The organism is Corynebacterium sp. BF-R-2, from assembly GCF_024586525.1.
Classification (GTDB): domain Bacteria; phylum Actinomycetota; class Actinomycetes; order Mycobacteriales; family Mycobacteriaceae; genus Corynebacterium; species Corynebacterium singulare.
This window is the reverse complement of sequence record NZ_JAMFTP010000007.1, coordinates 1-57,671: the sequence shown is the minus strand read 5'-3', so window position 1 is coordinate 57,671 and position 57,671 is coordinate 1. Positions and strand designations below refer to the sequence as shown.

50 protein-coding genes and 2 tRNA genes (1 of these 52 running past the window's edge) are annotated in these 57,671 nt (G+C 60.7%); 15 read left to right on the top strand and 37 right to left on the bottom strand.

Annotated elements, in window-relative coordinates; translation table 11 throughout:
- Together M5J09_RS06150 and gluQRS are read right to left on the bottom strand one after the other, a co-directional pair.
- Positions 1-1,423: the 5' portion of a sodium:proton antiporter gene (locus M5J09_RS06150; protein WP_042528897.1), read on the bottom strand. The gene continues 149 nt to the left of window position 1, outside the view; only the first 1,423 of its 1,572 coding nucleotides appear in the window; it begins with the start codon at positions 1,421-1,423; the stop codon falls past the left edge of the window.
- A gap of 67 nt (positions 1,424-1,490) precedes the next feature.
- Positions 1,491-2,423 (bottom strand): tRNA glutamyl-Q(34) synthetase GluQRS, encoded by a 933-nt coding sequence (gene gluQRS / locus M5J09_RS06145; RefSeq protein WP_257157302.1) that lies wholly within the window; start codon positions 2,421-2,423, stop codon positions 1,491-1,493.
- A 52-nt stretch (positions 2,424-2,475) separates the two neighbouring features.
- Here gluQRS and M5J09_RS06140 point away from each other — a divergent pair, with 52 nt between their 5' ends.
- A complete protein-coding gene (locus M5J09_RS06140; RefSeq protein ID WP_257157301.1) occupies positions 2,476-3,852 on the top strand; it encodes a hypothetical protein in 1,377 nt (458 codons plus the stop codon).
- Here the strand turns inward: M5J09_RS06140 and M5J09_RS06135 are convergent.
- The 9 genes from M5J09_RS06135 to M5J09_RS06095 are packed head-to-tail and all read right to left on the bottom strand — an operon-like array spanning position 3,849 to position 20,894.
- On the bottom strand, positions 3,849-4,367 hold the full coding sequence (locus M5J09_RS06135) for a hypothetical protein (protein WP_257157300.1): 519 nt from the start codon (positions 4,365-4,367) through the stop codon (positions 3,849-3,851). The genes M5J09_RS06140 and M5J09_RS06135 overlap by 4 nt on opposite strands.
- Positions 4,364-5,374: a hypothetical protein gene (locus M5J09_RS06130; protein ID WP_257157299.1), complete on the bottom strand. Its 1,011-nt coding sequence runs from the start codon at positions 5,372-5,374 to the stop codon at positions 4,364-4,366. Before M5J09_RS06130 ends, M5J09_RS06135 begins: the two co-directional genes overlap by 4 nt.
- Entirely contained in the window at positions 5,371-6,333 is a 963-nt protein-coding gene (locus M5J09_RS06125; RefSeq protein ID WP_070538428.1) for a hypothetical protein, read from the bottom strand. Before M5J09_RS06125 ends, M5J09_RS06130 begins: the two co-directional genes overlap by 4 nt.
- 41 nt (positions 6,334-6,374) lie before the next feature.
- Positions 6,375-8,210: a hypothetical protein gene (locus M5J09_RS06120; protein ID WP_257157298.1), complete on the bottom strand. Its 1,836-nt coding sequence runs from the start codon at positions 8,208-8,210 to the stop codon at positions 6,375-6,377.
- A 2-nt stretch (positions 8,211-8,212) separates the two neighbouring features.
- A complete protein-coding gene (locus M5J09_RS06115; protein WP_257157297.1) occupies positions 8,213-10,546 on the bottom strand; it encodes a hypothetical protein in 2,334 nt (777 codons plus the stop codon).
- 24 nt (positions 10,547-10,570) lie between these two features.
- Complete coding sequence (locus M5J09_RS06110; RefSeq protein WP_257157296.1) at positions 10,571-13,429, bottom strand: hypothetical protein; 2,859 nt, start codon at positions 13,427-13,429, stop codon at positions 10,571-10,573.
- Entirely contained in the window at positions 13,429-17,097 is a 3,669-nt protein-coding gene (locus M5J09_RS06105) for a tubulin-like doman-containing protein (RefSeq protein WP_042528878.1), read from the bottom strand. Before M5J09_RS06105 ends, M5J09_RS06110 begins: the two co-directional genes overlap by 1 nt.
- Before the next feature lie 57 nt (positions 17,098-17,154).
- Entirely contained in the window at positions 17,155-20,184 is a 3,030-nt protein-coding gene (locus tag M5J09_RS06100) for a vWA domain-containing protein (RefSeq protein ID WP_257157295.1), read from the bottom strand.
- Complete coding sequence (locus tag M5J09_RS06095) at positions 20,184-20,894, bottom strand: hypothetical protein (RefSeq protein WP_246820013.1); 711 nt, start codon at positions 20,892-20,894, stop codon at positions 20,184-20,186. Before M5J09_RS06095 ends, M5J09_RS06100 begins: the two co-directional genes overlap by 1 nt.
- Positions 20,895-21,328: 434 nt before the next feature.
- Here M5J09_RS06095 and M5J09_RS06090 point away from each other — a divergent pair, with 434 nt between their 5' ends.
- The 4 genes from M5J09_RS06090 to M5J09_RS06075 all read left to right on the top strand — a co-directional run bounded on the left by M5J09_RS06090 (position 21,329) and on the right by M5J09_RS06075 (position 23,401).
- Positions 21,329-22,063 (top strand): queuosine precursor transporter, encoded by a 735-nt coding sequence (locus M5J09_RS06090; RefSeq protein ID WP_042528874.1) that lies wholly within the window; start codon positions 21,329-21,331, stop codon positions 22,061-22,063.
- Between the two features lie 120 nt (positions 22,064-22,183).
- Positions 22,184-22,393 (top strand): type II toxin-antitoxin system RelB family antitoxin, encoded by a 210-nt coding sequence (gene relB, locus M5J09_RS06085; RefSeq protein ID WP_257157294.1) that lies wholly within the window; start codon positions 22,184-22,186, stop codon positions 22,391-22,393.
- Between the two features lie 2 nt (positions 22,394-22,395).
- The gene (locus tag M5J09_RS06080; protein WP_042528870.1) at positions 22,396-22,680 is read left to right on the top strand and encodes a type II toxin-antitoxin system RelE/ParE family toxin; all 285 of its coding nucleotides are present in this window, start codon (positions 22,396-22,398) and stop codon (positions 22,678-22,680) included.
- Positions 22,673-23,401 (top strand): sortase, encoded by a 729-nt coding sequence (locus M5J09_RS06075; protein WP_257157293.1) that lies wholly within the window; start codon positions 22,673-22,675, stop codon positions 23,399-23,401. The genes M5J09_RS06080 and M5J09_RS06075 overlap by 8 nt, the downstream gene beginning before the upstream one ends.
- On the opposite strand, the gene tgt is transcribed toward M5J09_RS06075, so the two are convergent.
- The 3 genes from tgt to M5J09_RS06060 all read right to left on the bottom strand — a co-directional run bounded on the left by tgt (position 23,389) and on the right by M5J09_RS06060 (position 28,552).
- Positions 23,389-24,672: a tRNA guanosine(34) transglycosylase Tgt gene (tgt, locus tag M5J09_RS06070; protein WP_257157292.1), complete on the bottom strand. Its 1,284-nt coding sequence runs from the start codon at positions 24,670-24,672 to the stop codon at positions 23,389-23,391. The two genes, M5J09_RS06075 and tgt, sit on opposite strands and share 13 nt — an antisense overlap.
- A gap of 6 nt (positions 24,673-24,678) precedes the next feature.
- Entirely contained in the window at positions 24,679-27,111 is a 2,433-nt protein-coding gene (locus M5J09_RS06065) for an MMPL family transporter (protein ID WP_257157291.1), read from the bottom strand.
- A 190-nt stretch (positions 27,112-27,301) separates the two neighbouring features.
- On the bottom strand, positions 27,302-28,552 hold the full coding sequence (locus M5J09_RS06060; RefSeq protein ID WP_042528862.1) for an MFS transporter: 1,251 nt from the start codon (positions 28,550-28,552) through the stop codon (positions 27,302-27,304).
- A gap of 115 nt (positions 28,553-28,667) precedes the next feature.
- Here M5J09_RS06060 and M5J09_RS06055 point away from each other — a divergent pair, with 115 nt between their 5' ends.
- A complete protein-coding gene (locus M5J09_RS06055) occupies positions 28,668-28,835 on the top strand; it encodes a hypothetical protein (RefSeq protein WP_010188407.1) in 168 nt (55 codons plus the stop codon).
- Between the two features lie 510 nt (positions 28,836-29,345).
- On the opposite strand, the gene M5J09_RS06050 is transcribed toward M5J09_RS06055, so the two are convergent.
- The 4 genes from M5J09_RS06050 to M5J09_RS06035 form a co-directional block, all read right to left on the bottom strand.
- A tRNA-Ser gene (locus M5J09_RS06050) sits at positions 29,346-29,436 on the bottom strand.
- A 91-nt stretch (positions 29,437-29,527) separates the two neighbouring features.
- On the bottom strand, positions 29,528-29,725 hold the full coding sequence (locus M5J09_RS06045) for a CsbD family protein (protein WP_042528861.1): 198 nt from the start codon (positions 29,723-29,725) through the stop codon (positions 29,528-29,530).
- Between the two features lie 93 nt (positions 29,726-29,818).
- Positions 29,819-30,250, bottom strand: coding sequence for a nucleoside deaminase (locus M5J09_RS06040; protein ID WP_257157290.1), 432 nt, complete (start codon positions 30,248-30,250; stop codon positions 29,819-29,821).
- A 34-nt stretch (positions 30,251-30,284) separates the two neighbouring features.
- Positions 30,285-30,788, bottom strand: coding sequence for a tRNA adenosine deaminase-associated protein (locus tag M5J09_RS06035; protein ID WP_257157289.1), 504 nt, complete (start codon positions 30,786-30,788; stop codon positions 30,285-30,287).
- A 39-nt stretch (positions 30,789-30,827) separates the two neighbouring features.
- Between M5J09_RS06035 and M5J09_RS06030 the strand changes: the two genes are divergently transcribed.
- Positions 30,828-31,856, top strand: coding sequence for a prephenate dehydrogenase (locus M5J09_RS06030; protein ID WP_257157288.1), 1,029 nt, complete (start codon positions 30,828-30,830; stop codon positions 31,854-31,856).
- Positions 31,857-32,294: 438 nt separating this feature from the next.
- Here the strand turns inward: M5J09_RS06030 and M5J09_RS06025 are convergent, their stop codons facing one another.
- The 5 genes from M5J09_RS06025 to M5J09_RS06005 all read right to left on the bottom strand — a co-directional run bounded on the left by M5J09_RS06025 (position 32,295) and on the right by M5J09_RS06005 (position 35,768).
- Entirely contained in the window at positions 32,295-32,483 is a 189-nt protein-coding gene (locus tag M5J09_RS06025) for a hypothetical protein (protein ID WP_257157287.1), read from the bottom strand.
- 11 nt (positions 32,484-32,494) lie between these two features.
- Positions 32,495-33,517, bottom strand: coding sequence for a trypsin-like serine protease (locus M5J09_RS06020; protein ID WP_257157286.1), 1,023 nt, complete (start codon positions 33,515-33,517; stop codon positions 32,495-32,497).
- Positions 33,517-34,422: a DUF418 domain-containing protein gene (locus M5J09_RS06015; RefSeq protein WP_257157285.1), complete on the bottom strand. Its 906-nt coding sequence runs from the start codon at positions 34,420-34,422 to the stop codon at positions 33,517-33,519. The genes M5J09_RS06020 and M5J09_RS06015 overlap by 1 nt, the downstream gene beginning before the upstream one ends.
- A gap of 116 nt (positions 34,423-34,538) precedes the next feature.
- Positions 34,539-35,003, bottom strand: a complete 465-nt coding sequence (locus tag M5J09_RS06010; protein WP_257157284.1) for a hypothetical protein — start codon at positions 35,001-35,003, stop codon at positions 34,539-34,541.
- A 63-nt stretch (positions 35,004-35,066) separates the two neighbouring features.
- Positions 35,067-35,768: a type 1 glutamine amidotransferase domain-containing protein gene (locus tag M5J09_RS06005; RefSeq protein WP_257157283.1), complete on the bottom strand. Its 702-nt coding sequence runs from the start codon at positions 35,766-35,768 to the stop codon at positions 35,067-35,069.
- A gap of 44 nt (positions 35,769-35,812) precedes the next feature.
- On the opposite strand from M5J09_RS06005, the gene M5J09_RS06000 reads away from it, so the two are divergent.
- Positions 35,813-37,078, top strand: coding sequence for a site-specific integrase (locus M5J09_RS06000; RefSeq protein ID WP_257157282.1), 1,266 nt, complete (start codon positions 35,813-35,815; stop codon positions 37,076-37,078).
- A gap of 8 nt (positions 37,079-37,086) precedes the next feature.
- Here M5J09_RS06000 and M5J09_RS05995 read toward each other — a convergent pair whose 3' ends face one another.
- Together M5J09_RS05995 and M5J09_RS05990 are read right to left on the bottom strand one after the other, a co-directional pair.
- Positions 37,087-37,512: a hypothetical protein gene (locus M5J09_RS05995; protein ID WP_144791693.1), complete on the bottom strand. Its 426-nt coding sequence runs from the start codon at positions 37,510-37,512 to the stop codon at positions 37,087-37,089.
- Positions 37,509-38,120, bottom strand: coding sequence for a DUF433 domain-containing protein (locus tag M5J09_RS05990; RefSeq protein WP_070744462.1), 612 nt, complete (start codon positions 38,118-38,120; stop codon positions 37,509-37,511). The genes M5J09_RS05995 and M5J09_RS05990 overlap by 4 nt, the downstream gene beginning before the upstream one ends.
- A 374-nt stretch (positions 38,121-38,494) precedes the next feature.
- Here M5J09_RS05990 and M5J09_RS05985 point away from each other — a divergent pair, with 374 nt between their 5' ends.
- On the top strand, positions 38,495-38,734 hold the full coding sequence (locus M5J09_RS05985; RefSeq protein ID WP_144791689.1) for a hypothetical protein: 240 nt from the start codon (positions 38,495-38,497) through the stop codon (positions 38,732-38,734).
- A gap of 218 nt (positions 38,735-38,952) precedes the next feature.
- Here M5J09_RS05985 and M5J09_RS05980 read toward each other — a convergent pair whose 3' ends face one another.
- The 10 genes from M5J09_RS05980 to M5J09_RS05935 form a co-directional block, all read right to left on the bottom strand.
- On the bottom strand, positions 38,953-39,126 hold the full coding sequence (locus M5J09_RS05980) for a hypothetical protein (protein ID WP_186302139.1): 174 nt from the start codon (positions 39,124-39,126) through the stop codon (positions 38,953-38,955).
- Positions 39,127-39,194: 68 nt separating this feature from the next.
- Positions 39,195-39,641 (bottom strand): recombinase family protein, encoded by a 447-nt coding sequence (locus M5J09_RS05975; protein ID WP_374982103.1) that lies wholly within the window; start codon positions 39,639-39,641, stop codon positions 39,195-39,197.
- A 37-nt stretch (positions 39,642-39,678) separates the two neighbouring features.
- Complete coding sequence (locus tag M5J09_RS05970; RefSeq protein ID WP_049160553.1) at positions 39,679-40,389, bottom strand: IS6 family transposase; 711 nt, start codon at positions 40,387-40,389, stop codon at positions 39,679-39,681.
- A gap of 518 nt (positions 40,390-40,907) precedes the next feature.
- Positions 40,908-41,903 carry a site-specific integrase gene (locus M5J09_RS05965; protein ID WP_257157281.1) on the bottom strand — a complete coding sequence of 332 codons (996 nt, stop codon included), beginning with the start codon at positions 41,901-41,903 and terminating at the stop codon, positions 40,908-40,910.
- A 289-nt stretch (positions 41,904-42,192) separates the two neighbouring features.
- Positions 42,193-42,265: transfer RNA gene (locus tag M5J09_RS05960), tRNA-Arg, on the bottom strand.
- 188 nt (positions 42,266-42,453) lie between these two features.
- Positions 42,454-44,028, bottom strand: coding sequence for a DASS family sodium-coupled anion symporter (locus M5J09_RS05955; RefSeq protein ID WP_042528847.1), 1,575 nt, complete (start codon positions 44,026-44,028; stop codon positions 42,454-42,456).
- Between the two features lie 222 nt (positions 44,029-44,250).
- Complete coding sequence (locus tag M5J09_RS05950; protein WP_042528845.1) at positions 44,251-44,544, bottom strand: DUF202 domain-containing protein; 294 nt, start codon at positions 44,542-44,544, stop codon at positions 44,251-44,253.
- Positions 44,541-44,903 carry a YidH family protein gene (locus M5J09_RS05945; protein ID WP_042528843.1) on the bottom strand — a complete coding sequence of 121 codons (363 nt, stop codon included), beginning with the start codon at positions 44,901-44,903 and terminating at the stop codon, positions 44,541-44,543. The genes M5J09_RS05950 and M5J09_RS05945 overlap by 4 nt, the downstream gene beginning before the upstream one ends.
- A gap of 42 nt (positions 44,904-44,945) precedes the next feature.
- The gene (locus M5J09_RS05940; RefSeq protein WP_042528840.1) at positions 44,946-45,638 is read right to left on the bottom strand and encodes a TrkA family potassium uptake protein; all 693 of its coding nucleotides are present in this window, start codon (positions 45,636-45,638) and stop codon (positions 44,946-44,948) included.
- Entirely contained in the window at positions 45,631-47,010 is a 1,380-nt protein-coding gene (locus M5J09_RS05935; protein WP_257157280.1) for a TrkH family potassium uptake protein, read from the bottom strand. The genes M5J09_RS05940 and M5J09_RS05935 overlap by 8 nt, the downstream gene beginning before the upstream one ends.
- A 126-nt stretch (positions 47,011-47,136) precedes the next feature.
- On the opposite strand from M5J09_RS05935, the gene M5J09_RS05930 reads away from it, so the two are divergent.
- A complete protein-coding gene (locus tag M5J09_RS05930; RefSeq protein WP_042528836.1) occupies positions 47,137-48,468 on the top strand; it encodes an MFS transporter in 1,332 nt (443 codons plus the stop codon).
- Between the two features lie 66 nt (positions 48,469-48,534).
- Here M5J09_RS05930 and M5J09_RS05925 read toward each other — a convergent pair whose 3' ends face one another.
- Both M5J09_RS05925 and M5J09_RS13260 read right to left on the bottom strand, forming a co-directional pair.
- Complete coding sequence (locus tag M5J09_RS05925; protein WP_042528834.1) at positions 48,535-50,583, bottom strand: YhgE/Pip domain-containing protein; 2,049 nt, start codon at positions 50,581-50,583, stop codon at positions 48,535-48,537.
- Positions 50,583-53,147, bottom strand: a complete 2,565-nt coding sequence (locus M5J09_RS13260) for a YhgE/Pip domain-containing protein (RefSeq protein WP_042528832.1) — start codon at positions 53,145-53,147, stop codon at positions 50,583-50,585. Before M5J09_RS13260 ends, M5J09_RS05925 begins: the two co-directional genes overlap by 1 nt.
- 174 nt (positions 53,148-53,321) lie before the next feature.
- On the opposite strand from M5J09_RS13260, the gene M5J09_RS05915 reads away from it, so the two are divergent.
- The 5 genes from M5J09_RS05915 to M5J09_RS05895 all read left to right on the top strand — a co-directional run bounded on the left by M5J09_RS05915 (position 53,322) and on the right by M5J09_RS05895 (position 57,402).
- Complete coding sequence (locus M5J09_RS05915; RefSeq protein WP_042528830.1) at positions 53,322-54,506, top strand: Nramp family divalent metal transporter; 1,185 nt, start codon at positions 53,322-53,324, stop codon at positions 54,504-54,506.
- 20 nt (positions 54,507-54,526) lie between these two features.
- Positions 54,527-54,919 carry an NUDIX domain-containing protein gene (locus M5J09_RS05910; protein WP_042528828.1) on the top strand — a complete coding sequence of 131 codons (393 nt, stop codon included), beginning with the start codon at positions 54,527-54,529 and terminating at the stop codon, positions 54,917-54,919.
- 941 nt (positions 54,920-55,860) lie between these two features.
- On the top strand, positions 55,861-56,436 hold the full coding sequence (locus tag M5J09_RS05905; RefSeq protein ID WP_257157279.1) for a TetR/AcrR family transcriptional regulator: 576 nt from the start codon (positions 55,861-55,863) through the stop codon (positions 56,434-56,436).
- Positions 56,433-56,795 carry a DoxX family protein gene (locus M5J09_RS05900; RefSeq protein WP_257157278.1) on the top strand — a complete coding sequence of 121 codons (363 nt, stop codon included), beginning with the start codon at positions 56,433-56,435 and terminating at the stop codon, positions 56,793-56,795. Before M5J09_RS05905 ends, M5J09_RS05900 begins: the two co-directional genes overlap by 4 nt.
- 178 nt (positions 56,796-56,973) lie before the next feature.
- A complete protein-coding gene (locus M5J09_RS05895) occupies positions 56,974-57,402 on the top strand; it encodes a TA system VapC family ribonuclease toxin (RefSeq protein WP_257157277.1) in 429 nt (142 codons plus the stop codon).
- The last annotated feature ends 269 nt before the right edge of the window (positions 57,403-57,671 follow it).

Below are 57,671 nucleotides of genomic sequence, written 5' to 3'. Positions count from 1 at the left end.
ATTCACGAGCCTCAATAGCCATCTTCATGCGGGTCGTGGCATCCTCGCCATCCTCGTCCTCACCGAGCCGGTCCTCAAACCACTGCGCAATATTGGCGGCGATGTCGGGGTCCAGTTCCTCATACTTGGAACGCATCGCGGCAATGCCTGCCTTACGAGCACGGGAGGTAATCGTGGCCCGCATCTTATCGGTGGCGGCCTGCGAGTAGGTGGTGATGTCCAGCTGGCGCATGAGCCAGGGCAGGAGCAGGCCGGGGATCACCATGGTCATGAGCAGCACGACAAGGGCGATGACGGTCAACTCGTTGTAGAAGCTCAAGCCGCTCGGCACGGACAGAACCAGCGCCAGGGTGACCAGTCCGCGCATGCCGGACCACGACATGACGAGCACCTCTTGACGGCGCAGTGGCGCCAAACGCGGCTTACCCCGGCGCCGGTTGATGAGGTAGAAGGTATACATCCAGGCCATGCGCACAAGGAAAGCCACGAGGGACAGGATGACTCCGACGATGACTGCGTGCCACAGATCCGCGCCCACGGCATCAACCGCGCTGAAGACCGTCAGGCCGATAAGGCCAAAGGCCACACCAGTAAAGAGCAGCTCAACTGTTTCCCAGAAGGACTGACCGGAGAGTCGGTCCTCGGCCTGAACCGGGGCACGGGAATGCAGCTCCACCGCAGCGATCACCACGGCAATCACGCCAGAGGCGCCAAGCTCCTCGGCTGCGATATAGACGGCGAAGGGAATCACCCAGGTCAACGCGTTGCGGGCGACGACCTCGTGCACCGCACCGATGAACCAGGAGGACACACGGCCCACCACAAGGCCCAGGATGGCAGCGACGGCCGCCGAGTAGAGGAAGCGCATAACCGCCTGACCGGCATGCATCTGCCCAGAGCTCGTCACGGCCTCAAGGGCGAGGTGAAAGGCCACGATGGACGCGGCATCATTAAACAGGCCCTCAACCTGCAGCACCGAGATGATACGGCGGGGAATACCGGCGGGTTCTGCCACTGCCTCCACGGCCACCGGGTCCGGCGGGGCAATCGCTGCACCAATGAGGATGGCTGCGGCGATTCCCAGGCCCGGCATGAAGGCCCAGGCAGTGAATCCAACGGCCAGTGTTGTGGCCACGACGAGCAGCACGGAGAGAGCAAGGATGGTCATCCACTGTTCCCGAATCACGCCCCACGATGTCTTCCTTGCCAGAGCCCACAACAGCGGCGGCAAAAAGATTGGAAGGATAAGATCCGCGGGCACAGCGAACTCGAACTCACCACTCGAGAATGTGGCGTACACAAAGACAGAAATCGCCGTGAGGAGCGTGAGCAACACCGGCCAGGGAAGTCCAATTTTGTCCCCCACCGCCATGACAATGACGGTCAGCAGCATCAGACCGATGAGGACAAATAAAACTTCCATAGTGCGCTTCACTCCCCGTTGCAGGTTTGTATGTTCTTAGAGTACCGCTGTGCAGGAGAAAAGGGAGCTACACAGTTCCATCCCATACGAAGGCCTCACGGCTGAGAGATTCCGGCCGGAATCTCTCCAGGAGTTCAGCCGCTGACGTTGCCTCATAGCCCAATGAGCGAGCCAGGAGCTTGACGACGTCCCCCCTCCCCCGTCCCGGCTCCTCGAGCAGCTGGCGCAGGGTCACCGCCCCATCGCGTTTGGATAGGCGCACACCGTCGGCGTTAAGAACGAGCGGCACGTGAACAAACTCCGGCACCGCATAGCCCAGCTTGTGCGCGAGGTAAGCCTGGCGTGGGGCAGAGGAGAGCAGATCGTCGCCGCGCACAATCTGATCTACACCTTGAAAGGCATCATCGACCACCACGGCCAAGTTATAGGCCCAGTCCATGCCCTGTGCAGGGTCGGATGGGCGCTGGCCGCCGCGGCGCAGGATGAAGTCATCAACCTCGCCGGTGTACTCACCCGCAAGGGCATCGTGGATGGTGTAGGTGGTGGTATCGGCACGCAAGCGGATGGCGGGAACGCGGTTCTGGGCGGCGAGTTCGGCGCGTTTGGCGGCGCGTTGGTCGTCGGAAAGCGCCCGGCACGTCCCTGGGTACTGCCCCGGGATGGCGTGCGGCGCGCGGGAGGCCTCCTGAATGTCCTTGCGCGAGCAGTAGCACTCGAAGGTGGGCAGCTGAGCCAGGGCCTCCTCATAGGCGGCGTAGCGATCGTGCTGGTAGATGACCTCGCCGTCCCAGTCCAGCCCCAAGGTCTCCAAGTCCTCTAGCTGGCGCTGGGCGGATTCCCGGGATGAGCGCTGCGTGTCAATATCCTCCACACGCACCAGGAAACGGCGGTCACTGCTGCGTGCATAAACCCATGCCAGGAGTGCAGTACGGAGGTTACCCAGGTGAAGATCACCAGACGGGCTCGGCGCATAGCGTCCGGCAGGAGTGAGAGAATCCATGGCCCCAGTCTAAGGCCCGCGCGTGGCGACGTCCTCTACTAGAATCGCCCCCATGGCTTCTGACGTGACCTATCCCCTGCTTGATTCCGCCGACGCTGAACGCATGCTGGCCTATGCACGCTCCCAGAGCCCTGGGCTGACGTTGCCCACGGTGGAATCCGCCAATATTGAGAAGCAGATTAGCCGCGTCCTCCCAGAGGATTCCTTCCTGGGCAGTGCTGAGGACGCCCGCCCAGCCGCCCAGTACCTTGAGGCCCGCGAAATACTGCGTCAAGCTGCAGGCACCATTGAGAACGCCAATGATTCCTTCACCATTGCTGCCCTTGGTGCGCTGACCGGTCAGCCGGACCTCGTGGCTACCGGCTATGCCCGCGTTGCACGCGCCTGGTTGGACAACGGTTTCCCGGAGGAAGCCGAGAAGTTTGCCACCAGGGCCGCCGCTGCGGGGGACCGCTCCGTGCTCGATGAACTAGCCGCCGCACAAACCGCAGCCAGCCACAAGGACTTTTCTGAATCTGCGTCTTCCTCCCCCGCTGACTCCGCATCCGCGCGTACCTCAACGCCCCAAGCGGCAGCGCCCTCCGCACCCGCCGAGAAGGCGCACTCCGGTTCCTCGTCCGCCCAGCCTTCGCTCGCCGAGCTCCGCGCGGTTCTCGATGCCGCCAAAAGCGGCGACGCCAAAGCCCACGCCGCCGACTTTGTGGCCATCAATGACGCGGTGGCGTCTGGGGCGTTTAATGGCTCTGGCACATCGCTTGGTGATGCCCTCTCGGTCATCCTCGAGTCCGCCGTCGGTGCCCTGTGGGCCTCCGATTCGACTGCGGACTGCTCCCGCGTGGCCACGCAATCCTTTGCTATCTTGTCCAATGCTCGCAGCGAGGCGGACTACAAGCAGCTTCCCTCCTCCATGTTGGCGCGCTTCTACAGCGATGCTGCCGCCAATTCGGGGGATAACACAGCGCAACGCGTGGCATGCTTCGAAGCGGCCGCCCGCGAATACAGCCGTTACGGGGATCTCGAAGGTGAACTGCAGTCCATCCTGAAGACTGTGGTTCTCGATGTCCGCCACCGCGATCCCAGGGAGGCCTACGACATTTTGGCTTCGCGCTACGTGGATTCCACCAAGCTGCAGAATCTTCCGGTGTCCGCCAAGTGGACGGTGCTCTACTCCGAGAGCCTACGCACCCAAGCTCAGGACATGTTTAAGTCCACGCAGGTCTTGCTCGATTTCTTGGAGAAGCACACGGCCGCCGAGGCCACCACGCCGTCGGAACAGAGTGCTCTCGCGGAGGTGGCTGAGCTCCTCGGTGACCGCTACGCCGCCGGAAACGTGGCCGACCGTGCGCGGAGCATGTACCACCTTGCTTATAACTTGTTCGACGCTGCCGGCAATTCCCGCGCGCTCGACGAGCTACGCAAGAAGGCCTAGTTCTTCACCCCGCCGAACCACTGCCGGTTCGTCGGAAGCCACAGCAGCACGATGACCACCGCTGAGGCAATGGACACGGGCATAACCGAATCCACCGGGATGAGCAGCACCAGAACTGCGCTGATGACGGTAAGCGCAATGCGCGCTGCCTGCTGGGCATGCACCACGTAGGCGGTCAGCACACATACGAGCAGCACCAGCAGGCCCAACAGCACACCGAACTCGGTGGATAGCTGATCCATGCGGGTGACCGCCGCGGGACTGTTCTCAAAAGCGACGAGCCGGCAGATGGTGAACACCGCATAGCTGCTGATGAACAACTCGATGATTGCTGCAATTTTCAGCGGCCAGGGCGCCCACTGGGCCTTCATATCAGCCGCCCGGCGGGTTTCCCGGGCAGAGTCGCTGACCTGCCCATAGCGATAATCCCGGGCAGGCTGTGGCTGCGATGGATGCTGTGGCTGCGATGGATGCTGTGGCTGCGGAGCAGCAGGTTGGGGCGTGCCGAAAGTCATGACACGTCCTGCACAAACACGCCACGACGGCTCAGCAACCACCGAATCGGGTCCAGCACACGGTACGGGGCAATACCGCTGCGCGCCAGCTGGCGGCCCGTCGGCGCCTCACCCAACGCGGACACGACGAAGAAGCTTCCCTCGTCTGTGCCTGCCGAGTACAGCTTGTTGATGAGGTCGTTCGCGCCGAGGAAGCGAAGCAGCGACTCGGCTTCCTGGTGCACCATGTAGCGGTCCGCGTCGTTGTAATTCCAGCCTGTATCACGGCGGAATGCGGCGCCGCGGTTGGACATGAGCTTCTTCCACCGCACGTCATCCACCTGCTCAAGTTTTTGCACGGTATCGAACTTGGAAATGGTCACGGCTAGCGGCGGAGGGGTATCTGACTCGAGCAGATCAAGGAGGTTATCCAGCACGCGCAGGGAATCCGCTCCCAACTCACCGATGTTGGGGATTAGTCCGTGGATGAAATCCTGAATCTGCTTCACGCGCAGGGGGTCAAAGAGGAAAATCACCAGGTCTGCGTGGGAAAAGAAAGCAAGATTCTCGCGGTCTGCCTCATTCTCCGGTGGGTTCTCAAGGTCCTCGCCTGCGACATCGCGGAAGACGAGGTAGTTCATACGCGGGGTGCCCTGCTGATCCGGCCAGACACCGAGCTCAAAAATGAGCGGATCGCGCTGGTAGGCATCCGTCGCCACGGCACTCGGTGTGGGGTCCATAGCGCGCATCTCTTCAAAGAGCGGCTTCTCATAGACCTCCTCGTAGCGCTCACGCGTCGAGGCATCCGCCGGCTGCACAGACCTATCGTGCTTGTGCGCCAGCTGCTTGAGCTGCTTAATCATCACCGCGGTGTAGAGCGACTTACCGGAGTTTCGCGCACCGGCCATTGCAACGCAGTGAGTGACCGCATCGGTCCAGCCTTCGGGCAGTTCACGGTTGGTGTACGGGCTAACGGTCACGCCCGCCTCGAGCGGTTTGAACGTCCACGGACAACGTGCCTGGATCATGAATTCCTCTCCTTCAGCATGGCGGTAACGCGGTCGGTGAGCTCAGAAAGCTCGGTGTTTGCTCCGGTTTCCAGCTGCTTCGCCACGTCCTCATCGATGACCGCAAAAGCCACCTGGCGCGGCGTTCCGTTGATGCGGGCGAGCTCGAGTTCCTGGCGGCCTATAGCGCTCGTAATGAGCACGACTGTAGGAACACCCGTGGTGAGCATGGACGCCACCGGGGAATCAGTGACGTAGATGGCCAGCGACGTTGAGGACGCAATACTAGGTCCGCGCCACGGACGCTGGCCTACGCGCTCGGCGCCGTTGCTAATAACCCCGCTGATGAAGCGGCTCAGCTCATCCACCTTGTGCGTCTGGATGCTGTCCTGGCCATCGGTGGCGCGGAAACGCTTAAACGCATCCGACAGCGCATCAATGTACTTGGCCGCAGCGTCAATGATCTTCGCATTAACGTTGACCTGCATGGAGGCGGAACCATCAACGATAACGGTGACGTCATCCAGCCCGGACACGTCCAGTTCCGCGCGGCGCATCTTGGAACGCACCTCGCGGGCAGAATCTGTAATGCCGGCCCCTTCGCTCGTACCGAAGGCATCAAGGCGGTAGCTACCAGACTCCGGGGTGACTTCGGCGAGGCGCTCGGGGGAGTCCTCGGCGGCGTCGATAAGCACACGCGGGAAAGTCACCGAATCGCCCGCGTTGCTCACCGTAAGGCGTACCTCGCTGCGCTGACCAAAGGTGCCGCCACGCTTGGGCTGCACCACAATGGTGGCGCGTTCGGGAAGGGAATGAACCATGAGGGAGAGGTCGTGCACGCGCACGGCATCGACGCCCTCGCCCACGATGGCCAGCTCCATTGAGGCACCCCCGGTGCCCATCTCGAAGGCCTCGACGCGCAGGATGCCGTCTGAGCCGATGCGGCGGGACTCGCCGTCCCGCAGTGTGTATTTAGCCATGACGCTTCTTACCTTCTTTTATCTTGCCTATCGTGTGTTGCCTAAAATCCATAGCCTCTACCCCGGCCAGAGTCCTGATTCTGCCAGCCTGCCTGGTGTTGCTGGGCTCGTTCTGCGCGCTCAGCGAGCATTCTCTGGACTTCATCGAGCACCATTGCGACACGGCCGGTGACATGCCGATCGCACTGGTCAAGGCGGAACGTGCCCACGAAATGGTCTGCGGTGAGGTTCGCAATGTGCTCAAGATCCCGGTTTTCCCACGGCCGCAAGGCATCGGCCGCAAGCAGCTCAAAGTCTCGGGGGAAGTAGAAAACCCACGAGGCGATAACCGCTGACATGAGCAGCTTGTCCAACCCATCCCCCAACGCGGTCTTGTCCAAGTAGGCCAATTGGATAGAACGCCCGCGGTGGACATCGAGGTATTCAATCCACCACCGCGCATCAAAGGCAACAAGCTTCTGGTGCTCCTCTGCGCTCAAGGCGGGAACAACCGCATTTGTGCTGGGAAGCTTCCTTTCGGATGCCGTCTGCCCACCGTGCGCGGCTGCCGATGTGGAAGGCGTGGCCGGTGGTTGGGCCGAGGTGTCAGAAGACGCAGTGCTTGGCGGCACCCCTCCCACCGCAAAGGGATTGCCCGATGCAGCATTCAACGGCAGCCCGTCATCCTCAGTTGCCGCCAGTGCGGTGTCGCGCTGCACAGGGGATTCAAGTCCCTCCGACGAGTGCTGACTACCCAGGGGATTCGGCGCATCCAAGGGGTTGGGTGGGAAAGGTGAAGAAGTACCATCGACGGCGGCGAAGGGTGAGGCGTCAGAAGCGGGGGAACCAAACTCCGCTGCGCCGTCAGCAGCCCACGGGTCACCAAAATTTGATTGCGTATCAGTGCCTTCACCAGCAGTGTTCCCCGCGGTCCAATCCGCCGTACCGGCACCGCCAGTGGACAGCGAGCTGGCTTCCGACTCCTCATGCAGAGACGACGATTCCGACGTGTACTGGGAAGGATCACTCAGTTCGCTCTCCTGAGTAGGGCGTTCAAAAGCGCTGACGTCTGGGAGGGCCTCATCCACAGCGAACACCACTGGGTTCCCGGGTATGGCGGTATCCGCAAGGCGCTGCTTCTCACTCGGCGGCACAACGATCATCGTGGAGGTGCTCAACGGAAACTCATTGATGGCCGCAGCTCTTTCGAAGGTGGAGAACCCAAAGCCGTCCTCCCCCACTTCGCGTGCAGTGGCAGCAATCCATAATGCCGCTTGATTATCCGGCGCAACGAGAATGACAAGTCCATTGCGGGAATTGAGCACGGTCGCCATCGCGGACACAAGCGCGTGGTTAAACGTGGGATTCGGATTCGGGGTCACGGATTTAAATGGCGCGGGAAGCTTCTCCGGCTGACGGAACTCCCCCTCGAGGAATTCATCCAGCAACACATCCGAATGCAGCGGACCACGCGCCGAAATGCTCTCTGGAATCTGTACCTTGTCCACCTCATAGATAGAAAAAGGGGCAGGAATATCCGGGGAATACAAAACCGTCGAAGGCACCGGCGGGGTACCCGTCCGGGTAATGCTGGTGTAGGTAAACACGTTACCCCCGCGTCCCGTGGCATCGAGGCCAGCCGGAACCGACACCATGGTCACCCACTTGTCTGCTTCCGGAGTGAGCGCAAAAACCGCGGTACGCCGCACAAGCTCGGCACGCTGCTGAGCCGAGGGAAAATCCGGAATTGAAGTGCCGTTGTTGAGCGTGGTGGGCACGAAGGAAACGAGTTCAGCCAGCTCTTCCTGGGTAAGGTCGCCGACCTTCTGGCCCACTCCCCAACCACCGGAGCGGCCATGTGCGCGGGAGAAAGACGCGTAGCTAAATGCACCGCCCATGATTAGTGGCCTCCTTGGAAGTACTGGTCCTGACCATAATTCTGGTCGTAGTTGTACGGAGGCTGCTGGTTTGTGTACTGCTGATTGTTGCTCTGGCTGGCGGCATAGAACATCAGCTTGTAGGACACATCTTTTTCCACCACCACTGCCTTATCCGATGCGCTGAGCGTCGGTGATGCCTCGCTGTAGCTCTCAGCGAATCCGCTGAAAGCATCCTCACCACCGAAGCTGCCAAAGGAAGAATCAACGTGAGCATCGAAGCCCTCGACCGCGAAGAGGCGAATGAATCCTCCTCGCTGTGAGTACTGCCCCAAGGAAACCGTGAAGTCGGGGTACTGGCCGCGTACGGGGCCCAAGCCCTGCGCTACGTGAGTGGTGTTCTGCAGGTTGGTCTCGACGATGCCGAGCGCCTCACCGTCTTCGGGGAAGAGAGGGAGGCGATCGGCGCGGTACACCACCTGACAGGAGAACTGGCGCTTGTCACCGTTGCCCAGGCTCCACAGGTACACCTGCACCTGGCTGTTGGACTCATCAAATTCAAAGTCGTAGGTCACCGGGCGTAGGCCCTCATACTGAATGACGCGCTCATCGCCCTCGGTACGCTTACCCGCAAACACTGCATAGGGCTTAAGACGTACCGTATCGCCATGCTGATCCAGGCGCATGCGGATGCCGCCTTGCAGGTCATAGTCCTCTTCGCGGATCTGGTCATGTTCGCGGTTGGTGGAGTATTCAACCGCCGTCGCTCCCTTTGGCCAGTCAAAGGTGATGAGCTGGCTGTCCACACGTTCAATAAGGCGGAACTGGTCGTCCCCAATGGACTGCACGCGCTGCAATACCTTGGATTCACCAACCCAAGCATCGGCATCGTTGAAGTTCACTGGGGTGATGTACACCTCGTACCAGTCTGGTGGCCATGGCACCGTGGTGGTTTGGAAGGAACCGGCCTCGGACACGCCACGGGTCTCACTGATCGCACTCGACAGCGCACTTTCGACGTATGTCTTTGGTACTGCCGAGGTACGCAGGTCTGCCTGCGGTGCGGTGGGCGTAAGGTAAATCTTCACTTCACCAGTCTTGGGCGAGTACCAGTCCACCTCGATCGAATCCTGCCCGTACTCGCTGCGGCGCTCGCAGCGCGAAAGCTCCAGCTTTTCCAACTCACTGGCTAGCTTCACGGAGCGCTGCACCGCAACCTCATCTTGGCTTTGCTCGGTAGCGCCATGGAACTCTGCTTGGCCCAGCAAAGAGATGACAATAGTCTGACCTGCCTCCTGCACGGGGATGGTGGCCTTGCGCCCAGAGCTGTCCACATCCTGCTCGAAGCGCGGTGAAAGGGGCTCCTTCTCGGTATCGCGGCAGGCATAGACCATGGCGCTGGTGTGCCCCGGCAGCAGGTCCCAGGAAACCTGTACAGCGCCCTTGATGGTCGAGACCTGAACGTTGACCGGTGGGAAAACTACGGCGGTATCACCCATGAAAACCGGCTGACTGTGGACTAGTTCCCGCAGGTCCGTCCCCTTATAAGCCCACACCGCGTAGTGGCGCAGGCCAGCTTCCCCCGGGTTGTGGTCACGGTAGGCCGTTCCCTTGGTGTAGACCAGCGTGTCGCCGGCATCTGGGGACGCGACCATCTCAGAATCGTCCGCCACAACACGGTAAAACACGACCTCATTCGGCTCATGCTCAAGCTCCGGCCACCACAGGCGCACGGGGTGGCGCTGGTCAGTGTCCTCCTCCGGCTCCGGTTCGACGCCATAGCTAAAGTCTTCGCTAGATTCTTCCCCGGTGTCGGTGTTCTCAGGGACCTCCACCTCGACATCAATACCGGGGGCTACCCAGTTCGGATCCTGGCGGTACTGGTATTCCGCGCGGATTCCGAAGCCCGGAATGGTGATGTAATCCTCTTCGTTGACTTGAGTCTTTTGTTCCTCCTCAGCCTGCAGCTGCTCCCACTCAGCGAAGAAGTCACGCGGAGCCGCTGCAGCGGGGGCTTCGGGCGCGGGGCGCGGATCAGGCTGACTATGCGGCTGCGCCTGCGACGCCGTGACGTGCTGCTGTTTATCACGTGCCGCTGAACGCTCCGCCGCCCGTTCCTCAGCTGCCTGCTGAGCAGCACGCTCCTGCGCGGCAGCAGCGTTGAGGGACTCTGCGCTGAGCTCTGGGTGTTCTACCTCTTCACCATTGAAGGCAGCAGCGATCTGCTCAGCAAACTGCCGAAACGGTGCTGAAACGGCCGCGCGGACGTCCTCAGCGCTCACGCGCTTGAGCTCATGCAGCGTGGTGAGCTCGCTGAGCGGTACATCCTTAATCGAAGGTTTCGGGGTGTGTGTCATCAACGTTCCTTAGATCAGCGGTCTTTAGAAGGTTTCATCGAGGTCCGACAGGTCCGGCGCACCCGGCTGCCTAAAGACTGGGTTGGCGTTCGAGCCCTGCTGCCATGGGGAGTTCTCCTGTGCATCGGACTGGGATGGTGTGGTGAAACCCATGTGGCTAGTGTCATCAAGCTCATCGAGGGACAGAGCCGACGGGTTGTCAAAGGTGTACGCGCCGGATGCCGAATCAGGGATGAGGTACTTGAAATCGGTGATCTTGCCGTATTGCACCACCGTGACCGAGCGTGACAGCTGGCTGGTCAGGGCCGTCTGGCTATCTACCTCAACGATGCGGGTGCGGTCACCATCAATCTCCGTGAACCCTTCGGCGCCGCCTGCACTGGTCAGCGCGTTAGGGCTGAAGGCTTGCAAGGCACCTTTGTCCTGGTTCATGCCGGCAAGGAACTCGCTCGTGCTCTGGCTACGGCTGCCACCTTCCTCGCGGAAGGTCACGTGGCCCAGGTACTGCTGAAGGCTGCGCGTCATACGCGGATCCGTGATGACCTTCTGCCACTCCTGCTGCTTCGCATCACGATCTTTCATGTACGGGTGATCCAGGCTGCGTGAAAGATTATCCAGCGGGGTGCTTGAGCCCAAGCCTGCCATGCCCCACATCTCATTAAGCGCCACAGCCGAGTGGCCCGTGCGGTTGCGCTCAAAGGTGTCGTTCATGTCATCCAGCAAGGACTTGAGGGACTTGTGCGCCCACTCCGACTGATAAATATAGGAGCGAATCTCATCGGTCATGCGCACCGCATCATCGCGGCTGAGCACGGCCTGCGCAATGCGCGCGTTCTCTGGGAGGCCAGACTGCGGTGTACGCAGATGATCGCTCGAAGTTTCCTTGCGGCCAAACGGCGCGTAAATTGCGCGGCCCAATAGCGCCGACCAGCTCAGGAACTGGTTATAGGCATTGGAAATGCGTGAAATCTCTGCCGAGGCGGTAGCCAGGTTCTGGGCTGCAATCTCCTGATTACGGTTCAGCAGTTTTCGGCGCTGCACGTAATCAAAGATCTCTCGCTGAGCTTTTGTGAACACCGCCCACGAGCACACAAGGAACAGCACAATCGCCAGAATGAGGCCCACCACGTACCACGGCCAGTCGAACCATTGCAGGTACTCGCCTAGTGGCAGATCCGGGTTGTACCGGCCGGCCACCATGTACGTCATGAGGGCAAGGACAACGAAGAGCACAATCCACATTGTGCGCAGTTTCCTGGTCAGAGCTTTGTTCTCCGCGTTGAAGTCGCGGGCCTGGAAGCTGCTGGCCAGTTCTTGGAGCTCACGGGCCTTGGCATGGGCCTCGCGGTACTTCTGCTGGGCGTGGCCCACCGTGTCCCAGAGGCCTTGGCCCACCTTCCACGCGAAGGTAGTGCTGTTCTTCGCCCGCCACGAGGCAAACTCGTGTTTCTTGCGGCTTACGGCCTCGTTGCGGGTCTGCTGGCTGGTGTATTCGATATCAGCAGCAAAGCGCTCTGCACCCACTGGGTCAAAAGGAGCCACCGTTGCCTGTGACTCATGTGTGTACCCCAATGTGCTCGTCATGAGCGGGTGAAAGCCCTCGAAGGAAGCGCTGACATCCTGTACCGACTGCCCGCCGTACTGCACGATGTACATGTTGCCTTGGTTATTGCGTAGGCCCTGAACATCAATGCTGTCGCGCCAAGAACCGTCAACCAGTCCCAGCGCGAAATCGTGGTAGGCCTCCCAGGTGCGCGATAACTGCGGCTCCTGCCCCAGCGAGAAATGCTGCTCTTTAGCCACACGCAGTGCATGCTCGCTGGCTTGGCGCAGCTCGTCAACACTCGTTGCACCGCTACCCTTGCCGGAGTGCCCCGCCAAGACGACCTCGACGCTGGAATTCTCGCCGTACAGCATCTTCTGCAGGAAGGTGGCCGCGTTCTTGTTTATGGCGCCGCGCTGGCCTTCGACCCAATCCTGTGGCTTACCAATAACGGTTGACCAGTACAGGCGAAGGTTATCCTTGAGTGCTGCCCAGCCGCTCACCTTGTGGGACTGCAGCTCCTCATAGGCGGTAGGCGCGCTCACCAGTGGAGAAATCTCCTGGTCAATGAACATCTGCGCACACTGATCCGTGAGCTGCTCCGGGTTGGCGTAGTGTACAGCCCGCGAGATGTTGTTGACCTGAGGCTGCGGCAGACGCTGGGTGGGATCGAAGACAGCCTTTTTGACCTTGTCTTCAATATCACTGGCATCAATGGTGCGGTGGAACGCACGTACGAGACGGAAACGCTGGCGGTCACCGGTTTCGATAACGCGGTGAGTATCTGGGTCGAGTACAGCGGGCTCCGGCATACCGCGCCACAGGCCAAAGATGCTGGCCACAGCAGGTGCCGCGAACCGTGCGAGCTCAAAGCCGTCCTTGGTCCGTTTAATGGGGCGAATCCGCGAAGACGCCGGGGTGCCACCTTCTTCCGGGGACAGCACGAGGTTGCTCCATCCCTGCAGTGGCATGATATCCACATTCTCTACCGGCAGGGCTGACAGCAAGAGGCGGACGCGCAGGTTCGAAGCCTGAATGAGGCGCTGGTCAACGGCACTGACCCACGCCGTGAGCTTATCGACGTCCTGTGGTTGGTCCGCATCCATCGGATCAATGGTGGCGAGGAGGACATCGCCGGTGAAGCTGCGGAGGGCCTCGTCCAACGTCGACAAGCGCGCGGTGCCCTCCTCCGTAAAGGAGCGCACTACCGCACTGCTGGTGGGGTGCGCGTAGTCAATCCATAGGAAGTCCTGCAGGAGACCGACGGCACGCAGATCGCTGAGCCGCGAGCGGATGTCATCCGCGGTCGCGCCGTGCCCGAAGATAATTACGTTCGTCATTAGAAGGTGTCATCCAGATCGTTGAGGTTGAATTCCGGTGCGGTGGTGTTCCCTAAGCCAGACTCGGAACTGCGGACCTGCGGGGTCGGCTGCGCTACAGGGTTCTCCGCCACGGTCTTGGCCTGGTCCAAATAGTTGCGGATTACCGGGATCATCACAATGACATCCTCCGCCAAGTCACGGTAGTACGGCGTCATTGATGCCACCTCACGGGAACGAATCTCTGCGAACGGCTTATCTGTGCGTCCCTGCCCCGGCAGAGCATTGTTGTGGCCGGGGACGAAGTGATCCGCGCCGCGGGCGAACTTATCCAGCTCTGCCACGAAGGTGTCGTAGCGATCCTGAATGGAGGTACCCACGGTTCCACGGTTCGGCACCTCGCCCGATGCCAAGAACGTTGCCAGCCGGCGAACCACCGGGTGGGTGGAGGCACCGGAGTGAGCAAAATCGAGGCCGTCGTCGAACAGCCCGCGTAGCAGCTGATAGGGGTACAGAGAGGATGCGAAACCGTGGGGGCCGTTCTCCTGCACCTTGGCGTAGGCAATGAAGATGGACTCAAGGACCGAGGACATCCAGTCCGACTTCTTGATCATGCGACGCGGCGAAATGAGCATGGGATTCGGGAAGTCTACCCAGTTATTCACGCCGCCATCGGTGTCATCAAAAATGTGGGCCGCGGCGTTGCTGGCATCCGGGTTGGAAATGTACACGCGGCCGGTAATGCGGCCGATGATCCAGCCGGCCACCATCGCCTGACGCTCCGTTTTCGTCAGTGGCAAAGCTGCCGGTAGCGGGCGGGTACGGCGCTCGGACCACCAGGAACCATCGAAATTGTCCTGCTTCTCAATGTCCTTCGCAATGTAGTTGAACATGGAAGAGAAGACGATGGGCGAGTAATTCGGGTAAGAACCGAAAATCTCGATGTGCTGGACGTGATCCGACATGTTCAGCGAGTTGCGCAAAGCTACCGACGACGGTCCATCAATCTCTGGGCGGTTGAGCACGGACTCAAGCCGAGCCGCGATGCCGTTCTCTGCCGAACCAAGCTCGGCGAACGGGATATCAGAGAAGGAATAGGTGTACTGGACTGACTTGCCGTGAATGCGCTGAACCATGTCATCGTTGACAGCTGCCAGCGGGCGGGCATAGCTCAGAGCCAGCTGGAAGGCCTCGACGAAGCGGCGCTGGCGCTCTGCATGCTCAACCTCATTGATGTCCGGAGTCAGGGTGAGGTAGCGGCGCAGATCCACAGAGTTAAACTTCTGGAACTCATAATCGCGGCGGTTGATCCACTGACGGGAGCGCTCCAGCAGGTCCGTCGGGCGAATCTTGGCGTGGTAGTGCGCACGCTGGGATTCACGGGATTCACCAGTCTGCGGGTGGCGCGACAGGTACTTGGATACCCAGCCGGCGCGGTTCGAATAGGCGTCATTGGTGCGCTTCTGTGGTGCCAGTGTGTCCTGCGGAGCCTGAGCTGCATCGAGCGATTCCCACTCGCCACGAATAACGGCGCGTACTGCGAAGGGATAGGCCTGCTCATAGTTGGTGACATCCGCGGTGGACTGCTGGCCCTGGACAGTGCGCAGCATCTGGTCCTTGTAGTCAAAGATGAAGGAGTTGACGTCCGTGAGCATGATTTCGTTCTCAGATCCCTTGAAGCGGGATTCAACAACCTCATCAATCTCTGTCGGCCACGCGTTGACCTCATCCGTGCGCACATCGGCGAGTTTGTTGGTTTCCGCACGCTTGGACACTGCCTTCTCCAACACGGCGTGGGCATCGCCCAGTTCACGCTTGAGATGGAAGAGGTTCTCATCGGCGTAATCCTGAAGGACGTCCTTCAACAGGTGCGCGATGGCCATCAGCGCGTAGCTGTAGAACTGGTTGTAGTACAGACCCATGAGCGCGTTGACCGTAGGCGTCGGATCTGTCATCTGGCCCTTACCGGTCAGCGGGCTCAGGATGGGGTCTGCGCCTTCCGGCTTCGTGAGCACTCGCGTGTTGTGGTAGTAGCCGGAGTACTCCGCCAAAATCGGCATGAGGCGGTCAGAGTTCGTAAGCACATCCGTGATCTTGGAGAGCATCTCGCGTACATAGGGCACGCCGACGGCAGCCAGCTCGCCTTCGACGGTGGCCAGTACGCTATCGGTGAAGAAGTTGGCGTAGCGGTACACGATGTCATAGGCAGCGTTGTTGAGCACGGACGCGATGGCCTGCTCATTGCGGGGATCAGCCAGGTTGCCCTCGAACTCTTCACGCCACTCGTTGACGTTGCGTCCCTGGCCTACCGGAATGTAGTTCTGCAGGTACTTGGTGGCGGTATCAGCGGCCTGCTGGGCTTGGCCACCGAAAACACTGTTGAGCCAGTTCCAGACGCTCCCACTATCAATCTGACCACCCCGTGCCCAAGACGGGTCAAGGGTGATGGAGCTAAAGGCATTGGGAAGGCGCTCTTCGAGCTTCTTAGCAATCTGCATCTCGCCCGCCTCAGGATTCTGGGGGTCGAGGTGACCGTTAAACAGTCGCTCGAAGGCGCTACGGGCGAGGCGCTGGGATGAATACTCAGCAAAGCGGTCGCGGCCCATGGACACCTGGGCATACCCCAGTGAACCCCAAGGCAGACGGCCCCATGGAGTACCGCCGCTGGGACTGTCCCAACCGAAGAAGCGACGACCACCGTCACCTGCCGGGGTGTTGGTCAGCGCGTAGGACACGAGGTTGTCGCTAGCCTTGGTGGAGGCCATCAGACCGGCGAGTGCACGGCCAAGGCCCCGGTAGATGGACATAGCGGATCCGTCGCCGAAGCGAGCGCTGGTGGTGCCCATCTTGGAACCAATCGGGAAAATACGACCGAAAGTCTGCCCCTCCGGCGGATTGCCCATATCGAAGGCCTCAAAAATGGCACGGTCATGGTCGCTAGAGTTGCCCATCTGAGCTGCAACGACCTCACCAAACATGGCCAGGGAGTTGGGCCACGCGCCGGCCATGTCATCAGCCTTGTTATCGGAGAAAATCTCCGGGGTGTACATGAAGACGAGCGTGCCCTGCGGATTCACGTTCGGGATAGTGGTGAGCACGCGGCACACATCCAAGAACATGGAAGCACCGGCGCCACCGGCCATGGACGACACCACGAGAACAACCGGCTCGGAGTCACCGGTATCGGACTCCAGCTTGGTCTGCTTGTAGTTCAGGCGGTTGAGTTCCTGGATGGCTTCCTGGGTGAACATCTCATCCACCGCCGCCTTGAGAGACTGACGAATCTCCTTGAGGTGCGGCAAGGTCAGCATACGGCCGATGGCACGGTACTGGCCGGCGCCGTCCGCAAGCTTGACATCATTGGTGGACGGGTTACGGGTAGCCCAGGTAGCAATTTCACCGAGCTTGCCGGAGCGGCCAAGGATGCTGGAGACGCCTTCATCAAAGGTGTTGTAGTTCTGACGCGAACCGATGCCGACGTACTGTCCGCCGTTTTGGGTGACATTAGGCAGTTTCTGCGGGCCAGCTTCCTCCTCGAGAGGCACATCAATGTTGACGAACTGCCATGCTTTGGGCAGCTCTGTCATGTCTGGGTCAATACTGCGCAGCTCAGCCTTGAGCTGGTCCATCATGAACGCCAGGGTTTTGGCGCCGGAGCCACCGCAACCGACGACGAGGAACTTCTTCATCTTTAACTACCTTTCGAAGGGCTTCGCTTCTGTGCTGTTGTGTGGTGCTAAACCGACTTAGCTCTGAGAGCCAAACCCGGGGTTCGGGGGAAAGCCGCCGTTGTTACCAGGGGTACCAGGATTGTTCGGACGCTGCTGCTCTGGCTGGCCAAAGCCCGAGCTGCTGGGCCGCCCTGGCTGGTCTGGTTGGCTTGGACGCTGCGGCTGACCAAAGCCCGAACCGCCACCGAATCCCGACCCAGCGCCAAAGCCTGGCTGTCCGGTCTGACCAGGCTGCTTGGGCTGCCTCGGGTGGTTTTCCCGCGACGGACCCGAGGGCTGAGAGGAGCCAAAGCCGCCATGCTGTGGGGCATTCTGCTGCCCACCGTGGAACGGAGCTCCCTGTGGACCAGGCTGAGGACCGCCTTGCGGGCCAGAAGGCCCTGGCTGGCCACCCGGCTGCTGAGGCGGTTGCTGCCCAGTCGGCGGAGGAGTCTGCTGCTTTTCTGCCGGGAACTCAACTTGGTCAAAGAGCGGCAGCGCCTGACGGCTGATCTCCTTGGATAGCTCGTCATAGTGGTGAGCCTGAGCCAACGTATCGACGGTCATGACGATCTCACCCGAGTCTCGGTCCTTCTCATTACCGACGAAGAACCACTCATTCTGGATAGCCAGCGGCAGCACCGCACGATAGCCAGACTTCTTGCCCTTGCCGGAGATAGTGCCGTCGCGTTGAATCTCTACGTGAGCGGCAGTGAAGGGACTCAACCCCATTTTCACCTTGGCTTCATTGCGCCCCAGCTGCGCCGCGCGCGCCGATGCCTCCACCGGCACCGCGCCCTGGAACTCGTCCTTGCTAACTGAGAACGGACGGCCATTATCAGTGCGCACGAGGTTAGCGCCATCACGCTTCACCGGAATGGTCTTGACGAACATGCGTGGCTTCGCCGGAATGCGGCCGGAGAACCACTTCATGAAGTAAAGGATGGCCAGCGGAATCAGCAGTGCAAGCAAAACTGCGAGGACGAAAGCCAAGCCGAATGCAGATTTACTCAGTGGCGCGCTCATGGAGCCCTGCAGAGTAAGCGGCAGCTCCATCTGCTGGTTATCCTCTGCCGACTGGAGATTAATCACCGGCTCCACTCGCAGTGGGCCATCTGCAATGTTCTCAACGCTCAGGGTCACCGGTATGGTGGCCTTCTCGTCCTTGGACAGCTCAAGTGCAGAGTCCTCAGAGTTGTTCTGGGAGGAGACGGCAATGGAGGACACTCCCGAGGGAAGCATGCCATTCGCGGAATCCACCGTCTGGTCAGCAACCCACACCTTGCCGGGTCCGGTCACTGGGACATCGACTGTGATCTCCTTCTCCGTCATAGTGATGGTCTGCGCGGAGCCCACGGTCGGCATATTGACCGGAGTAATGGTGAGAGGGGCCTCCGCATTGATGGGATCAAGCTTGGAGCCTGGGCGATCCTCCGTGCCCTTTGTAGTGATATCCACGCGGGTGACCAAGTGGCCCGACGCGGCATTCTCTACGTGTTCCAGCGGAATGTCGACTGGTTGGCCGTCCGTAATGGGAGCGTTGTCCACGAGAGTTACCGGTGAACCGTCTTCCGGAACAAACTCTGCATGCACTGTTCCCTCGCCTTCGAGGGTGCGGGGCTCGCCTTTGCCATCAACCAACTGGCCCTTGATGACCTGGTCAGAGTTGATGCCGCCGGCAACCTTTGAACCGTCCTCACGTGTGAGGTTGAGATTAAGTCCAGGAACCATGACGACGGAAGCGAGATACTCGCCCTCAGCGCCCTCGGCCACCTTGTAGCCAAAGGTCCATGCGCCGGCCCAGTCATCGCCATCCTTTTCCATGGAAACATCCACCATGCCAGGAAGCTTGTTGTTCTCCGTCACGGAGACCTTCGCTCCAGCAACGTGTGTCGTATCAGCGTTAAGCTCAACCACCTCTCCGTTGGGCCCAGTCAGAGTCGGGGTGAGTTTTCCTTCTTCAACCGAGTTCTTCGGCACCGCCGACAAACGCACCGGGGAGACGGAGTTATCTAGAACAAAGTCAAACTGGTCCTTGAGGTTTCCGTCCTTGGTCACACCACCTGAGGTCGGAATGAGGTTTCGGAAGGCGGCGAACAATGCTGCTGGGTCCTCGCCTGCATCGAAGAATGCACCGTTCGGGGCCCCTTGACCACAGTCATCACCCTCCGCCATGCGGGTGAGCTGACGAATTTGGTCCTGTGCTTCCGCAGCCGGCACCAAGCCGACGTTGAAGAGGCGGATAGTGGAGTTACGGAAAGCCGTCACCGAGGAGTTAACCTCACACAGCTTATCCTGGGCTCCCTGCAGGTCATTAGCCTCAGCATCGGTGTAATACTTGCCGTCGGTGAAGAACACAATGGCGCGGCAGTTACTGCCCTGATGGGAAGCAAATTCCTTCAAGGCGCCAGAGTAGGCAGCGCCGTAGTTAGTCTCCAGATCGGAGACGCGGTCCTTGTGGCGGAACTTCTCCAGTTCGCCATCAAGTGCCTCAGCCTTGCCGGACACATTGGTCCAACTACCATACTCAGCTGGATCGCTGTAATACTCAGAACCGAAGCCGGAGAGCTTCACGTTGATATCGGCGCCATTGTCCTCGCCCAGATTCGCCAGCTGCTTGATGATGTCCCCCGTGGCATCCACACGGAAAAAGTCGGCGTCCGTAGGCGTAGAACCTTCGTACCCCACCAGCGATGCAGACTGGTCCAGAACAAAGAGCAGGTCAGCGGATTTCTCGCTGGCGATACAGGAACCGAAGTCAGACAAGTTCTTCTGCGAGATCTCAGAGAGCTTGGACTCAGATCCAATACCTTCGCGGTGCTCCTGCGGGGCTGGAGCTTCGTCCGCATGAGCGCCCTGATCGTCGCCATGCTCTTCTGGGTGTCCCTCGGGAGCCGGCGCCTCGGGAGCCGGCGCCTCGGGAGCCGGCGCCTCGGGGGCTGGAGCGTCGGGGGCTGGAGCGTCAGGGGCTGGCGGCGCTTCCTGAGCCACAGCTCCCAAGCTTCCTCCGAAGCCGGCCAGCATCGCAGCTGCGGACAGGGCTAGTGCGCGAGTGAACTTCTTCATTAGGCTCCAACCACCTTTCCCACGTAGAAGGCGATTTCTACTGCAGCGGCGATGACGAGGAGGAAGCTACCGCCCATGATGATGCGGTAGAGCAGCGTCTGCGTGGTGTCCTCTACATAGAACGTCTCGGCCTGACGCTGCGTGTTCTTCAGCGTGTACAGGCCGAGGAGAACAAAGGCAACGATGCCTGCCAGCAACCAGCCCGCGATCGCGAGACCGAAATACAGGCCCTGCGTTGGGGAGGCAACGAGGGGCGCCAGCACCAGCACAATCAGGGCAATGACCGCTGACACACCACCGGCGATGAGCAGCGGCCACGGGCCCTTGGTGGGAACGGTCGGCGTTGCAACCTGGCGGCGGTAATCCGGAGCCGGGGAAGACTGACCAAAGCCATCCGACGAACCCGGCGCGCCGAAGGAGCTACCCGTGCTCGAGCCTGCATGTGGATTCGAGCCGGCTGGGGCGCCCTGGTTCGGTACCGAACCAAAACCAGAGCCTGAGCCAAAGCCAGTACCGGGGCCCGAGGGCGCTCCGGAGCCGGGACGTGGTACGGGGGCCCGGGCGGGGTCAGGCGCACCGAATCCACTGGGCCCACCGGACGCACCAAAGCCAGAACCAGCGTTGTGTCCTGCCCCTGCGTTTGGAGAAGGCGCACCGTGCGGCGGGCGCCCGCCAAACTGAGGTGACGAACCTGGGGAACCAAATGTCATAGCGATAACCTTCCCTATAACGGGTTATGCCCCAACTAATGCCCCCTTTCCCTGCCTTAAGACACAGGAAACGAGGAATCAGCCGGAGAGCCGAGAGCCTTGAGATTTAAGGTAGTCGCAATCCCGGACACGCTCTCCTAGTCATGACGTGAAAATCGAACGCGCCCGAATTTCTTCGAGCGCTCATCAGACACAACAGACAGGAAACGCGCAGGGAACACGACAACACTGCAAGCAAAAGGATGCCATAATACAGTCATTTTTTCTGCCCACTTTAGATATCTTCTTGAATAAACGCCCCAGCCATTACCTCTGAAAGCGCCTGCTCATCTGCGGTTTTTGTCGACTAGCTAGCCGTAGGGAGTACTCCCCAGTAGTAGTGCTTGGTTTACCCCATTTCTAGTTCCCCCATTTTCATGGAAAAATGCTGTTCCATGACAACTCAATCGGCAACCGCAACCACCGCAAAGGGTGGCGAGAGCATCCGATTCATCCCGGTACATTCCACTTTGTACCCGTGGCTGGTCGCGGTGTTCGTCGTTACCTTCCTCATCTCGAACATCAACGCGACCAAGGGCGTCCAGCTCGGCCCACTCATCACCGACGGCGCCTTCTTCCTCTTCCCCCTCGCCTACATTGTGGGCGACGTTCTCTCCGAATGCTATGGCTTCAAGTCCACTCGCCGCGCCGTGTATATCGGTTTTGCCATGGCTCTTTTGGCCGCAGTTTCCTTCTATATTGCAATCTGGCTGCCCGCAGCTGAGTTCTACGAAGGCCAAGAGGCCTTCGCCGCCACGCTCGGCCTCGTTCCGCAGATCCTCCTCGCCTCTCTCGTCGGCTACGTCGTAGGTCAGCTGCTTAACTCCTTCACCTTGGTCAAGATGAAGGCCCGCAGCGGTGAGAAGGGACTCATCGCCCGCCTTGTTACGTCCACCGTCGTCGGCGAATTCGGCGATACACTGCTGTTCTGCGCCATCGCAGCACCCGTCATCGGCATCGATTCCTTCAGCGGTTTCCTGAACTACGTCATCGTCGGCTTCCTGTGGAAGACCGCCTGCGAGGTCATCATGCTTCCGCTGACCACCCTGGTTATCTCCTGGGTCAAGCGCCGCGAAGACTACGTACCTACCGACGAGATCACAACCCCTACGGCAACGCCTTCTAAGTAGCCGCGACTTATCCCCGAGCTTTCACCCCCTTGGCACGCACTGTGCTGAGGGGGTCTCTTTCTCCCTTCCCTTCGTTCTCCCCATAGAATACAATGTATTCACGTTGGTTAAGGAGGGAATATGGCTACGTTGACAATTCGCATGGATGATAACGACGCGGAACTCGTTCGGAATCTAGCTGCCTTTGAAGGCCGTACGATATCTGATTTTGCCCGAGCAGCGCTTTTAGAACGGGTCGAGGACTACTACGACCTTCAGGAACTGCGCGCAGCAATGGCAGAGGATTGTGGCGAACGGTTTAGCCTTGATGAGGTCCTCGAGGATCTCTAAAGATGTCGGAGAGAATCACTTCATATCACGTCGAATTCACGGCGAAAGCCCGCAAACAGCTAAAGAAGTTTGACCGATTCGATGCACGAATCATCGTGACGTGGATCCACAAGAACCTCGAGGGCTGCGAAGACCCTCGAGCTTTCGGAAAAGGATTGACTTCAAACCGTTCAGGTGAATGGCGCTATCGGGTCGGTTCTTACCGCATTCTGGCGTACATCCACGACCAGAAAGTAACGATTGAGATATTCGCTATTGGCCACCGGAAAGACATCTACGATGCATAAGCAGCGTCGAACGTCCCTCATGCTTGCTCTGAGCCTGGCCGCGGCCCTAAGCCTTGTGGCGTGCTCGGGGACCGAAGAAGACCCGTCACCTGAAACGACGAGCCACGCGGCCGCGTCGGAGTCGATGACGGTGAGCAGTGAGGCGTCGTCAAGCGCAGCGCCCACCCCACCCCCACTTAATGAGGGCCCGGCACCAGCACTGACCGGCACGTTTGAGATGGATGGCCCGGCCACGATCACGGGGGCGACCTATGACTCGATGCCTTTCGTCGTGCCACTCAACCCCGCCGGCCCGCAAGCCACGATGGTGCGCTGGGTCGAAGGCTGGGGCGAGTCCCCCGCCACGGCGGAGCAGGGCACGACCTATGTGTTGGGGCATGCGTGGGGCCAGCAGAAACTCGTGTTCAATCCCTTCTCCGAGGTCGTCACGGCCAACGTGGACCTGAGCTCTCCCACCACGGTGGAGGGCCTCGACGGAGTGCAGGTGCAGCGCTTTGCGACGTCCACCCTCAACGGCTCCCACATCCGCATGACCTCTGCAGATGGTTCCGGCCGCGAATGGATCGTGGATAATGCCTTCCTCATTCCCAAGAATCAATTCGGCAGCGACGCCGACCTTATGGACACCGAGGTCCCCGGGCGCATCGTGCTCATCGCCTGCGCCGTCGATGGTTATACCGATTTGGACTATAACGTCATCGTCACTGGTCACTTGGCGTAGTAGCGAGCCATAAATTCATCGCGGTAGGCCTCGTAATAGCCGCCGTCGATAGACTCCCGAATGTTATCCACCAGCCGGATCATGAACTCCAGATTGTGGATAGTGCACAGCGTGCCGGCGAGGAATTCCTTGGCCTTGAGCAAGTGGTGGATGTAGGCGCGGGAGTAGTTCTCCGACACGTAGCCGCCGAACTCCTCGTCCACACCGCTAAAGTCGCGCTTGAAACGCGCATTGGTGAGGTTCATACGGCCATCCAGGGTGTAGACGCCACCGCGGCGCGCCAGGCGGGTCGGCGCCACGCAATCGAAGGTATCGGCACCAGCTTCAACGGCGGTAAAGATGTCATCCGGTTCAGAGATACCCAGCAGGTGCCGGGGCTTATCGACGGGCAACTCATCGCATACCCACCCCACAATCGTGCCTAGGTTCTCCTTCTCTAAAGCACCACCGATGCCGAAGCCACCGAACCCGCGCTTGCCGTTTGCTTCCGCACGATCGGAGAGCTCCACGAGCCCGCGTGCAGCCTGGCGGCGCAGGTCCTCGTATTGCGCGCCCTGCACCACGCCCCATAGGGACTGGCGCGGCTTCTGCGGGCCGCGGGCCTGGGTCAGGCGGTCATGCTCATCCAGGCAGCGCTGCGCCCAGCGGCGCGTGCGCTCGACGGATTCCTCCTGGTAGGTGCGGGTATCCACGAGCGTGGTGAGCTCGTCGAAGGCAAACATGATGTCCGCGCCCAGGCCATGCTGGATCTGCATGGAGACTTCCGGGGTAAAACGGTGAGAGGAGCCGTCGATGATGGACTTAAAATCCACGCCGTCCTCATCCACCTGCGCCATGCGCTCTTTCTTGGCCGCGCGGATATCGGACTCCGTCAGGTCGGCCACATCCATGGCCAGGACCTTCTTGAACCCCACACCGAGGGACATCACCTGGAATCCGCCCGAGTCGGTATAGGTCGGCCCATGCCAGTTCTCGAAGGTGGCAACACCGCCGGCCTCGTCCACGATATCGTGGCCCGGCTGCAGGTAGAGGTGATAGGCGTTGGACAAAATAGCCTGAGCCCCGGTCAGCCGGATTTGTTCCGGGGTCAACGTTTTCACCGTGGCCTTGGTGGCCACCGGGATGAAGGCCGGGGTCTGGATATCTCCATGCGGGGTATGGATAACACCAGTGCGGCCGTGCTTTCCCGGTTGTGCTGGACCGCTTAAGTCCAGCTCCTTCTTCACATCGAAGGAAAGGTCGGTCTCCAACTGCGGCTTAGGGTGGGTCATAAGACTTTAGTCTACTGTTTGCGCTGCCTTGTCTTCTGTTTCACGCGAGGATGAAGCGTGTTCGCGCTCCCATTCCTCTTCCAGCGCGGTGCCCTCGATATCCAACTGCGGGATCAGCTTATCCAGCCACTTCGGCATCCACCAGGTCGTGTGTCCCATGAGGAACATGGTGGCGGGGACGAGGGACATGCGGACTAGGAAGGCGTCGAAAAGCACGCCCGCTGCCAGCGCGAAGCCGAAGATCTGGATGAAGGGCAGCGGCTGGTTGATGAAGGCCACGAAGACCGCAATCATGATGATGGCTGCGGCCGTGACCACACGCGCACCCGCGGTAAAGCCCGCAATAGTGGCTTCATCATTGGCGTTGTACTTGCGGTACTGTCCATCGGTGCCCTTGGGGAAGCGGGAGAAATGCTCGCGCATACGGGTCACCAGGAAGACCTGATAATCCATGGCCAAGCCAAAGGTCACGCCGATGAGGAAGATTGGCATGAAGGAAATCAGCGGGCCCGGCGCGGGGACCAGGCCGGTGAAACCGTCCTGCCACACCAAGACGGTCAGGCCGAAGGCGCCGCCGACGGAGAGCAAGAATCCCAGGCCCGCCACCAGCGGCACGAGGATGGAGCGGAAGACCGCGAGCAGCAGGACGATGGCCAGGCCCACCACGATGGCGAGGTATGGCCCCATGGCCCCCTCAAGGCGCTCGGTGATGTCGAGCTGCACCGCGGTCAGGCCCGTCATACCGACTTCGGCGCCGGTGATGTCTTCAATCTCGTGGTTGGCGGTACGCAGCGCGGAGGCCGTACCAACCGTGGCCTCATCTGTCGGCGCTGTGGTGGGGCTAACCATGATCTGTGCCGCGGTGGAATCGGAATTCACGCCGACGAGCTGCGCGTGCTTGACTCCGCCCACCTGGTTGAGGCGCTGCGCCGAGTACATAAAGGAGGCCAGCGCCGCCTTCTGTTGCGCATCCTCATCCCCTTCCTGGGCCTCCACCAAAGGCTTAAGCGCCGCAGAGTCCGGGTTCGCGTCGGCACCGTTCACGATGACCAGGAAAGGCCCATTGATACCGGGGCCAAAACCTTCAGCCATCAGATCCGCTGACTTGCGCTGCGTGGTGTCCGGGTTGGACGTGGTATCCGCGGGCAATGCCAGCTCCATGTGGAGCACCGGGGTGGTCAATGCACCCAGGCCCAGTACCACCAACGCCATGACGACGCCCGGCGCGCGCTGCACCGTGCGCACCCACCGGTTACCCATCGTTGCCTTCGTGCGGCGTGGGCGGCGCTTCGTCGGGTTGCCGGCCACACCGGGGATGCGCCCGGCAAAGGCCTTATCTCCCAGCAGGCCCAGCATCGCGGGCACCAAGGTCAGCGCCACGAGCACGGCCATGAGGACCGTGCCCGCAGCCGCCAGGCCCATCGCCGTGAGGAAGCTGATGCGTGCCACGAGCAACGCGAAGAGGGCGATGAAGACGGTGGCACCGGCAAAGACCACCGAGGAGCCCGCCGTGCCGACGGCCATGCCGGCTGCCTCAGAACCGTCCATGCGGGAGCGCTCCTGCCGGTAGCGCGACATGATGAACAGGGCGTAGTCGATGCCCACGGCCAAGCCGATCATGACGGCCAGCACCGGGGTCAGGTTGTTGAGCTCAATCCAGTGGGTGGCAATCATGACGCCCATCGCACCGAGCCCCACGCCCACGACAGCGGAGATAAGCGGCATTCCGGCCGAAGCCAAGGAGCCGAAAGTGATGATGAGGACGATAAACGCCACGGCCAGACCGATGACCTCAGATATCGAGTTGACCTGGATTTCGTCACCGAAGCCCGCGCCGCCGGCTTCTACCTCTAAGCCCGCTTCGCGGCCAATGTCCATGGCCTCATGGACCACCTCCTTATCCGCGGGGTCTACTGAATAGGGGCTTTCCGCATCGAAATCGAAGGTGGTGTAAGCAATCGTCTCATCAGCATTGACCATCGCCAGGTTGTCAGCATCCGCCTGCGCGGTCTCCTCCGGCAAACCCATGGAGGTGAACTGCTCGATGACCTGCTGCTGCAGCGCCGGCGACACGTCAAGCGGGTTGCCCCAACGCTGCTGGCTTCCCTCCGGAATATTCAAGCCCTCTGCAATGTGATGCACCACGTCTTTGATCGCGGCCTCATTCTTGGGCTCACTGAGCTTCTCCCCTTCCGGAGCCTTGAAAACAAGGTTGACCGACGGCGAATTGGCGGGGTTCCCGTTCTCTGGGAAGAGCTCCACCGCGCGGTGGGTAGCATCGATCGCCGGGGTGCCGCTGATGGAATACTCCGTGGTCATGGACTTCATGAGCCCCAGCGTTGCGCCACCTGCCGCCGCCACGATGATGATCCAGGCGATGATGACCTTCCATCGATTGATGTAGGACCAGCGACCTAGGTGGTAGAGCAGCTTTGCCACGGAAATTCCCCCTCACGTGCGCGATTAATAGTCACAGCAGCTTTGGTGGTGGACACGAATGTGCACCAGTTTAACCAGTGGGGCTTCGAAGCCCTAACGACATCACGTGACCAGATAAGCACCAGCTCGTGATTACAGGGCTTCACCGCCAACAAGCCAATGACACACCTGCCATGCGTACTTCACTTCATCACAAAGAAACAGCACCCTCAGCCATATCTGCCGTACGCGGCGAACGCGCCACAGGCAAGGACGACGCAACAGCTGCGACTACCAACGCAGCTGCCAAGGCAACCGCCGCAACACCAGGATGAGAAGAAAGTGCCGCGAAAAGAATCATTCCAAGCGGGGTACCGGCGGTAAAGACCAGCTGATCCTTTGTAGCGAACTGGTGTACCAGACCATCATCTCCCAAAGACTGCCCGAGAGAATCCCACGCAATACCTGCCGCAGTCATCAACAAGGACGCAGCAGCACCAACTGCAGCGATGAGCACGAAGACAGAGGAGAATGCCAAAGCCAGGATCTGTCCGGCCAGAAGAATCAACATCAGGCTTTGCAAGGTGCTAAAGCGCACCCGATCTAATGCCTTCAGAATTGTTGCAGCTGAGCCAATCAGCGAACCGACCGCAAGCGCAGTTGCCATAAACCCCCAGGATCTTTCGTCGAAAGTATTCATAATCCATGTAGGGCCAGCACTTCCTAGGAAGCCGTTGACAACTGCCGCGACCAGCCAAGTACCGAGCCCTACCCGTGCCCAGCTAGGGAGCGTCGGGGACGTAAGAGGCTTGTTCGAAGCCGATGAACCTGCGCGGTCCGGTTCTGGTTCAGCCGCGGCGCTATTAGAGCTTTCTCCTGCTGGTTCTCTACGTACTGAGAGAAACGGAAGAACAAAGAGCATGGCCACGAGGAAGGTGGCGCCGTCGATAAGCAATACCGTGTTAAATCCCAAGGTGAGCACTGCCGCTGTACCGATGAGGGGGCCGGCGATAAACAGCACATCACCGAGCATCGATAGGGTTCCATTGACTCGGGTGCGCTGCTCGTCGGAAAACAGCTGCGACAAAAGGCTAAACCTTGCTGGTCCAAAGAATGACGAGGCACAACCGTACACGCAGCTTGAGAGCGCGAACGCAGCAATAGAATCGCCGCGCGCAACCACCCACGCTACAAGTCCCCACTGCGCCAGCATCCGCACGACGTCACTCCCCAGCATCCAGGTCACTGGCCGGTGTGGTGGCGGCAGTTTTCGGACCACTAAAGAACTAAGAAAGCGGCCCGCCCACAGCGCGATAAGCACCACCGTCAAGCCGCGGCCCGACGGATCTACTCGGTGCGCCTGAAGCGCAAAAGCAATCGGGATGAGGCCGTCACCCAACCCGGAAACGACAGCGGCTGCAAAGACGAGCGAGAACGTAGCTTTAAAAGAAAGACTATTCATTAATCACAACATCTTATAGTGTTACATGTCATAGTATTTCACTATAGAGAGTCAGGACACGCTCACTCCCTGTCCAGCCAGAGTTTTATCCACTGAAGTGCTTTAGGAGACCCCCATGTCAACTTTCGTCATTGTTGCCGTCGCGGCCATCCTTCTCATTGCTATCCCTGCAGGCATGATGAGCCGGCGGATTCACAAGCGTACGGAAGACCACGACCCCGAGGCACGCCAAGCCGCGCTGGATTTCCAAAGAGATGTTGATAGAGGGCGAGCTGGCTTCTAAAAAATGAAAAGACCGGCACCCCAGGGCTTAAGAACTGGAGTGCCGGATGTGGCGGTGGCGGCGGTGTCCGAGTTCACGACATATTTGACACCCTGTTCCTGCGCGAGCAGTCCTGATACTTGACAGGTGAGTCGCGACAAACTTGACACTTAGCCCACCCTTACCGTGTCAAATGATGCTTGACAGGTGAGTCGGGACATGTTTGACACCATGAGCAGTCCCAACCGCAACCTCGCCATCGTCAAAGCAGGCTAAGGCCTTAGTGTTGTCGGTAGGACTAAGAAGCCCCTGCTCCACTCAGCGTAGGCGCCGTCGTTCTCCTGTATGGCTACCCTGATGCTTCTCGCGCACGCGGCAGGGTTCCTTGCAAGGAGGGTCTCCGGGAACAGAATCAACCTTTCCAGCGCTCTGGGCAAAGCGAAACCGGCACCCCAGAACAAAACAAACTGAGATGCCGGTTTGTCAACGATGTCGCGACTCACCTGTCAAGCATGTCGCGACTCATGACAGTGGCGGTGGCGGCGGGATTTGAACCCGCGGTTGGGGGTTACCCAACAATCGCTTTCGAGGCGATCACCTTCGGCCGCTCGGACACGCCACCGCGTTCCAGATTACGGGAGTCGTCCCGAGCGACAAAATCGCTGCCCACGCCAGGCGGCACGGACAGCGATTCAGCTACTTGAGGCTAGGAATTAGTCCTTGAGGTTACCGATGACCTCGTTGGCCTTATCCTTGATGCCCTCGACGGCGTCGGAGGCCTTCTGCTTAGCCTCAGAGGTGACCTGGTCGGCCTTGCCCTCGTTCTCCAGCTTCTCGTTGTCAGTCACGTCGCCGGCAGCTTCCTTGGCCTTGCCGACGAACTCGTCCTTCTTGTTCTCGAAATCACCCATAGTTTTCTCCTTTATCTATCAGCGTTTCTGATGTGGGCCCCATCCTACACCCGGTTAGGGCGCGGCTGCAGCAACAAGAGCCCACATTCGCTCTCAGCGAAGTCCCCCGAAGAAATCGGTGAGCAGGTTCGCGCACTCTCCCTCCAGCACGCCGCCGCGCACTTGCGGGACGTGGAGGGCGCCGGGGGCGCGGAGGACGTCGACAAGCGAGCCGCACGCACCTGTCTTCGGCTCAAAGGCACCAAAGACCACCGAGGACACCCGGGAAGCCTGAATCGCACCCGCACACATCGCACAGGGCTCCAAGGTGACGACCAGCTCGCAGCCCTCCAGCCGCCAGCCATCGCCATGCACGCGCACTGCCTGGCGGATGGCTTCCACCTCTGCGTGCGCGGTGGGGTCATTCAGTTGCTCGCGGCGGTTAACGCCGGTGGCGAGCTCTTTACCGGAGGCGTCGTAAAGCACGGCCCCCACCGGGATATCCCCTGCCGGCGTGGTGCGTGCGACCTCCAGGGCGCGGCGCATGCGAGACTCCGCGCGCACCAATCCCTCCGCCGGTTTAAGTGGCATCAGAGTCGAGGCCGTCGAGGTAGTCCTCCAACTCATCACCAAAGCCCAGCTCGCCGGCGATGCGCAGGAGCATATCAGACGGCCAATCCTCATCGTTGTCAATGATGTAGCCCACCTGGTCCTCATCGAGTCCAAGGTCCGCGAAGATGTCGAAGTCACCGTCGCCGTACGGGTCGGCGTCCTCCCACTCGTCTTCGTCCAAATCCGGGATATCGATGTCGCGCAAGTCCAGGAAGTCCGCGGCGAAGTCGTCTTCGGCGGCATAGGTGGCGTCGGAAAGCAGCATGCGTACATCCCCCGGCACCGGGCGGACCACGACGAAATAGTCATCCTCCACACATAGCAGCGCAAACGCCGCGCCCTCGGAACGCAGGTTGCGCACCGCCTTGATCGAGGTGTGGACATTGTCAAAGTCATCCTCGAAGGGGCGAATCACCCAGCCGCGCTCGTCACGCGCGACGGTGATGGAAAAAGAGAGATCGTCGTGGCTCATACCTCGTCAGATTAGTCGGGTTGTGCCACAATTGTCACCGTGAGTTCTCAAGATGTTCAACGCCCCGTCTGCATTATCGGCCTCGGCCTCATTGGTGGCTCCCTGCTGCGCGATCTTGCCGCGACCAATCACCCCGTATTCGGCTACAACCACTCCACATCCGGTGCCCGCATTGCTGTGAAGCAGGGCTTTGACGTCACCGATGACCTCCCCGCTATCCTTCGCCGCGCTGAGGAGACCAACGCGCTCATCGTCATCGCGGTGCCCATGGACGCGGTTGCCTCGGTTCTTGACGCTATTCAGGAGCACGCCCCAAGCTGCGGGTTTACCGATGTCGTCTCGGTCAAAGCCGAAATCCGCCAGCTCGTCATCGAGCGCGACATGCATCCTCGCTACGTTGGCGGCCACCCCATGGCGGGCACCTCCAAGTCCGGCTGGGAGAACTCGCAGACCGGCCTGTTTCACCGCGCTGCCTGGGTCATCACCTATGACTACGCCGCTGAGTGCGACGCCCGCGGTGAGCGCATCCCTCTTGAATGGGAAAATGTTTTCGCTGATGTTGTCCGCATGACGCAGATGGTTCATGCGGAAGCAGTGCCAGTGCGCGTGGCCAACCACGATGCCGCGGTGGCTCGCATTTCTCACCTGCCGCACGTGCTTGCGGAGACCCTCGCAGTGGTGGGCGATAATGGCGGCATCCTGGCGCAGTCTCTAGCGGCTGGCTCTTTCAAGGACGGCACCCGCGTGGCCGGTACCCGCCCGGACCTGGTTCGCCAGATGTGTGAGACGAACGCGACGGCTTTGGTCAGCGCCCTGGATGAGGCGATTGAGTTAATGCAGTCTGCCCGTGACTCGCTGGCTTCAGATGAGCCTTCCATCGCCGAGCTTGCCGACGCCGGCTACAGAGCCCGCACCCGCATTGAAGCCCGATCCGGTGCTCGTAAGGAATCCGTTTCTCCGGTCAAGATTTCTTCCCGCCCAGTGCTGCGCCTGCACCCGGGTGCACCGAACTGGGTAGCGCAGCTGCGCCAGACCGAGTCTCTGGGTGGCCGCATCGAAATCTTCTAGCCGGTGGCTTCACCGCGCCCTCACCGCTGTGGCAAATGGTCCCTCTAGTATGGTCCCGTTACTCTGGTCCCTTTACAGCCTAAAGGGACCATGTACAAGCAATTTTCTAGACCTAGATGGTCCTTGTGCTCAGCAAAAGGACCAAACTAGAGCGACCAATGTAAAAGGACCATCTGCGGAACTCTTCCGCTACCGCGCAGATAGCTGAGCGTCCCGCCATTGGCGGTGGTCCCAGAAGGCATCGCTCAGATGGCATTATCCACAAGGCGTTTTCTCGCCTGAGAACGCCTTATGGGCACTGCAGATGGCGTTTTCAGCCCCAAAGATGCCCTCTGGCAGTTGCCTTTTACACGATGCCTTTTGTGGAATGCCATCTAGTGATGAGCCGCATGACAGCGTGCGCGGTGGCGTGGAGCGGCGTGCGGCGGCGGGGGGCGCTTAGTCGCGGAAGGTATCGTCGCGGCGCTTGCGGGCTTGAGACTCATCGCGCGTGATGCCGAGGAGCGGGAAACCCGCAAGACCTAGTACTAGGCCTACCGGCAACAACCACAGCATGCCGGAAGCCAGCCACAGCACCACGCCGAGGATGGCACCGGCGATAAGACAGGGAACAAGTTTCTCCTTCATGGAGTTTCAGCCTAGCTGGTGCGCTTTTCAGCGCTTGGCTTGCGGCCTCGCAGGCGCGAGAAGAAGGCGATTGCGATGAGCCCCACTACCGCGGCAATGCTCGCTGGCCATGCAACGGGAGCGCTGACCTGCATCGTCTTCGGCGGCGCCGGGGAGGTATCAGCGTTGAGAACGCCGTCGGTGTCGCGGCCGCTGGTGATGTCCTCAATCCAGTCTTGGGCTTCCACCACCGAGGTGATGGCAGCAGTCGGGGACGGAAGATCCGGGTCAGCATTCGACGTGCCAGCCGTGGCCACGCCGACGAGGCGACCATCGACGAAGAACGGCCCACCCGAATCACCGCCCTGCATACCCTCACCGTTGAGGGACTTCACGTCCATGATGGCTGCGGCAATCATCGGGGTGGATCCGCCAAGTTCACCAGCGGGAACGCTCTCCGAGCCGAGCGCACCCGCCGGGATGCTTTCCGCACCGTCAGGGCTGACTGCAATCTCAGGCATCTCACCGCCTTCCATCACCTGAGGAGCTTCGGCTTCCTCATGAGGTGGGGTACCACCCGACAGGAGTTCGCCTACTTCCATCTCGGCCATCGGCAGCTGGCCTTTGCGGGCCATGCGGGAGCTACTACTCCAACCGTAGAAGTGGCCTTTCTCGCCGGCAGTGGGCACCGCGTCCGCCAGCTTGGCGGGCTTGATGCCTTCGACGGGTTCGGTGAGGTGGAGGAGGCCGGCGTCGATAGTCGGCGATACGGCCCACGAGTCAGCGTCATAAATGCGGTCCCCGAAGCGGGCCTGCGTGCCCTCGTTATTGACAGACTCCAAGCAGTGGCGGGCGGTCAGCACCCACTGCTTCGCCACCAGAGTGCCGGTGCAATCGCCGAAGTTTCCGATCTTGCCCATGCGCAGCGCAGCTACGGCAGCGCTTTCCTCCGACTGAGGTGCGGGTTGGGCGAATTCCAGGGCCAGTGCCGGCGCAGCGCCGAGCCCCACGACCACAGCACTGGCCAGAACAGCAGTTATCTTTCGTGCCACCATTACGCGGCCACCTCCTTGATTGCCCAGGCCACAGCCCTCTCGGCCGGACCTTTTCCGAAGAACTTTTTCCACAGTGCGCTGAGAACCAGGAAAGCGAGCACAAAGCCCACGGCTGCCATGGTGTTGTGCAGCGAGACGTTCGCCTGCCAATAGCGAGCAGTGAGAATGTGCAGGATATAGATGGTCAACGACATCGATCCCAATGCTGCAAAGGGGAAAACCAGGCGTGGCAGCTGCCGGCCGATAATCAGGCACAGGTGTAGCACCACCGCAGTCACCGCAACAGAGAGAAGGATTTCACCGAGCACACCCGTATGCCCCGAAAAGCGCAGCCAGCCTGGGATGTCCGGGTTGAAGCGCTGCCACAGGCCGATGCCTGCGACGACGGCAGCCACCGCGGTCGTAATGGTGTGGGTGCGGCGGGGGCGGGTGAGGTAGACGTCGTAAAGCAGCATGCCCGCCACCAGGTACGCCAGGAACGCCACGAGGGGGTAGACCTGGGGGAGGGTGTAGGGCGCGTAGAGCGCCGTGGCCGCAGCGGTGGCCAGCGCGAAGAGCACCACCTTCCAAGCCGTGGCCAGCGGCGGCACCCAGGCGGTCAAAGCCATGGCCGCGCCCATGACCACGAGCACCACCTGGATCTCGCCGCCCACGGGCAGCAGCGCCACGCCGATGAGCATCACTAGGCAGCCGCGGGCGACAAGCCGGAGGAAGACCCGCAGCGAGTAGTCGCGGGCCAGGATCATCATGGTGGCCCCGGCGATGATGGCGAATCCTGCCGCCGGCAGCCCGGAGAGCACGACTTTTGTGCTCCACAGCAGGTTGGCCATGTGCAGGACGATCATGCCGATGATGGCCAGGGAACGGGCAATATCGAGGCCCACTATTCGGGCGCGCACTGACACCTATTCATCTCCTTGCAGTCGAAAACGTCGAAAGACCGACCAGGGGCTCTGGCCGGTCTTCTTATTTGTGTGCGTTTTCAGCTCTGCGTTTCACGCAGCACTGCGTGATGCGCGTCTCAGCGGGTAAGGGCGATGGCTTGATCCCCACGCACAAGGTAAATGCGCTGAGGCGTTGCGGAGGCATCGCGGTTCACCATTACCTTCGCCGGTTCGGACAGGAACACGGTGAAGGGAAGGTCAATCTTTCCTCTGGGACAGGCCATTTCCGTCACACCACCAAGCTCCACCCCGCCATCAACCAAGGTGAAGTTGCCTCCGTTACAGGGCAGCCACGCCGTCTGGTTCTGGAAATCGAGGGAGAAATCCTCTGGGCTCGCCTCAGACTCCCACCTGAAAGCAGTGATGTGCTCCATCTGCTCGTCGTTTGCTTCGACCAGTTCCGCGGGTGCGTCCGTGATGATGCCATGCTTGGCGACGTTCACCGCCCACGCCTCCGAACTCCCCGCCAGCTCCGAGGAGCCCGCGCTAGAAAACAGTGAGGAGATAAATAGCAGAATGGCGGAGAGAATCGCTTTGATCATGAGCACCAGCATATCCGCCCTTGACCGGCTTGTCCTGCGACTCAATCCGCCATTTTTCGGCGCTTACTTGTCCAGGTCCGCCAGGATGCGCTTCGCCAGCTCCTCCGAGGACTGCGGGTTCTGGCCCGTGTAGAGGTTGCCGTCCACCACCACGTGGGAGCTCCAGTCCTCTGCGGCCTTGTCGTACTTGACGCCGGCGTTGACCAGCTCGCTCTCCAGGAGCCACTTCGCGTTCTCCGCGAGCCCGGTGGACTCTTCCTCCGTGTTGGAGAACGCAGTCACCTGCTTGCCGGCGAAGGCGTTGGTGCCGTCATCGTTCTTCGCCGCCAGGATGGCGGCCGGTGCGTGGCACAGCAGCGCCAGCGGCGTGCCGGCGGCAAGGCGCTGCTTAAGCAGTGCGCCGGAGACGGAGTCGACCGCCAGGTCCTCCATGGGACCGTGGCCGCCCGGGTAAAAGACGAGGTCAAAATCTTCCTCGTTGACGTCAGCGAGGGACTTCGGGTTATCGAGCACGTCCTTGATGGACTCCAGGTAAGCCCGAATCTCCTCAAGTTCCTTAGGGTCACCTGCACCCTCGCCGAGGCTTCCCTCATCCACCGTGGGCGCCACCGCGTTGGGGGTTGCTACGGTGATGTCCCAGCCGGCCTCACTAAACAGACGGTATGGAACCGCAAGTTCCTCAGCCCAGTAACCAGTCGGGCGAACAGTCCCGTCTTTGAGGGTCCAACCATCTGCTGCACTGACGACGAACAATGCGTTAGTCATTTCTCGAGTCTCCTATTATCGGGGGTTTGGTTAGGTGCCCCACTATGTCAGAAAACTCGAACGCGTGCAGTCAGCCCCGCGATCTCTGGTACAAGCACATAACCGAAGTTGATAGCACCACCGGGAAGAAGATGAAAAAGGTCCCGACGAAGCGGTGCGGCGTCGGCAAGCACTGGATAGTCCAGTACCTCGACCTCGAAGGAAACCGCACCTCCGAAACCTTCGATACCTACGAGGCCGCTGAGGTCTTCGACGCCAAAGTGCGCGTCAACAAGTCCGATGGCACTCTCATATCGGCAGACAAGAAAGACGTCACCCTGGCCGAGCTCTGGGAGCCGTGGCTCGATTCGAAAGCGAACATTTCAGAGAAGTCCCGCAAGGACTATATCTCCTACTGGAATACCCACATCCGCCCCGCATGGGGAAACAAGAAGGTCTCCCAGATTCAAGAGCACCAAGTCGTGGCGTGGATAGCTGGTCTCACCTCAACGAAGGGCGTTAAAGAGGGCCAGGAGCCGAAGCCCCTTGGAGGCTCTGCCAAGCGCAAGATTGCCGGCATGTTTAAATCCATGCTCACGCGCGCGGTGAAGATGAAGATCATCCACGCCAATCCACTCGACGGCTCCCCCTCCCCCGCCATCCCCAAGGCAGAGCGCCGCTACCTCAAAATCGAGGAAGTTAACGCCCTCCTCTTCGCCGCCAAGCACCCAGCGGTGAAGATGATGCTCGAAGTCCTCCTCAAGACCGGACTGCGCCCCGGAGAGGCCAAGGGCCTCAAGGTCAAAGACCTCGACGTTACGCGGCGTCGGCTGATGATCCGCCGCGACGTCGACGACCTCGGCCGAGTAGATGAGACCAAGACCCGCCAGCACCGCGACGTACCCGTATCCCGACTCATGCTGCTCACACTCGCCGAAGAAGCCGAGGGACGAGACCCCGAAGCATGGCTACTCCCCGACGAATACGGCCACGCGTGGACCACCGCGCGCTGGCGAGTGATTTGGGAGAACCTGCTTGTTGATGCCGGCGTCGATACAACGCTTAAGACCTACGAGCTCCGGCACACCGCTGTATCCATGGCCATCGCGGCCGGCGCCGACGTCTACGTCGTCCAGCGCATGTGTGGCCACGCTTCTGCGTCGACCACACTCAAGCACTACGGCCACCTTTGGGACGAGGGCCTGGACGAAGCAGCCGAAGCCATCGAGCGGCACCTTGAAACAGAACGCAAACGCGTTGAATCAGCCCAAGCCCGGCGCTCCCAGCGGGAAAAGGACGCGGGTGTGCGGCATTTGCGGGTTGTTCGGTAGGCCTGGGGCTAGATGGGGAAGGTGTCGGCGATTGGTGCGCCGCTGTCTTTGATGCCGGGCTTGAGTTCGATAGCGATTGGCATTTGCGCCTGCTCGATCTGCGCTTTGACGTGGTGGATTACGGAGAACAGGTTGGCTGCTTGGACGAATGGGCGCGCCTTGCCCTTGACGTAGCTCTGGGGAACGCCCACCCAGTGGATGTTGCTCTTCCGGTATTGGTCGCGCTCAAGGGTTCGGTCGGGAGACCTCATTTGCTTGATGTCGCTAGTAATCATGACGTCGACGTCGAGCTGTTCGAGTCGCTTGATGAGCGAGACGTCATCGAGGCCGAAACGGATGTCCGGCCCGGAACGGAGGAACTCGTCCTTCTTGAGCCAGGCCCTGAGCGTGTCGTCCATTTTGTGGTTGAGGCATTCGTCGAGAAAGAATCTCACACTGCCTCCTGGACCTGATTGTGGAACGAAAGCGCATCGCGGGCAGCCTCATCGGTAATGTTCGGGTAGAAGTCGCTAATCTCTCCTGGTTCCAACTCGCCGAGCATATAGAGCTCCGCGACGTCGCTGTAGGGTACGCGGGAGTCCTTGATGGTTGGGTAGCCACCCATTCGACGGGGGTCGACCGAGAGATTAGGCATCGGGTTCCTAAAGTCTGGCACCTGCTTGTTGTACCTGTTCATGAACGGTGCGTAAATGTCCTCGAGCGAGTAGAACTCGAACTGCCCCTTGTAGCGTTCGCTCAGGTCCATGAAGCCATCCTCTGTCCAGACCTTCACCGTCTTGCCGTCGGTGGCGAAACGGTACTCAGACGGGTGATCAACCATATCGAACTCGGAGAGTGACTCGAATGCCTTTCGGATCTGCTGTAGCGATGTGTGAGCCCGCAGACGGGCGATGGTGCGAAGCGCTACCAGGTCACGGAACGAGTACTCAATGGGCCTCTCCGCACTGACCTCGGGAATGAGAAGCTCACTCCTACGCCAACCTGCCAATTGCGCAGCCGTTGCGCCCGTGAGCGTAACCGTGAGTGGGATGCTGTACCCCAAGTTGATCACCTCCTTTTATGAGCAGTGTAGCGCGCGGGGCTGACATTGTTGGGTTGATTCTGTCGCGCGAAATGTGTTTGCAATCTGTTTGCAGGGTGTTTGCACCGCGTTTGCACCCACTTCGGTTTACCTGGGATTACTCGGGCCTACTTTTAGTCGACTAAAACGCGAAGAAACCCCCAGGCTATCCGGTGTTTATACCGTTTAACCTGGGGGTTTAGGTGGTGCGCCCGGAGGGATTCGAACCCATGGTTTATCCCTGTTGGTAAACGCACTGTTTAGCAGTGGTTTTAGCGCTCCTGCACTGGGTAGAAACTCTACCAAACCATGCGCGTGCAATAAACGTGCAATAAGGAGATTAAGGAGCGCTTGTAATGGATACAGCGACGAAGATGGACGGGCTGAATATCCCGTTCTTGGTGAGCGTGAACAACGTGGGGGGACGGCTACAACTGTCGCATGATGCTGTGTTGCAAGACTGGCACCCGTTGGTGGCTCCGGTGCTGGAATACGCCCGGCGCGCCGGGCTGTGCGTGCTACACGATGACGAAGGCGATAACGATTATTTCGTTTCTGGCCGTGAGCGTGAGAGGTGGTTTGCTCCCGGTGTTTAACTACGAAATCGAAACGCTAGCCAACGGTGTTCGTCTCACCTACGAATTACCGTACTGGCGGCACGTGCCAAAGTCCGTAACCGAATGGATAGCCAACCAAGATATGACGCGGATCAGTATCAGTGTTTCCGGAACTACAGCGACACAGGTTTACGTAGCCTAGGAACACGAATGCCCCGGCCTTTTTCAAGGTACCGGGGCGTTTCTGGCTTGCGGGCCTAAGCTTCTGCCATGGAGGATGCCAGTAGCGCGGTTGGCCCTGCAATGCTGGAACCAACACCGAGAGCGAGCGCAGCAAGGCCACCCAAAAATACACCGGCAATCAGCTTAATGCCCTCCGGATTAATCATATCCGGGTTTGCGGTTAAAAATTCAGCTGCGTTAGTGAGCATGCCATTTCCTTTACCTAGTCGATAGAGACTTGTTCATATTACCCAACACAGCCCGCGCACGGTGCGTTTTAGCTATTTTCCAAAGCACGATAAATGCTAGGACGTGAAACACCGTAACGACGGGCGATTTCTGCGATTGATACGCCGTTGGATTTAAGCGCTGCAACCTCACTGACTTGTTCCGGTGTTAGCGATGGTTTACGGCCTTTGTATTTTCCTTTGGCCTTAGCGATGGCGATACCCTCGCGCTGGCGTTCTTTGATTAGGGAGCGTTCGAATTCTGCTACCGCACCAAGCATGTTTAGTAAAAGATTATTCATGGCAGAGTCTTCGCCCGTGAATACGAGATTTTCCTTCACCAACCGGACGGCAACGCCTTTGGAGTTTAGTTCTTCTACAATCCCGCGCAGGTCAACAATGTTGCGGGCTAGCCTGTCCATAGAATGCACTACGAATACGTCCCCCTTGCGGGCGGGTGCTGTTGCAAAGTTGGGCGGAGAGCCGAGACGACCCAGTTTCTCATTTCCTGATGGCCGCTGCGTGCCGGCGTTCTCAGGCCGTCTCGAAGACCCGGTTGACGATCACCGCGTCCGGATTGGGGTGCCCATAAGCAAACATCGTGCCCTGACCTTTCCGTAATGAATGCATCGCTTCCATCCCTTTCAACGTCCGGTAGGCGGAAATTCGGTTTTTGAACGCCCCCTTCGGTCCCAGGATTCTTTTAAGTCGGCCATGATCTCCCTCGAGAACGTTGTTCAGGTATTTCACCTGCCGGTGCTCCACCATCTGAGGGCAGATTCCCTCCGCCTTCAGCTCGGATATTGCCTTGGCCAGAGCTGGTGCCTTGTCGGTGTTGATGACCCGCGGGGACCCGGCTGTCGTATTCGATCGCAGCGTCTTGGCCAGGAAACGCTTGGCCGCAGCCACATTCCGTTTTGGTGAGAGGTAGAAGTCTAAGGTCTGCCCACCGGCGGTAATAGCCCGGTAGAGATAGCACCACGTGCCGCCGACCCGGATATAGGTCTCATCCACCCGCCAGGACTGGGCCTGCCAGTCGGGTACCTGCCGGTACCAGCGAGTGCGCTTATCCAGCTCAGGGGCGTATTTCTGCACCCAGCGGTAGATCGTGGTGTGATCGACTGGCACACCCCGCTCGGTCATCATTTCTTCGAGGTCGCGGTAGCTCACGCCGTAGCGGCAGTACCACCGCACCGCCCACAGGATGATGTCACGGGGGAAATGCCGACCGGAGAAGATGCCCATGGCTCTGATTATTTCACGCCGGTCTTTCTACTGCCCCAACTTTGCAACAGCACCTACACTCCCGTTGGTCGTTTATCCTCTAAGCGGCAAACTTGTTTGGCGCTTCGCTTTCTTCGGAGAGTGAGTATTATCGACCGGCTTAGGCGGTCGTTGGTACGAACGATGACCGCCGGAGGGGAGCAGGCTAGGGGCTGCTCCACGAAGCGCCGTTAGGGAGTGGCATAAGCCCTTATGCCGCTACCGTACGGAGTTAACCGACCAGTGGGAGCGGAGTTATCCCGCTCCTAAGGGGACGTAGGTTACCCACCTGAGCAGGTTCAGCACCTGCGAAGGGGGCGGTGTGGTTGTGGACTAGGTAGTAGCGGGTAGCTGCTGCCTAGGGCACGAAGGACTAATAATGTTCCGAAGGGGAAAGCAGTAGCGCTTTCCCACGAAGGAAGTTGATAGACCTGAGCATGAACCTGCGAAGGGCTACGCACTGTCCTGTGCAATGAGCCTAAGCCTCATTGCCCTAACTGCTAATCGTCAAGGTCTACCCGGCGCATAAGCTCTACTGGCCGGGCCTCCCTTGACTTCATGTACACGTTAACAATGGTTGATACGTCTTCCTGACCTAGGATACGGCCTATCTCCCTAGGGGTAGCGCCTGCCTCTGCAAGGCGCGTGATGATGAAATTACGGCCGTAGTGCGGCGTGATTGGCTTATCAATCCCGGCGCGTTGTTTAGCCCGGTTGAACACACTGCGGTAGGAGGTATCGAACACCGCCGCACCGGCTTCGGTAAGCGTTGCGTACTCCTCCGGATACGTGGCAAAGGTTTTTAGGTGCCTAATCACCACCGGAACGAACTCACGAAGCAAAGGCACCGTGCGGTATCCGGCGTTCGTCTTAGGAGGATGAAACGCCATCTTTACACCACCGTTGCCGTTGGGAACTCTGACTAGGTTTCCTTCTACCCGCACACTGGCTCCACTGGTGTCGAATTCAAAGTGTTTGTTCTTCACGGCTAATGCTTCGCCTATCCGAAGTCCATGGAAGAGACACAACACGGTTATGAGGCGGTAGCGCTCTGGCACGTTGTCCAGAATGGCCCTTAGCTCTGCCGTGGTTGGAAGTTCTTTAGCCTTTGGTTTAGCCCGTGTCCTGGCCGCGTTAATCGCCACCGGGTTCGTAGGCAGATAACCGTATTCCACCGCCAGCGCTATCGCAGCCCTGAGTTTGTGGTACGCCCTCGCGTTACGGTGGTTCGATGCCGGGAATGCTTGTACAGTTTCCTGCCACCACGCCGCGACAGCCACCGGCGTGAGTTTGTCTACCGGGATAGCGCACAGCGTTTCATTTCCTAACACTCGCGCTGTAATGATTTCTTCGTACGCCTTGTACGTTGAATCCCGCACCTGTGGTTTGGCCAACGCCAGCCAATGCCTCACCATCTCCCCTACGGTAGGAATTTTGGTTTGTACTTTCTTCACCACAGGCGGCTCCCACACGCCTAGGTCAATCTCCTTGCGCACCGCAGCCAACCATGCCAGTGCGTCTAGCCGGTCCCGGAATGTGTCTGGTGCTCTGTAACGTCGTCTATCCGGCCCAAGGTAGGACGCTTGCCATCGTCCGCTTGGTAATTCGCGTGTAGCGCCCCATGAATTCCGTGCCATTAGCGTGCAATATCTCCCCCGAAACATGCACGCGGGCGGGGGTACACGCTTCGGTGGTTGAGTTATACTGAAATCGCCCTGTACAGGGGAAACGCTAGAAACACAAAGAGGCCAAGCCCCCGAAAAGGGGGCCTGACCTGCTATTTTGTGCGCCCGGAGGGATTCGAACCCCCAACCTTCTGATCCGTAGTCAGATGCTCTATCCGTTGAGCTACGGGCGCAGTCCGTTGGTTTGCAGTGCGTAACGCTGTAGCGTGTGCGCTCTGCTGTGCAACGAGGAATAACTATACCCACGCTCTGGAAAACTGACAAATCACGACGTCACAGCAGGTTTTTCACCCTTTACGGCGGGATCTAAATTCACCCGCCGTTTACCTTGCACGGCACTGCCTTAGCTAAGCCATGAAGGCTAGACGGACAGGCCGAAGATGGGCACCGCCAGTAGGTAGATGGTGAGGGTGATGAGGAAGATGCCCAGGATGTTGAGGCCGAAGCCGCCCTTGATCATCTCCCCAATCTTGACGTAGCCGGAGCCGTACGCGATGGCGTTCGGCGGGGTGGCGACCGGGAGCATGAACGCGCACGTTGCCGCCAGCGCGACGGGGATGGTGAGCAGGAGGACGTTGATGTCGCCGTCGGCAGTCAGGCCCACGCCAACGGCGACGCCGCCCATGATCGGGATGAAGGTCGCGGCCGTCGCGGTGTTGGAGGTGATCTCCGTGAGGAAGAGGACCAGAGCCGCCACGGCGGCCACGATGAGCACCACCGGCAGGACGCTGAGCCCCTTGGCCATCTCACCGATCCACAGGGACAGACCGGAGGAGTTGAATACCGAGGACAGGGACAGGCCGCCGCCGAAGAGCAGAAGGACATCCCACGGCATCTCGTTCGCGGTCTCCCAGTCCAGCAGGCGGATGCGGCGCTGGTTATCTGCCGGGAGAATGAACAGCAGGATGCCGGCGGCGATGCCCACGATGGCGTCGTCGTAGTTCTCAAACTCCGAGAGCACCAGCGGCAGCGTCACCCAGGCCGCGGCGGCGAGGACGAAGATAATGCCCGTCATGATCTGGGGGCGGGTCCATGGGCCGAGGGCCTTGATTTCATCGTCGATAAGCTCGCGCCCGCCCGGGATTTCCTTCATCTCCGGCTTGAAGATAGTAATCAGCAGGAACCACGCGATGAGCAGGAACGTCGCCGCCAGCGGCACGCCGACTGCCATCCAGCGGCCAAAGCCCAAGGTCACGCCCCAGGTATCCGCCATGTAGGCGTTGAGGAAGGCATTGGGCGGGGTGCCGATGAGCGTGCCGAGCGAGCCAATCGACGCCGAGTAGGCAATTCCCAGCATGAGCGCAGTAGCGAACTTCTTCTGCTTATCCCAACCGCCCACAGTCTCCGCGGTAAGCGCCAGTACCGAGGTACCAATCGGCAGCATGACCACGGCCGTAGCGGTGTTGGACACCCACATGGACAAGAAGCCGGTAGCCAGCATGAAGCCCAGAATCAGGCGCTTGGGCGAGGTGCCAATCACCTTCACCACGTAGAGCGCCAAGCGGCGGTGCAGGTTCCAGCGCTGCAGCGCCAGGGCGATCAGGAAGCCGCCCATGAAGAGGAAGATGGTGGCGGAGGCGTACGGCGCGCCGACCTCCTTGATGGTGCCCACGCCCGCCAGCGGGAAGATGACCAGCGGCAACAGCGCGGTGGCGGCCAGCGGGATGGCCTCCGTCATCCACCACACGCCCATAAGGATGGTCACCGCGGCCACCGCGCGCAGTGCGCTCTCGGAGTACTCCGCCCCTTCCTTCGCGCCCGGGGATTGCGCCACCGTATCGACGGCGTTGCTGGGGAAAATGAACCACACGATGGCCGCCAGCACCAGGCCGGCGAAGAGCCCGATGGCCATGCGGCGCCAGTCTTTGCGGTCTACGCCGTGGTCGTCCTCGCCCTCCGTGTGCGCGGTAGAGACGTGAGTGTGCGGGGTAGTCATCTGCCCCTCCTTTTCTTGGTTAGCCAGACCCAAGTTAGTGCTGAAAGTTATACGGGTCACCGAATAGGCTTGCAGCCTCAGACTATCGAACCCCACACACAGCAAACAACTAGTTCCGCACTATTACCCCCGCTAAGCGGCTATATCCACCCCTACACGGGCTGATTTATGTACTGCAGCTACTTCCCCGTTCCAGGTCTGGGGATCTGCGAACGGGAGGGGCTACCAGACCGCTATGAACGCCACCGCGCCCAGCACCATCGTCCCCGCGGTCACCGCGGCGAGCGCCCAGGCGCCAGGCAGCGGCGCGGCCTGGGAGAGGGCGCTATCGGCGTGCCGGAGCTTCGCCGTGGCCAGCCACAGCACCGCGGCGGTGACAACGCCCACGATGACCGTGGCCCACAGCGCCGCCGAGCGCGCCACGAGCAGGCCGGCTACCAGGGCGGCAAGGCCCGTGCGCTGCCACGCTAGGCGGGTGCGTTCCGGCTGCAGGCCGGGGTCATAGAGCTCACTCACGCCAGTAGCTCGCCCACCAGAATCATGACGCCGATGACAATCACCACGCCCACGACCAGCGCCAACGCGGGGCTGGCCGGCAGGGGCCGGGAGTGCCGCATCGCGCGCTCCGCCGCACCCCAGTGCAGCCAGGCCACGCCCGGGAGCACAATGGCCACCGCCAGCATGACGGCGGAGATGACGCGGGTCAGGGTCGTATTCAGCGGCAGGTCGAAGGTCTCTAGGGCCACGCCACCGGCAATGAACGCGAGGGAGGTGCGGATCCACGCCAGGAACGTGCGCTCGTTGGCCATGCTGAAGCGCGGATCGGGCTCCTCACCGGAGCCGTACACCGAACGGGGGAAGCGGTCCTTCGTCATACGCGCCACTGTAGCGCCACTTCCAGCCGTGTACCTCTCGGGCTAGGACTGCGAGAAGGCTTCCAGGTCCGTGGGGCTGCCCGCGACGACGATGAGGTCGTGGTGGGTGAGCTCGGTGGCGTCGGCAAGCGGGCGCCACTCCCCCAGCCCCTCCCGGCGCGAGATGAGCTGCACGTGGTGCTGCTCCCACACCTGATTCAGGTTGAGGGGGCGGCTGCTTATCGACGCCGGCGGGGCCATCACCGTCACGCCATAGTCAGCGGCGATCTCCGCGAAGTCCTCGAAGCGCCCGCCCAGAAGGTGCGCCACGCGGCGGCCGGTCTCCCGCTCCGGGCGGATAACGTGGTGGACTCCCAGCTGCCGTAGGATTCGCGCGTGCGCGTCGGAATCCGCCTTGGCCCAGATGTCCTTAATACCTAGCTCCACCAGGTTAGAGGCGGTAAGGATGGAATCCTCGAGGTCCGAGCCGATGGCCACGACGACGCGTTCCACCTCGTCGACGCCCAGCTGGCGCAGGGCCTCCGCATCGGTGGTATCGGCGCTGACCGCTTCGGTGAGGTAGGCCGCGTGCTCGCGCACGAGCTTCTCTTCCGCGTCGATGCCCAGGACTTCCACGCCGTGCTCCATGAGCTCGCGGGCCAGAGAGGAGCCGAAGCGGCCGAGGCCGACGACGACCACCGGCGGGATATTGATGGAGCTCTTCTCGCGCCGCAGGGCGCCAAATAGGTTAGCCAATGAACGGCCTTTCTTCGGGGTAGCGGAAGCGCAGGCTCACCGTGCGCGCGGCCAAAGCCGCCACGAAGGTGGTAGGGCCGACGCGGCCGACGTACATGATGAGGCACAGCATAATCTGCGAGGGCGCCGACAGGCTGGAGGTAATACCGGTGGACAGGCCCACCGTGGCGAAGGCGGACATGACCTCGAAGGTGACCTGGTCCGCGGTGAATTCCGGATCCCACACGCGCAGCGTGGCCACGCCCAGGGCAACGAGGATGATTCCCGCCGCGGTCAGCGCCAAGGCCTGGCGGAACGTGGACAGCGGCACGCACCGGTGGCCAATCGCTGTATCCTCCCGGCCCAGGAACTCCGAGGCCATCGCCGCCACCAGGACGCAGGCGGTGGTGACCTTGATGCCACCGGCGGTACCGGCGGAGCCGCCACCGACGAACATGAGCATGTCTGTGACCATGAGCGTGATGGGATGCGCCTGCCCATAGTCAATGGCGTTAAAACCCGCCGTGCGGGGCGAGGCGCTCATGAAGAACGCGTTGAGCAGGCGCTGTCCCACCGACATGCCACTCAACACCCCGGCGCGCTCCGACAGGAAGAAGAATGCCATGCCGCCGAGGAGCAGGACTGCGGTGGCCGCAAACGTCATCCGGGCCGTGACGGACATGTGGTAGACGCGCGGCTGGCCGCCGCGCCAGCGCGCGATGCGGCCGCGCGCCCGGCGGGCCAGCTCCGCCAGCATGGGGTAGCCCAGGCCGCCAGTGATGAGCGCGGCGGCCAGCGGCAGAAGGATCCAGGCGTCCCCGACGAAGGGCACGAGGTTATCGGAGTAGGTGCTAAACCCCGCGTTGTTGAAGGCGGAGATGGCGTGGAAGACGCCCTCCCACACCGCTTGACCGGCTGGAACGCCGTGGGCGGTGGCCAGGCGGACGGCGATGATGCAGGCCACCACTGCCTCGCAGATGAGCGTCACGGCGAAGGTAAACAGCAGCGTGCGCCGGATACCGCCGGAGACAATGGGGCGCCCCTCGGCCGCGGTGGTGCGGCGCGCCTTGAAGCTGATGCGGCCAGTCAGCAGCATGCCGGACAGGGACGCCAAGCTCATGATGCCCAAGCCGCCCAGCTGGATGAGGACGATGATGACCGTCTGCCCGAAGGGCGTCCAGTAGGAGCCGGTGTCCTCTACGATGAGGCCGGTGAGTGAGACTGCCGACGTCGCCGTGAACAGCGCCGGCAGGAACGGCGTCCACTGCGGCACGTGGGCGGAGATCGGAAGCATGAGCAGGCCGGTGCCCACGAGGATGAGCAGCAGGAAGCCCGCCGCTGTGAGCTGTGCCGGGCCTTGCAGGCGGGGCCGCGAGGAATGACCGCGTTTCACAGGAGGAATCCTAGACCCGCGCAGGCAGGCGGTACAAGGGGTGCGTGCCACACCCAACACCCCCGTAACCTGTGAATATTTATTGTCGCTAATGTAAGGCACGTCACCACGAGGTAGTTTCTTGCTATGACTAATGGAGACACTACTGCCCCCACCCCCAAGGTGGAATGGCGCACGGTAAAGGCAATTCTGGCGGCGTCGAGCGGCAACCTCGTCGAATGGTTTGACTTCTATATTTACGCCTTCTTCAGCGTGTATTTTGCCGATCAGTTCTTTAGCGGCACAGGTGAAACCGGCGCGCTCATGAAGTCCGCCGGCGTGTTCTTTGTGGGCTTCCTCATGCGGCCTATCGGCGGCTACATCTTCGGGCGTATCGCGGACCGCTACGGCCGCAAGCAGTCGATGCTTATCGCCATCATCATGATGTGCGCGGGCTCCCTGCTCTTCGCGGCGTTGCCCACCGCCGCGATGGTGGGTGCGTGGGCGCCGGTGCTCATGCTCATCGTGCGCTGCATCCAGGGCCTGTCCGTCGGCGGCGAGTACGGTGCCACCGCCACCTATATGTCTGAAATCGCCTCTTCTGGGCGCCGCGGTTTCTACTCTTCATTCCAGTACGTCACCCTCATCGGCGGCCAGCTGCTGGCCAGCCTCCTCGCGGTGATCATGACCTCCACTTTGGGTGAGGAAGCCATCACCAACGGCTGGTGGCGCCTACCCTTCGTCATCGGCGCGCTGGCTGCCGTGGTGAGTATGTGGCTGCGCAACGGGCTGGAAGAGACGACGTCGACAAGCGAGCGCAGCGAGGAAGGCGCCGGCACCCTGCGCCAGCTCATGGCGCACCCCCGCTCCTTCTGGGTAGTCCTAGGAATTACCGCCATCGGTTCCCTGACGTTCTACACGTACACCACCTACATGCAGAAGTTCCTCATTAACACCGGCGGTTTTGCCAAGGGTGACGTCGCCCGCACGATGACGGTGTGCCTCTTCGTTTTCATGCTGCTCCAGCCGCTCACCGGCCTGCTCTCGGACAAGATTGGCCGTAAGAACACCATCCTCATCTTCGGCATCGCCTCCACACTGGGTACCATCCCCGCCTTCATGCTGCTCAACCAACAAACCACCTTGCTAGGAGCAGGTGCCGTCATCATTCTGATCTTCGTCTTCGAAAGCGGCTACACCTCTATTTCCGGCATCCTCAAGGCCGAGATGTTCCCCACCTACATCCGCGGCCTTGGCGTCGGCTTCACTTATGCCGTGGGCAACTCTCTCTTCGGCGGCTCGGCTGAGTACGTGGCCCTGGGTCTCAAGAACGCCGGGCACCCGGATGCCTTCCCCGTCTACGTCACCATCATGGCGGCGCTCGGCGTGGTGGCCATGTTCTTCCTGCACGACAGTCGTACGCACTCCACCATCGACAACCCGGAGGGCTCCGCCTACGCAAAGAGACCCGCGCGTTAGCGGGCCTCTCAGTACGTCGTAGCGCTCCAGATCTGCAGTACCGGAATGCTGAAGTGCGGAAAGCTGCTACATCAGCTTGGTCTTCTCCAGCGTTTCCACCCAGCCGTTGGTGAACTTCTCCAGCGGCTTGTGCAGCAGCACGCCCAGCGCCAGCATGGGCAGGACGAACAGGAGCAGGCAGAACAGCGACAGCCAGAAGTCACCGTGGTACGTGCCGGCGATGGCCGCGCGGAAGGCCCGGATGGTGTAGGTGACCGGCAGCCACGGGCTGATGTTCTGGAACCACTGCGGCAGCACCTGCAGCGGGTACGCGCCGCCTGCCGACGACACCTGGATCACCAACATGAGCACCGCCAAGGCCTTGCCGGCGTTCGCAAACGAGACCACAAACGTATAGGCAATGAGCATGAACACCACCGAGCTGAGCCAGCCGGCCAGCAGCATGAGGAACGGGTGGGCAGGCTCGATCCGCACGAAGAAGATCAGGCCCAGGATGAGCATGGTGGACTGCACCAGTCCCACCGCGGCGAAGATGCCGAAGCGGCCAAAGTAACGCTGGATCGGTCCGTACTTGTCCTTGTTGACCACGTCGGTGCGCACGCTCACCGCGGTGAGCAGCGCGCCCACCCACAGGGCCAGCGCGGTGTACATCGGCGTCATGCCCGCACCGAAGCTGGTGACGGGGAACACGGCCTCGCGGTCGATATCCACCGGGGCCGCGATGGCGCTGGCCAGGGCGTCCGGGTCGGAGCCGATGAGATCCGCCAGCTTTTTCAGGTCACCGGATTCCACTGCGGAATCGATGTCCTTCTTCAGGTCACCGAACTCGTTGGCCTTGTTCTGCAGGCTCGCCGCCAGGTTCTGCACGGCGGTCTGGGCATCGGTCAAGGAAGAGGAGTCAATGGTTACCGGCGCATTGATGGTGTCCAGGTCCTGGCCCACCCGGCCCAGGGAATCCTGCAGCGCAGAAATGGATTCCCGCAGGCCGGAGGTGGAGATGCCGTCGATGGACTCCTTTGCCGCGTCGATGCCGGAGAGATCCGGCTTCGTGGGCTCCGGGGCGTTGGCCGCGGCCTCGAGGCGGGAGTGCAGGGCGCGCTCGTTGGCGATGGCGTCCTCGATGCGGCTGAGCGCCTTCTCCTTGTCCGCCGCGGGGATCGGCAGGGCCTCCACGTGGCCGTGCAGGTTCTGGTACTGGGCGATCGTGCCGTCCACCTGGTCCGCCAACGTGTTGAGGGTGGCAACGCGGTCGGCGCGGGAGGCCGAGGCGTCGTCGAAAAGCGCGTCAATGCGTTGGCGCACCACGTCGTAGCTGGCCTTCGTCGCGTCTAGGGACTGCTGCAGCGCATCCGTGGACACGTTGAGGGACGTGGACTGGACCTCCGGGAGCTCCAGGTTGGCGGCGCCAACGATGTTCTCCGCGCTCTCCATGAGCGGGACCGTGGTCTCCACCAGGCCCGCCAGGGAGCGGGCGGTTCGCGCGCCCATGTCCAGCTGGGACTGCACGCCGTCCGCGCGGGCCTGGATGCGGTCCAGGACCGCCTTGGTATCGCCCTGGCTCATGAAATCAGACAGGCCGGCCACGAGGTCGAAGGACACATGGCCCACGGTGCGGGTAAAGGTTTCCGCCACCTGGGCGGACACGCCTTCTGCGCCCTGGTCGGTGATCTTCGGTGCCAGCGCGTTCTTCTTCTCGTTGGTGTACAGTGACAGCCCCGCCGGCTCCGAGCCGTCAGTGTAGAAGGTCATCATGTCATCGCTGAAGTTTTCCGGCAGCACGATGGCGGCGTAGTACTCGCCGGACTTGGTGCCCTCGACGGCCTCGTCGGGGGTGGTGACTACCCAGTCCAGCTGGTCGTTGGCGCGCAGCTGATTGAGCACCTGGTCGCCCACGTTGATGGGCATGGGCAGCAGGTCGCTTTCGTAGCCGGTGTCCTCGCTGGCCACCGCCACCTTGAGCTGGCTGGTGTTGTCGAAAGGATTCCAGCTGGCCAGCACGTTGAACCACGTGAACAGCATGGGGATGACCACCAGGCCGACGAGCATGACGATGCTCATCACGCTGCGGCGTGCCGTGCGGATGTCCTCGAGGAAAAGATCCAGTGTTCCGCGCATTACTTCTCTCCCTCCGTCTCGGCCGGTGCTACCGCAGCCAGATCGTTGTCCTCGTTGCGGGCCGGGTGCTTGATGTCATCCTCATCCAGCGTGAGCAGCTCCGCGGACTGCTTCAGGCTGATGCGCAGGTACTCGAGCGTGACGGCCGCGCCCACAATGAGCAGGCACCACGCGGTCCAGATGCCCAGGAGCAGCGGCTTCTGGGAAGGCAGGAGGCCGGAAACCAAGATGAGGATGATAACCCCCACCACGCCGGCGACGGCGACGAGCTTGAGCCAGTAGCTCCAATCGTGGTCGCGGTGGTCCAGGTCCTGCTTGAGGCCGCTGCGGCTGTCCAGCGCCTGGATGACGTCGGCGATGCGGTAGCCGTTGCCCATGACCTGCACGTTCTCGTAGTCGAAGAGCTCGGTGTCCTTGAGCTCCTTGTTGAACAGCGCGTTGAAGTGGGACAGGGCCTTGCGCAGCAGGAGGCCGCACACGAAGAACAGAAGGAACATGAAGGCCAGCACGCCCATGTACTTGAAGTAGTGGGCGCCGTAGAAGCCGCCGATGGTCTCACGCATGGCGTCGATGCCGTAGGTGAACGGCAGCAGCGGGTAGATGGCGTGGAAGAAGCCCGGCAGCAGCTCGATCGGGTACAGGCCGGATGCGCCCGGGATCTGGATGATGGCCAGCACCACGCACAGGCCGCGGCCGAGGTGGCCCAGGGAGGTCGATAGGGCGTAGATGATACTGAGGTACGCCAGCCCGATGAGCACGCCGGTGACGATGAACGCGGCCGCGTTGACGGTCTGGACACCGATGAGGATGTCGCCCGCCGTCACCACGACGGCCTGAATGACCACCATGGCGGCCATGAGCAGGAAGCGACCCAGGTAGGCCTGGTCCACGGTGACGCGGCGGAAGCCCTCCTTGTCCACCTCAACCTTGAAGATGACCATGAGCACGAAGGCGCCAATCCACAGCGAGAGGTTGGTAAACAGCGCCGCCATAGCGGAGCCGTAGGAGTCCACCGGGTAGACCGTGACCGACTCGACCTCGATGGGCTCGGCGAAGAACTGGCCGATTTCATCCGCATCGAGCCCGGTGACGTTCTGCAGCACCTTGTTGTTCATCGTGGCCTTGAGCGAGCGGACATCACCCTGGATGCTCCTCAGGCTGTCCTGCAGCGCGACCAGGTTGGTGTCGAAGTCCCCCAGCGTGTCCTTGGTGGCGAGCAGCTGTTGGGACACGCCGTCGAGGAGGCCGTCGGCCTCCCGCATGGTTCCCTTCTGTGCTTCCAGGGTGGCGCTGAGCGCGCTCGCGGTGGAGCTCAGGTTGCTCATCGCGCGGTTGATCTCCGGCACGGAGGAGGTCACGGTATCGCGCAGGGTCTGGGACGTGGCCTTGGTATCGGCCGCGGCCTGGTTAATTGCGTCGGAGCTGGACTTCACGGAATCCGCGGCGGCCTGGGTGTCCTTGCTCAGCGCGCCCAGGTTACCCAAGAGGCGACGGTTGGATTCGTTGCCCTCCTCGAGGCGCTGGACGGCGTCGTCAAGCTCCTTCGTGGCCTGCGGGGAGAGCGTGGCGGAGTTGAGCAGCGCCTTGAGCTCGGCGATGGACTGCGCGCTGGCGTCCACGGCACCGTTGGCCTGTTGGGTGGCGTAGTCGAAGCGCTGTCCCGCCTGGTCCAGGCCGGCGGTGAGATCCGCGATGGATTCCTGCGCCTGCGCGGTGCCGTCGGCGACAGCGGTGGCGCCGTTGACGAACGCCGAGGTGGACTGGTCAGTGAAGTCACCGATGCCGCCCTGGGCCTGGTTGACCAGGGAGCTGACCTCGTTGAGCGCGGCTTGGGCGTCGGTCAGCGCGGCCTCCACGTCCGCGACGGTACCCTTGGCCCCGCCCATGGACTGCGAGGCGGTGTCGAGCTTGGCCTGGATGTCCCCCAGCTTGCGGCGGCTATCGTCGATTTTCTGCGCGGTTTCACCGAAGGAGGTGCTGGTGTTGTTCATGGCGCGGGTGATCTTGGTTTCGAACTCCGTGCCGGAGTCCTTCACCTTCTCCGCGGCAACCGTGGCCACCTGCTCCTTGAACGCGGCGGTGATCTGCTTATCCAGACCCTTGGCGCCGGTGTCCGTGATCTTCACGGCGATGGCGTTGTTCTTCTCGTTGACGCGGTAGACCAGCTGCGGTTTGGTGAACGTGCCGTCGAGCATGCTCACGAGGTTCTCGCTGAAGTCCTCCGGGATAGTGACCGCGGCGTAGACGTCCCCCTCATGCAGGGCTTTGTCTGCCTCGTCGGCACCTAAGAACTGCCAGCCCAGCTGGTGGTTATCCTGCAGCTTGTCGACGACTTGTTTACCCACGTCGACGTGACCGGTGAGGTCGTTATTGGCGCCCTTGTCCTCGTTGACGACGGCAACCTTGATGTTCTCGGTATTCCCGTACGGATCACGGAAGGCCGCGATGTTGACCCAGGAGTACATCGCGGGGGTAATGACGAGTCCGATGAGGATGATCCACGCCCTGGGGACGCGGCCAAGCCTGGCTACATCTCTTAAAAATATTTTCCAACTTTGGCGCACTGAAGGGAGTGTACCCTTTACACCCCAATGTCTCTAGCCTGCCGAAATACATAAAGTAATTTAAATGATTAACAATTAAACTTTAATATAGTTTGCCGAATCAAACCCCTGGCTTGACTTGATACGGTTGGAACCTAGACTTCAAGTAGTTGAACTTTTGATACGAAGGTGCTCATGCGCAAGACCTTAATCAGCCTCACCGGCCCCGCCTTCGTTGCCGCGGTGGCCTACGTCGACCCCGGCAACGTGGCCGCCAACATCAGCGCCGGCTCCCGCTACGGCTACCTCCTGGTGTGGGTACTCGTCGTGGCCAACCTCATGGCCATGTTCATCCAGTACCACTCCGCCAAACTGGGCCTGGTCACCCACCGCTCCCTGCCGGAAATCATGGGCGAGCGCCTCCCCCGCCGCGCGCGCCTGGGCATGTGGGCCCAGGCCGAGATCATCGCCGCCGCCACCGACCTCGCCGAGGTCATCGGCGGCGCCATCGCTCTGCAGCTCCTCTTCGATCTCCCGCTGCTCGTGGGCGCGCTCATCATCGGCGCGGTGTCCATTGTTCTCCTTATCTTCCAGAAGAAGAACCAGTGGTTCGAGGGGCTCGTCATCGGCCTGCTCCTGGTCATCTGCATCGGCTTCCTTGCCGGGCTTGCCATCGCCCCGCCCGACCCTGCCGACGTGGCCGCGGGCCTCATCCCCCGCCTAGAGGGCAAGGACAGCATCCTGCTGGCCGCCTCCATGCTGGGTGCCACCGTCATGCCGCACGCCATCTACCTGCACTCCTCCCTGACCAAGCAGCGCTTCCCCGACCTGGAAATCCCCCACGTGCTGGCCGGCACCCGCGCAGACATCGCCGTGGCGCTGTCCATCGCCGGGCTCGTCAACATAGGCCTGCTGGTCCTGGCGGGCTCGGCCCTCTACGGCGTAGACGGCACGGAGACCATCTCCGGGGCGCACGCGGCGATTGCCAGCCACCTCGGCCCGCTGGCCGGCGTTCTCTTCGCCGTCGGCCTGCTGGCCAGCGGCCTCGCCTCGACGTCGGTGGGCGCCTACGCCGGCTCCGAAATCATGGACGGTCTGCTCCACATCAAGGTCCCGCTCCTAGTGCGCCGCCTGGTCACACTCATCCCGGCGCTGGTCATCATCGCCTGCGGGGTCGACCCCACCATGGCGCTGGTGGTCAGCCAGGCGCTTCTTTCCCTGGGCATCCCCTTCGCCATCATCCCGCTTTTCCGCTACGCCGGCTCCCGGGACGTCATGGGTCAGTTCGCCGCAAAACCTTGGTCTATGGCCGTGGGCTGGACGCTTGCCGCTCTGGTCATCGCGCTCAACCTCGCCCTCGTGGTCCTCCCACTGCTCTAGGCCGCCTACAATCGGCAGCCATGATTGAAGTCGCAGCCGTCGTCATCCGCAACGCCGCGGGCCAGGTCCTCACCGTGCGCAAGAAGTCCTCCACCAAGTACCAGCTGCCCGGCGGCAAGCCCGAGGAGGGCGAGGCGCTTGTCGACGCCGCCCTGCGCGAAGTTGCCGAAGAAGTAGGACTCACTCTCGACGCCGAGAGCCTCAACGAGCTCGGCACCTTCGACGCCCCCGCCGCCAACGAGCCGGGCGAGGTCGTCGTGGGCACCATCTTCACCTACGCCCGCGCCGTCACCACCGACGCACCCCACGCCGCCGCCGAAATCGGCGACACCGCCTGGGTCAACCCGGCGCACCCTGACCGCGAGCTTGCGCATCTGTTGCGGGACCGCGTCTTCCCCGCGCTGGCTGGGTAGGTACGTTTTCGTAGATAGCGGCTCGAAGCCACCGGTCTCATCGCCCGTTCCTACGCATCCGTAGCAGCGCACCTCTGCGCCCATTTTCTCGGCTCATCAACATAAAACAGAGGCAGGTCCGCTGAAATACCTACCCCTGTTCAGGCATTTACTTCTTCCCGCTGGGAAGAAACACAAGGAAAATGACCAAAGCTGCTAGAGCAATCGTGACCGCATACGGCCATTGAACATAAACGGAAAGAGACATCAGAATAACGCCAACAGTGGCCAAGATTTTTTCCACATAATTTATTCTCCCTAATTGGCAGATTCTCTTTGGCTGCCTAATAGACAGTTCAGCAACGATCATACGGCAAAGTTCCAATCACGCTACCCTTAGAACCCTCACTGCTTAGCGCAAAGATAATTTATTGAAAACCAACCCGCCGAGAAAGTGCATTAGCTGGAGCGAGAACTGTTGCTGCCGCAATCAGCACCGCCCGGGGCGCACTTTTCTTAGGGCGATACATGCCCTGAGCCCTTTTGCAAGAAGACGGCTGAAAACTCGGAGACCCCTAGAGTTACATGTAGTCGACAAATTTGGTAGCAAAAATGGAAACCGTAGACGAACGTATACACCTCCCCATAATTCATTGCGCGAGCCCGCAGGAAGGCGTATCGTGTTGCGGTTTCCCCTGCAAACATTTAGCCTTCCTAAAACTTCGGTCTATCTGCTACTTCAGTAATTGTCGGCACCATCTTCACCTGCACCCACACCGTCACCGACAACGAACCCCGCGCCGCCGCCGAAATCGGCGACATCGCCTGGATTGACCCGGCACACCCTGACCGCGAGCTTGCCCACCTGCTGCGCGACCGCGTCTTCCCCGCGCTGACCTAGCTGCAATCACCAACACTCTGACGCTATTGACCCTGAAACTGCCAAGCGCTACTCTTTGAACATGTTCACTGAACACGTTCATTCTTCACGTTCGGCCGCCAAAGCTGGCACAGACAGCAAGGTCCTAGCCACCGCCTACGAACTCTTCCTCACCCAGGGCTACGCCACCACCAGCATCCGGACTATCGCATCCGAAGCTGGTGTCAGCGTGGGAACCGTCATGGGAGTCGGCGACAAACAAACGCTGCTCATCCGCACTATTGGCCAACATATTTCAGAACTCCACGACGACATCCGCGGACAATCCGATAGCCTCCTCGACGTCCTGAGACCTTTCCTCCAGATGTTTACTGGCCACGAAGAGCTTTCTCGCGCCTTTGGCGCGGCACTCATCCAACAAGGCAACCAAGGCGAAGCACTCACTGCGCTCAAGACGCTCCTGACAGATGAAATCACCCTGCGCCTTGGCTCCAGACTCAACAACGACGATGCAGCCGAGTACTCCAACCTGCTGTACAACGTCTACCTCGGCTTACTCATCGGCTGGGCCGCGGGCCTCTACGACACCGAACACCTCACATCCCAAGCCGCCTCATCCATCGAACGCCTCAACACCGCATTCGGAGTAACCCAATGATCCTAGAATCCTCCCCCGCTTGGCCCTCCCTGCTACTGACAGCCATTCTGCTTGGCGACGCCGCCCTCTCCCTCAAACCAGTCCCCTTCATCGAAGCCTGCCTCCGCGGCGTCAAACTCCCTCAAAACTGGTGGTGGGCACTCATTGTCATCAAGTGCCTTGCAGCCACAGGACTCATCGCTGGCCTCTGGTTCCCCGGCGTAGGAATTGCAGCCATGGTTGGTGTCATCGCTTATTTCTGCGCGGCCGCAGCAGCCCACGTCCGCGCCCACTTCCTCGGTAGCGCATTCTGGATCAACTGCTTAGGCATGCTCGCGCTCTCAATCGGCGTGCTCATCCTGACGCTCGCACTGAACTAAGACACCAGTCAACCTTTCACGGCTTCCTGAAGGCAGATGCATCATTACACCTCTTGATTGATGACTTGATGCTTTCTATCCTAAAGATATGCGCACCACGATAAACCTCCCCTCCTTCGATTGCGGCGGCCAGCTCTAGTTGATCTCAGCGACAAAGAAGCCGTGTGGGCGGCGCTCGATGATCATTCCTGATGTCAACATTCTCGTTTATGCCTTCCACTCCGCAGCACCACAACATAAACCCGCTCAGCAGTGGTTAAGTGGTGCGCTGAATCGGCATGAAACAATTGGGCTCCTGGATGTTGTGGCAATGGGCTTTCTTCGAGTCATGACGAACCACAAGCTATTTCACAAATCACTTACCGCCCAGCAAGCGCTGACTACACTCCGCACCATTTTAGAAGCCCCAAACGGCACCCTTTTTAGCTCCAGCCCAGGGACCTGGACAACCTTCACTGAATTGGTGCGCTTGCACAAACTTAAAGCCAGCGACATCCCCGATGCCTGGATCGCTGCGACCGTAATAGAAGAAGAAGCAACCCTACTAAGCCAAGATCAGGGCTTCGCCCGCTTCCGAGAGCTGCACTGGCACCCGCTTTCAGATTGACAACAAACGCAGAACCCGAGCCACCGGTGAACGGTGACTAGGGTTCTATAGGTTGAAGCAGCGAAATCAAGCAATTTATACACAAACAAGCCCTCGACTTAAAGCTGACAATACCTCCCGAAACAGGGGCTATTAGCGTCATCAAGGGTAAGAAGACTCCTATAAACGAATGGATTTAACGTCGCCCTTCTTGATGAAAAACAGATCTGAGAGAATCAAGACCAAAGTAAAAAAGGCTACTGCTGTCAATCCTCCGAAGTGCTCGAAGA

Coding starts and splice junctions, on each gene's coding strand:
- gluQRS (WP_257157302.1), bottom strand. CDS start 2,423: ATGGATTCTCTCACTCCTGCCGGACGCTATGCGCCGAGCCCGTCTGGT.
- M5J09_RS06140 (WP_257157301.1), top strand. CDS start 2,476: ATGGCTTCTGACGTGACCTATCCCCTGCTTGATTCCGCCGACGCTGAA.
- M5J09_RS06135 (WP_257157300.1), bottom strand. CDS start 4,367: ATGACTTTCGGCACGCCCCAACCTGCTGCTCCGCAGCCACAGCATCCA.
- M5J09_RS06130 (WP_257157299.1), bottom strand. CDS start 5,374: ATGATCCAGGCACGTTGTCCGTGGACGTTCAAACCGCTCGAGGCGGGC.
- M5J09_RS06125 (WP_070538428.1), bottom strand. CDS start 6,333: ATGGCTAAATACACACTGCGGGACGGCGAGTCCCGCCGCATCGGCTCA.
- M5J09_RS06120 (WP_257157298.1), bottom strand. CDS start 8,210: ATGGGCGGTGCATTTAGCTACGCGTCTTTCTCCCGCGCACATGGCCGC.
- M5J09_RS06115 (WP_257157297.1), bottom strand. CDS start 10,546: ATGACACACACCCCGAAACCTTCGATTAAGGATGTACCGCTCAGCGAG.
- M5J09_RS06110 (WP_257157296.1), bottom strand. CDS start 13,429: ATGACGAACGTAATTATCTTCGGGCACGGCGCGACCGCGGATGACATC.
- M5J09_RS06105 (WP_042528878.1), bottom strand. CDS start 17,097: ATGAAGAAGTTCCTCGTCGTCGGTTGCGGTGGCTCCGGCGCCAAAACC.
- M5J09_RS06100 (WP_257157295.1), bottom strand. CDS start 20,184: ATGAAGAAGTTCACTCGCGCACTAGCCCTGTCCGCAGCTGCGATGCTG.
- M5J09_RS06095 (WP_246820013.1), bottom strand. CDS start 20,894: ATGACATTTGGTTCCCCAGGTTCGTCACCTCAGTTTGGCGGGCGCCCG.
- M5J09_RS06090 (WP_042528874.1), top strand. CDS start 21,329: ATGACAACTCAATCGGCAACCGCAACCACCGCAAAGGGTGGCGAGAGC.
- relB (WP_257157294.1), top strand. CDS start 22,184: ATGGCTACGTTGACAATTCGCATGGATGATAACGACGCGGAACTCGTT.
- M5J09_RS06080 (WP_042528870.1), top strand. CDS start 22,396: ATGTCGGAGAGAATCACTTCATATCACGTCGAATTCACGGCGAAAGCC.
- M5J09_RS06075 (WP_257157293.1), top strand. CDS start 22,673: ATGCATAAGCAGCGTCGAACGTCCCTCATGCTTGCTCTGAGCCTGGCC.
- tgt (WP_257157292.1), bottom strand. CDS start 24,672: ATGACCCACCCTAAGCCGCAGTTGGAGACCGACCTTTCCTTCGATGTG.
- M5J09_RS06060 (WP_042528862.1), bottom strand. CDS start 28,552: ATGAATAGTCTTTCTTTTAAAGCTACGTTCTCGCTCGTCTTTGCAGCC.
- M5J09_RS06055 (WP_010188407.1), top strand. CDS start 28,668: ATGTCAACTTTCGTCATTGTTGCCGTCGCGGCCATCCTTCTCATTGCT.
- M5J09_RS06045 (WP_042528861.1), bottom strand. CDS start 29,725: ATGGGTGATTTCGAGAACAAGAAGGACGAGTTCGTCGGCAAGGCCAAG.
- M5J09_RS06040 (WP_257157290.1), bottom strand. CDS start 30,250: ATGCGCCGCGCCCTGGAGGTCGCACGCACCACGCCGGCAGGGGATATC.
- M5J09_RS06035 (WP_257157289.1), bottom strand. CDS start 30,788: ATGAGCCACGACGATCTCTCTTTTTCCATCACCGTCGCGCGTGACGAG.
- M5J09_RS06025 (WP_257157287.1), bottom strand. CDS start 32,483: ATGAAGGAGAAACTTGTTCCCTGTCTTATCGCCGGTGCCATCCTCGGC.
- M5J09_RS06020 (WP_257157286.1), bottom strand. CDS start 33,517: ATGGTGGCACGAAAGATAACTGCTGTTCTGGCCAGTGCTGTGGTCGTG.
- M5J09_RS06010 (WP_257157284.1), bottom strand. CDS start 35,003: ATGATCAAAGCGATTCTCTCCGCCATTCTGCTATTTATCTCCTCACTG.
- M5J09_RS06005 (WP_257157283.1), bottom strand. CDS start 35,768: ATGACTAACGCATTGTTCGTCGTCAGTGCAGCAGATGGTTGGACCCTC.
- M5J09_RS06000 (WP_257157282.1), top strand. CDS start 35,813: ATGTCAGAAAACTCGAACGCGTGCAGTCAGCCCCGCGATCTCTGGTAC.
- M5J09_RS05985 (WP_144791689.1), top strand. CDS start 38,495: ATGGATACAGCGACGAAGATGGACGGGCTGAATATCCCGTTCTTGGTG.
- M5J09_RS05980 (WP_186302139.1), bottom strand. CDS start 39,126: ATGCTCACTAACGCAGCTGAATTTTTAACCGCAAACCCGGATATGATT.
- M5J09_RS05970 (WP_049160553.1), bottom strand. CDS start 40,389: ATGGGCATCTTCTCCGGTCGGCATTTCCCCCGTGACATCATCCTGTGG.
- M5J09_RS05955 (WP_042528847.1), bottom strand. CDS start 44,028: ATGACTACCCCGCACACTCACGTCTCTACCGCGCACACGGAGGGCGAG.
- M5J09_RS05945 (WP_042528843.1), bottom strand. CDS start 44,903: ATGACGAAGGACCGCTTCCCCCGTTCGGTGTACGGCTCCGGTGAGGAG.
- M5J09_RS05930 (WP_042528836.1), top strand. CDS start 47,137: ATGACTAATGGAGACACTACTGCCCCCACCCCCAAGGTGGAATGGCGC.
- M5J09_RS05925 (WP_042528834.1), bottom strand. CDS start 50,583: ATGCGCGGAACACTGGATCTTTTCCTCGAGGACATCCGCACGGCACGC.
- M5J09_RS05915 (WP_042528830.1), top strand. CDS start 53,322: ATGCGCAAGACCTTAATCAGCCTCACCGGCCCCGCCTTCGTTGCCGCG.
- M5J09_RS05910 (WP_042528828.1), top strand. CDS start 54,527: ATGATTGAAGTCGCAGCCGTCGTCATCCGCAACGCCGCGGGCCAGGTC.
- M5J09_RS05905 (WP_257157279.1), top strand. CDS start 55,861: ATGTTCACTGAACACGTTCATTCTTCACGTTCGGCCGCCAAAGCTGGC.
- M5J09_RS05900 (WP_257157278.1), top strand. CDS start 56,433: ATGATCCTAGAATCCTCCCCCGCTTGGCCCTCCCTGCTACTGACAGCC.
- M5J09_RS05895 (WP_257157277.1), top strand. CDS start 56,974: ATGATCATTCCTGATGTCAACATTCTCGTTTATGCCTTCCACTCCGCA.